The 57,671-nt window shown below is 65.5% G+C and carries 46 protein-coding genes (1 of these 46 running past the window's edge); 23 read left to right on the top strand and 23 right to left on the bottom strand.

Going from position 1 to position 57,671, the window contains the following annotated elements; all coding sequences use genetic code 11:
- The 4 genes from RHOOR87_RS0116430 to RHOOR87_RS0116415 all read left to right on the top strand — a co-directional run.
- A protein-coding gene (locus RHOOR87_RS0116430) for a peptide chain release factor 3 (RefSeq protein ID WP_015446827.1) crosses the window boundary here: on the top strand, window positions 1–1,159 show its 3' portion. It extends 443 nt beyond the left edge of the window; the window shows 1,159 of its 1,602 coding nt (coding positions 444–1,602); its start codon lies beyond the left edge, outside the window; the stop codon is at window positions 1,157–1,159.
- Between the two features lie 53 nt (window positions 1,160–1,212).
- Window positions 1,213–2,109 carry a type II CAAX endopeptidase family protein gene (locus tag RHOOR87_RS0116425; protein ID WP_015446826.1) on the top strand — a complete coding sequence of 299 codons (897 nt, stop codon included), beginning with the start codon at window positions 1,213–1,215 and terminating at the stop codon, window positions 2,107–2,109.
- A gap of 59 nt (window positions 2,110–2,168) precedes the next feature.
- Window positions 2,169–4,991, top strand: a complete 2,823-nt coding sequence (locus tag RHOOR87_RS0116420) for a response regulator (RefSeq protein WP_231381823.1) — start codon at window positions 2,169–2,171, stop codon at window positions 4,989–4,991.
- 72 nt (window positions 4,992–5,063) lie between these two features.
- On the top strand, window positions 5,064–6,056 hold the full coding sequence (locus tag RHOOR87_RS0116415; RefSeq protein ID WP_015446824.1) for a diguanylate cyclase: 993 nt from the start codon (window positions 5,064–5,066) through the stop codon (window positions 6,054–6,056).
- 18 nt (window positions 6,057–6,074) lie between these two features.
- On the opposite strand, the gene RHOOR87_RS0116410 is transcribed toward RHOOR87_RS0116415, so the two are convergent.
- Genes RHOOR87_RS0116410 through RHOOR87_RS0116400 form a run of 3 tightly spaced genes read right to left on the bottom strand, consistent with a single transcriptional unit; the run spans window position 6,075 to window position 9,986 of the window.
- Complete coding sequence (locus RHOOR87_RS0116410) at window positions 6,075–6,548, bottom strand: hotdog fold domain-containing protein (RefSeq protein ID WP_015446823.1); 474 nt, start codon at window positions 6,546–6,548, stop codon at window positions 6,075–6,077.
- A 57-nt stretch (window positions 6,549–6,605) separates the two neighbouring features.
- A complete protein-coding gene (locus RHOOR87_RS0116405) occupies window positions 6,606–9,056 on the bottom strand; it encodes an acyl-CoA dehydrogenase (RefSeq protein WP_027485634.1) in 2,451 nt (816 codons plus the stop codon).
- Between the two features lie 9 nt (window positions 9,057–9,065).
- On the bottom strand, window positions 9,066–9,986 hold the full coding sequence (locus RHOOR87_RS0116400; protein ID WP_015446821.1) for an alpha/beta fold hydrolase: 921 nt from the start codon (window positions 9,984–9,986) through the stop codon (window positions 9,066–9,068).
- Window positions 9,987–10,115: 129 nt separating this feature from the next.
- Here RHOOR87_RS0116400 and RHOOR87_RS0116395 point away from each other — a divergent pair, with 129 nt between their 5' ends.
- The 5 genes from RHOOR87_RS0116395 (at window position 10,116) to RHOOR87_RS0116375 (ending at window position 14,664) form a co-directional block, all read left to right on the top strand.
- Entirely contained in the window at window positions 10,116–10,694 is a 579-nt protein-coding gene (locus tag RHOOR87_RS0116395) for a TetR/AcrR family transcriptional regulator (RefSeq protein ID WP_015446820.1), read from the top strand.
- Window positions 10,695–10,821: 127 nt separating this feature from the next.
- The gene (locus RHOOR87_RS0116390; protein ID WP_027485633.1) at window positions 10,822–12,606 is read left to right on the top strand and encodes a phosphoenolpyruvate carboxykinase (GTP); all 1,785 of its coding nucleotides are present in this window, start codon (window positions 10,822–10,824) and stop codon (window positions 12,604–12,606) included.
- A 143-nt stretch (window positions 12,607–12,749) separates the two neighbouring features.
- Window positions 12,750–13,295 carry a sigma-70 family RNA polymerase sigma factor gene (locus RHOOR87_RS0116385; RefSeq protein WP_027485632.1) on the top strand — a complete coding sequence of 182 codons (546 nt, stop codon included), beginning with the start codon at window positions 12,750–12,752 and terminating at the stop codon, window positions 13,293–13,295.
- Window positions 13,292–13,744 (top strand): hypothetical protein, encoded by a 453-nt coding sequence (locus RHOOR87_RS0116380; protein WP_015446818.1) that lies wholly within the window; start codon window positions 13,292–13,294, stop codon window positions 13,742–13,744. The genes RHOOR87_RS0116385 and RHOOR87_RS0116380 overlap by 4 nt, the downstream gene beginning before the upstream one ends.
- Before the next feature lie 17 nt (window positions 13,745–13,761).
- Window positions 13,762–14,664, top strand: a complete 903-nt coding sequence (locus RHOOR87_RS0116375) for a DUF4097 family beta strand repeat-containing protein (RefSeq protein ID WP_027485631.1) — start codon at window positions 13,762–13,764, stop codon at window positions 14,662–14,664.
- A gap of 72 nt (window positions 14,665–14,736) precedes the next feature.
- On the opposite strand, the gene RHOOR87_RS0116370 is transcribed toward RHOOR87_RS0116375, so the two are convergent.
- A complete protein-coding gene (locus RHOOR87_RS0116370; protein ID WP_027485630.1) occupies window positions 14,737–15,645 on the bottom strand; it encodes a hypothetical protein in 909 nt (302 codons plus the stop codon).
- Window positions 15,646–15,887: 242 nt separating this feature from the next.
- On the opposite strand from RHOOR87_RS0116370, the gene RHOOR87_RS0116365 reads away from it, so the two are divergent.
- Complete coding sequence (locus RHOOR87_RS0116365) at window positions 15,888–18,788, top strand: EAL domain-containing protein (RefSeq protein WP_027485629.1); 2,901 nt, start codon at window positions 15,888–15,890, stop codon at window positions 18,786–18,788.
- 16 nt (window positions 18,789–18,804) lie between these two features.
- On the opposite strand, the gene RHOOR87_RS0116360 is transcribed toward RHOOR87_RS0116365, so the two are convergent.
- Window positions 18,805–19,704, bottom strand: coding sequence for an Hsp33 family molecular chaperone HslO (locus RHOOR87_RS0116360; RefSeq protein ID WP_007510848.1), 900 nt, complete (start codon window positions 19,702–19,704; stop codon window positions 18,805–18,807).
- 110 nt (window positions 19,705–19,814) lie between these two features.
- Here RHOOR87_RS0116360 and mtgA point away from each other — a divergent pair, with 110 nt between their 5' ends.
- Together mtgA and RHOOR87_RS0116350 are read left to right on the top strand one after the other, a co-directional pair.
- Complete coding sequence (mtgA, locus tag RHOOR87_RS0116355; protein ID WP_027485628.1) at window positions 19,815–20,555, top strand: monofunctional biosynthetic peptidoglycan transglycosylase; 741 nt, start codon at window positions 19,815–19,817, stop codon at window positions 20,553–20,555.
- 98 nt (window positions 20,556–20,653) lie between these two features.
- The gene (locus RHOOR87_RS0116350) at window positions 20,654–21,082 is read left to right on the top strand and encodes a CBS domain-containing protein (RefSeq protein WP_007510852.1); all 429 of its coding nucleotides are present in this window, start codon (window positions 20,654–20,656) and stop codon (window positions 21,080–21,082) included.
- A 26-nt stretch (window positions 21,083–21,108) separates the two neighbouring features.
- Here RHOOR87_RS0116350 and RHOOR87_RS0116345 read toward each other — a convergent pair whose 3' ends face one another.
- Window positions 21,109–22,371: an MFS transporter gene (locus tag RHOOR87_RS0116345; RefSeq protein ID WP_043795776.1), complete on the bottom strand. Its 1,263-nt coding sequence runs from the start codon at window positions 22,369–22,371 to the stop codon at window positions 21,109–21,111.
- A 117-nt stretch (window positions 22,372–22,488) separates the two neighbouring features.
- Between RHOOR87_RS0116345 and RHOOR87_RS0116340 the strand changes: the two genes are divergently transcribed.
- Window positions 22,489–24,099, top strand: a complete 1,611-nt coding sequence (locus RHOOR87_RS0116340; protein WP_027485626.1) for a choline dehydrogenase — start codon at window positions 22,489–22,491, stop codon at window positions 24,097–24,099.
- On the opposite strand, the gene RHOOR87_RS20845 is transcribed toward RHOOR87_RS0116340, so the two are convergent.
- The 3 genes from RHOOR87_RS20845 to RHOOR87_RS0116330 are packed head-to-tail and all read right to left on the bottom strand — an operon-like array spanning window position 24,084 to window position 26,641.
- Window positions 24,084–24,785: a hypothetical protein gene (locus tag RHOOR87_RS20845; protein ID WP_231381822.1), complete on the bottom strand. Its 702-nt coding sequence runs from the start codon at window positions 24,783–24,785 to the stop codon at window positions 24,084–24,086. The genes RHOOR87_RS0116340 and RHOOR87_RS20845 overlap by 16 nt on opposite strands.
- A 15-nt stretch (window positions 24,786–24,800) precedes the next feature.
- Entirely contained in the window at window positions 24,801–26,006 is a 1,206-nt protein-coding gene (locus RHOOR87_RS20840; protein WP_231381821.1) for a M48 family metallopeptidase, read from the bottom strand.
- Between the two features lie 47 nt (window positions 26,007–26,053).
- Complete coding sequence (locus tag RHOOR87_RS0116330; RefSeq protein WP_027485625.1) at window positions 26,054–26,641, bottom strand: LemA family protein; 588 nt, start codon at window positions 26,639–26,641, stop codon at window positions 26,054–26,056.
- A gap of 55 nt (window positions 26,642–26,696) precedes the next feature.
- Here RHOOR87_RS0116330 and RHOOR87_RS0116325 point away from each other — a divergent pair, with 55 nt between their 5' ends.
- Window positions 26,697–28,010 carry a serine hydrolase domain-containing protein gene (locus RHOOR87_RS0116325; protein WP_027485624.1) on the top strand — a complete coding sequence of 438 codons (1,314 nt, stop codon included), beginning with the start codon at window positions 26,697–26,699 and terminating at the stop codon, window positions 28,008–28,010.
- Window positions 28,011–28,079: 69 nt separating this feature from the next.
- Here the strand turns inward: RHOOR87_RS0116325 and RHOOR87_RS0116320 are convergent, their stop codons facing one another.
- The 7 genes from RHOOR87_RS0116320 to RHOOR87_RS0116290 form a co-directional block, all read right to left on the bottom strand.
- Window positions 28,080–29,108 carry an energy transducer TonB gene (locus tag RHOOR87_RS0116320; protein ID WP_027485623.1) on the bottom strand — a complete coding sequence of 343 codons (1,029 nt, stop codon included), beginning with the start codon at window positions 29,106–29,108 and terminating at the stop codon, window positions 28,080–28,082.
- A 385-nt stretch (window positions 29,109–29,493) separates the two neighbouring features.
- On the bottom strand, window positions 29,494–30,030 hold the full coding sequence (gene metJ, locus RHOOR87_RS20905; RefSeq protein WP_081491641.1) for a met regulon transcriptional regulator MetJ: 537 nt from the start codon (window positions 30,028–30,030) through the stop codon (window positions 29,494–29,496).
- Window positions 30,031–30,639: 609 nt separating this feature from the next.
- Window positions 30,640–31,035: a glycine cleavage system protein GcvH gene (gcvH, locus tag RHOOR87_RS0116310; RefSeq protein ID WP_007510870.1), complete on the bottom strand. Its 396-nt coding sequence runs from the start codon at window positions 31,033–31,035 to the stop codon at window positions 30,640–30,642.
- Window positions 31,036–31,126: 91 nt separating this feature from the next.
- Window positions 31,127–32,227, bottom strand: a complete 1,101-nt coding sequence (gene gcvT / locus RHOOR87_RS0116305) for a glycine cleavage system aminomethyltransferase GcvT (protein WP_027485622.1) — start codon at window positions 32,225–32,227, stop codon at window positions 31,127–31,129.
- Between the two features lie 88 nt (window positions 32,228–32,315).
- Window positions 32,316–34,208 (bottom strand): adenylyl-sulfate kinase, encoded by a 1,893-nt coding sequence (gene cysC / locus RHOOR87_RS0116300; protein ID WP_027485621.1) that lies wholly within the window; start codon window positions 34,206–34,208, stop codon window positions 32,316–32,318.
- A complete protein-coding gene (gene cysD, locus RHOOR87_RS0116295; RefSeq protein ID WP_007510876.1) occupies window positions 34,208–35,125 on the bottom strand; it encodes a sulfate adenylyltransferase subunit CysD in 918 nt (305 codons plus the stop codon). Before cysD ends, cysC begins: the two co-directional genes overlap by 1 nt.
- Window positions 35,126–35,281: 156 nt before the next feature.
- Window positions 35,282–36,679 (bottom strand): amidase, encoded by a 1,398-nt coding sequence (locus tag RHOOR87_RS0116290; protein WP_015446808.1) that lies wholly within the window; start codon window positions 36,677–36,679, stop codon window positions 35,282–35,284.
- A gap of 169 nt (window positions 36,680–36,848) precedes the next feature.
- Here RHOOR87_RS0116290 and RHOOR87_RS0116285 point away from each other — a divergent pair, with 169 nt between their 5' ends.
- Window positions 36,849–38,459: an electron transfer flavoprotein-ubiquinone oxidoreductase gene (locus RHOOR87_RS0116285; RefSeq protein WP_027485620.1), complete on the top strand. Its 1,611-nt coding sequence runs from the start codon at window positions 36,849–36,851 to the stop codon at window positions 38,457–38,459.
- Between the two features lie 18 nt (window positions 38,460–38,477).
- Here RHOOR87_RS0116285 and RHOOR87_RS0116280 read toward each other — a convergent pair whose 3' ends face one another.
- Entirely contained in the window at window positions 38,478–39,416 is a 939-nt protein-coding gene (locus RHOOR87_RS0116280; protein WP_027485619.1) for a glycosyltransferase family 2 protein, read from the bottom strand.
- Window positions 39,409–40,395: a glycosyltransferase family 2 protein gene (locus RHOOR87_RS0116275; protein ID WP_015446805.1), complete on the bottom strand. Its 987-nt coding sequence runs from the start codon at window positions 40,393–40,395 to the stop codon at window positions 39,409–39,411. Before RHOOR87_RS0116275 ends, RHOOR87_RS0116280 begins: the two co-directional genes overlap by 8 nt.
- 325 nt (window positions 40,396–40,720) lie before the next feature.
- Between RHOOR87_RS0116275 and RHOOR87_RS0116270 the strand changes: the two genes are divergently transcribed.
- The 8 genes from RHOOR87_RS0116270 to RHOOR87_RS0116235 all read left to right on the top strand — a co-directional run bounded on the left by RHOOR87_RS0116270 (window position 40,721) and on the right by RHOOR87_RS0116235 (window position 49,695).
- Window positions 40,721–41,467 carry an electron transfer flavoprotein subunit beta/FixA family protein gene (locus RHOOR87_RS0116270; RefSeq protein WP_015446804.1) on the top strand — a complete coding sequence of 249 codons (747 nt, stop codon included), beginning with the start codon at window positions 40,721–40,723 and terminating at the stop codon, window positions 41,465–41,467.
- Between the two features lie 104 nt (window positions 41,468–41,571).
- On the top strand, window positions 41,572–42,513 hold the full coding sequence (locus RHOOR87_RS0116265) for an FAD-binding protein (protein ID WP_027485618.1): 942 nt from the start codon (window positions 41,572–41,574) through the stop codon (window positions 42,511–42,513).
- 117 nt (window positions 42,514–42,630) lie between these two features.
- A complete protein-coding gene (locus tag RHOOR87_RS0116260) occupies window positions 42,631–44,055 on the top strand; it encodes a UbiA family prenyltransferase (RefSeq protein ID WP_027485617.1) in 1,425 nt (474 codons plus the stop codon).
- Between the two features lie 52 nt (window positions 44,056–44,107).
- On the top strand, window positions 44,108–46,345 hold the full coding sequence (locus tag RHOOR87_RS0116255; protein ID WP_155950972.1) for a hypothetical protein: 2,238 nt from the start codon (window positions 44,108–44,110) through the stop codon (window positions 46,343–46,345).
- Window positions 46,345–46,704: an EamA family transporter gene (locus RHOOR87_RS0116250; RefSeq protein WP_043795773.1), complete on the top strand. Its 360-nt coding sequence runs from the start codon at window positions 46,345–46,347 to the stop codon at window positions 46,702–46,704. The genes RHOOR87_RS0116255 and RHOOR87_RS0116250 overlap by 1 nt, the downstream gene beginning before the upstream one ends.
- Window positions 46,704–47,843 carry a glycosyltransferase family 4 protein gene (locus RHOOR87_RS19360; protein ID WP_051357969.1) on the top strand — a complete coding sequence of 380 codons (1,140 nt, stop codon included), beginning with the start codon at window positions 46,704–46,706 and terminating at the stop codon, window positions 47,841–47,843. Before RHOOR87_RS0116250 ends, RHOOR87_RS19360 begins: the two co-directional genes overlap by 1 nt.
- A 275-nt stretch (window positions 47,844–48,118) precedes the next feature.
- Entirely contained in the window at window positions 48,119–48,844 is a 726-nt protein-coding gene (locus RHOOR87_RS20025; RefSeq protein WP_081700024.1) for a class I SAM-dependent methyltransferase, read from the top strand.
- 269 nt (window positions 48,845–49,113) lie between these two features.
- Complete coding sequence (locus RHOOR87_RS0116235; protein ID WP_155950971.1) at window positions 49,114–49,695, top strand: glycosyltransferase; 582 nt, start codon at window positions 49,114–49,116, stop codon at window positions 49,693–49,695.
- A 65-nt stretch (window positions 49,696–49,760) separates the two neighbouring features.
- Here RHOOR87_RS0116235 and RHOOR87_RS0116230 read toward each other — a convergent pair whose 3' ends face one another.
- The 5 genes from RHOOR87_RS0116230 to RHOOR87_RS20665 all read right to left on the bottom strand — a co-directional run.
- Window positions 49,761–51,101, bottom strand: coding sequence for a phosphomannomutase/phosphoglucomutase (locus tag RHOOR87_RS0116230; protein WP_027485612.1), 1,341 nt, complete (start codon window positions 51,099–51,101; stop codon window positions 49,761–49,763).
- A 110-nt stretch (window positions 51,102–51,211) separates the two neighbouring features.
- Window positions 51,212–52,132, bottom strand: a complete 921-nt coding sequence (locus RHOOR87_RS0116225; RefSeq protein WP_081700023.1) for an NAD-dependent epimerase/dehydratase family protein — start codon at window positions 52,130–52,132, stop codon at window positions 51,212–51,214.
- Complete coding sequence (gene gmd, locus RHOOR87_RS0116220) at window positions 52,116–53,150, bottom strand: GDP-mannose 4,6-dehydratase (protein ID WP_027485610.1); 1,035 nt, start codon at window positions 53,148–53,150, stop codon at window positions 52,116–52,118. Before gmd ends, RHOOR87_RS0116225 begins: the two co-directional genes overlap by 17 nt.
- Before the next feature lie 84 nt (window positions 53,151–53,234).
- The gene (locus RHOOR87_RS19615; RefSeq protein ID WP_196806992.1) at window positions 53,235–56,699 is read right to left on the bottom strand and encodes a glycosyltransferase family 1 protein; all 3,465 of its coding nucleotides are present in this window, start codon (window positions 56,697–56,699) and stop codon (window positions 53,235–53,237) included.
- A 4-nt stretch (window positions 56,700–56,703) separates the two neighbouring features.
- A partial coding sequence (locus RHOOR87_RS20665; protein ID WP_196806991.1) for a hypothetical protein occupies window positions 56,704–57,671 on the bottom strand: 968 nt, incomplete at its 5' end.

Raw genomic sequence — 57,671 nt, 5'->3', positions numbered from 1 at the left:
GCCGATCGAACTGCTGGACGAGGTGGAGTCGGTGCTGGGCATCGCCTGCGCGCCGGTGACCTGGCCGATCGGCATGGGCAAGCGGCTGAAGGGCGTGTACCACCTGGCGCTGGACGAGGTGCACATCTTCGAGCAGGGCAAGAATTTCACCCGGCAGGACTCGACCATCTTCAAGGGCCTCGATGCGCCCGGCCTGCTGGAGAAGATCGGTGCCGAGGCGATGCGCGAGCTGCGCGAGGAACTGGAGCTGGTGCAGGGCGCCGCGCCCTCGTTCGACCTCGACGAATACCTGGCCGGCCGGCAGACGCCGGTGTTCTTCGGCTCGGCGGTGAACAACTTCGGCGTGCAGCTGCTGCTGGACTTCTTCGTCGAGTACGCGCCCAGCCCGCGCCCGCGCGCCACCACCACGCGCGAGATCCAGCCGGAGGAGGAGAAGCTCTCCGGCTTCGTGTTCAAGATCCAGGCCAACATGGACCCGGCGCACCGCGACCGCGTGGCGTTCATGCGCGTGTGCTCGGGCACCTACAACGCCGGCATGAAGATGATCCAGACCCGCACTGGCAAGGAGGTGCGCATCGCCAACGCGCTGACCTTCATGGCGTCCGACCGCGAGATCGTGGAGACGGCGTACCCGGGCGACGTGATCGGCCTGCACAACCACGGCACCATCACCATCGGCGACACCTTCACCGAGGGCGAGCTGGTCACCTTCACCGGCATCCCGAACTTCGCGCCGGAGCTGTTCCGCCGCGCGCGGCTGCGCGACCCGCTGAAGATGAAGGCGCTGCAGAAGGGCCTGGCGCAATTGAGCGAGGAAGGCGCGACCCAGTTCTTCCGCCCGCTGATGTCGAACGACCTGATCCTGGGCGCGGTCGGCGTGCTGCAGTTCGAGGTGGTCGCCTACCGGCTGAAGGACGAGTACAACGTCGACGCCAGCTTCGAGCCGGTGACGGTGACCACCGCACGCTGGGTGCACTGCGACGACCCGAAGAAGCTGGAGGAGTTCCGCGAGAAGAACGCGATGAACCTGGCACTGGACGCGGCCGGCGAGCTGGTCTACATCGCGCCGACGCGGGTCAACCTGCAGCTGGCGCAGGAGCGCTGGCCGCAGGTGCGCTTCGCCGCCACGCGCGAGCACGCGGCGGCGGTGGAGCTGTAGCCGCCGCGCCACCGCGCTGCTAACGTGCACGGCTTTGCCGGGGGAGCCCAAACATGCACGAGCAGGCCATCGCCTTCACCACGCCGTCCGCGGCGCCGCGCTGGCAGCGCTGGCTGCTGTTCTCGCCGCTGGCGCGGATCGTGATTTTCGCGGCCTGGTTCGTCGGCCTCATGATGCTGGCACAGTTCGGTTTTCATCTGCTGGGTTGGGGCAAGGGCACGCCGGCGCCACAACTGGCCATCGCACAATTCGTCGCCCGTGCGCTGGTGCCGCTGGCCGCCTACCTGCTGCTGGTGAAAGGCGTCGAACGCCGCCCGCTCGCCGAGCTGGCGCCACGCCGGCTGCTGCCGCAGGGCCTGTCCGGCGTGCTGTTCGGGTTGCTGCTGTTCAGCGCCGTGGTGGCCACGCTGTGGCTGCTGGGCAGCTACCGCGTGACGGGCAGCAACCCGGACGCCGCATGGGTGAATGCCCTGCTGGTGGTCGGCCTGGGCGCCGGCATCGGCGAGGAGATCATTGCCCGCGGCGTGATCTTCCGCATCGTCGAGGAAGGCCTGGGCAGCTGGTGGGCGCTGCTGATCTCGGCGCTGTTCTTCGGCGCGGCGCACATCGCCAACCCCGGCGCCACGCTGTGGAGCTCGGCGGCCATCGCGATCGAGGCCGGCCTGCTGTTCGGCATGCTCTACCACGTCACCCGCTCGCTGGCGGCCTGCATGGGCCTGCACGCGGCGTGGAACTTCGCCCAGGGCACGGTCTACGGCATCCCGGTTTCCGGCAGCGACGCCGACGGCTGGCTGATCTCCACCCGCAGCGGCCCGGACTGGCTGAGCGGCGGCGCGTTCGGCGCCGAGGCCTCGGTGGTCGCGCTGGTGCTGTGCTCGCTGTGCACGCTCGGCCTGCTGGTGGTGGCGCGGCGGCGCGGCTCGATCGTGCCGCCGGTCTGGCGCCGCTGAGTCGGCGAGCGCCACCCGACCTGCGGCAGGCGCGGCGGCAAACTGCGATGATGATCCGCATGCCCCTGACCCAAACGTCCAACTCCTGGCTGGCCGACCGGCCGCTGCAGCACAAGATCGTGCTGGCCATCGGCCTGCTGCTGGGGCTGTTCCTGCTGGCCAGCGCGATCAGCCTGTACTCGCTGCGTCAGCAGGACGAGGACCGCCGCTGGGCCACGCATACCTATCAGGTGCTGCTGCAGCTGGACCACGTGCTGCAGACGATGCAGGCCAGCCAGGTTGGCGCCCGCGGCTACCTGCTGACCCAGGACGCCGCGCAGCGCGATGCCTTCGAGAGCGCCAACCAGGATCTGCGCACCCATATCGCCCGGCTGCGCGAGCTGATGTCGGACAACCCGCTGCAGCTGTCGCGCATCGACAAGGTGGAGGAAATGGCGGCGCTGTGGCAGCGCGAGTTCCGCAGGGGGGTGATCGACACCCTCGCCGGCCTGGACGCGAACGATCCGGCGCAGGCCGCGCTGCAGCGGCTGCGCATCCAGTCCGACTACCTGAAGCACCGCAGCGTCAGCGTGCAGGAGATCAGCGACGTCATCGGGCAGATGACGCTCGACGAGGAGCGGCTCCTGGCCACGCGCAACCAGCGTCTGGACCGGACCCTCGCCATCACCCGCGCAGTCAATTTCGTGGCGGCGCTGCTCGCCATCCTGCTCGGCGTGACGGTGATCCGGCTGACCCTGCGCCTGGTCACCCGCCCGCTGCGCAGCCTGACGGATCAGCTGACCCGGCTGGCGAACCACGACCATGATTTCGAGATCCGCCGGATCGACCGCCGCGACGAAATCGGCGAGATCGCCCGCGCACTGCAGGTGTTCCGGCAGATGTCGGTGGACACCCAGGCACAGAGCTGGATCAAGGAACAGGTGTCGTCCATCTCCCACCTGCTGCTGCAGGCCACCACGCACAAGGAGTTCGCGCAATGGCTGACCAGCGCGCTGGTGCCGCTGTGCAAGGCCGGCGTAGGCCTGTTCTACTCGTACGACGATGCGCGCCAGCGGCTCGACCTGATCGGCAGCTACGGCCTGCGCCTGAGCCACCGCTCGGCCGACCAGTACCTGCCGGGCGAAGGCCTGGTCGGGCAGTGTGCGATCGAGCGCAAGGCAATCATCCTGGACGACGTGCCGGCCGACTACCTGCACATCGACTCCGGCAGCGGCGAGGCCCTGCCCAGCCACCTCGCGATCCTGCCGGTGCTGTATCGCGACACCCTGATCGGCGTGCTGGAACTGGCCGGCTTCACCCCGTCGACCCCGCTGATACGGCAGCTGCTGGACGAACTGCTGCCCGTGGTGGCGCTGAGCCTGGAGAACCTCAACCGCACGGCCAGCGTGCAGGGGCTGCTGCTGCGCACGCAGGAACAGGCCGACGAGTTGCGCGTGTCCGAACTGGTGATGCGCCAGCAGAAGGAAGTGCTGCGCGACAACAACGACGCGCTGCAGGCGAAGACGGAAGAGCTGGAGGAACAATCGCGGCGGCTGATCGCCTCCGAGGAGGAGCTGCGCATCCAGGCCGGCGAGCTGCAGGCGTCGAACGAGGAATTGCGCGAGATGACCGAAAGCCTGAACCGGCAAAAATATGTGCTGGAAGACCTGCAGCAGGAAACCGCCGACAAGGCCGCCGAGCTGGCGCAGGCCAGCCAGTACAAGTCCGAGTTCCTCGCCAACATGTCGCACGAGCTGCGCACGCCGCTGAACAGCCTGCTGATCCTGTCGCGCGACCTGGCCAGCAACGCCCGCGGCAACCTGGACGCGGAACAGGTCGAATCGGTGCAGATCATCCACGACGCCGGCAACAGCCTGCTGCGCCTGATCAACGACATCCTCGACCTGTCCAAGATCGAGGCCGGCAAGATGGAGCTGGTGATCGACGAGCTGCCGCTGGCCGGGCTGGTGCAGCGCCTGCGCCGCGCGTTCGCCCACGTCGCCGCGCAGAAATCGCTGGGATTCACGCTGGACATCGAAGCCGGGCTGCCGACGAGCCTGCGCACGGATTGTGCCCGGCTCGAACAGATCGCCAACAACCTGCTCGGCAACGCCTTCAAGTTCACCGCCGAGGGTGCGGTGAGCCTGCACATCGGCCGCCCAGGCCAGATCGACGTGCCCGACCCGCTGCGTGGCCGGCCACTGCTCGCGCTGACCGTCAGCGACACCGGCATCGGCATCCCCGCCGACAAGCTCGAACACATCTTCAACGCGTTCGAGCAGGTGGACGCCGGCACCAGCCGGCAGTTCGGCGGCACCGGCCTGGGCCTGGCCATTTCGCGGCGGATGGCGAGGATGCTCGGCGGCGACCTGGTCGTGCGCAGCGAACCTGGCCGCGGCAGCCGCTTCACCGTGCTGTTGCCGGAGGAACCACCGGCGACCGCGCCGACGAAGCCTGCCGCCGCCGTCGAGCGGCAGGCCGCCGCACCGCACGCGGCGACCGCCCCATCGGCGGCAGCCGGCGACGCACTGGCCGGCCGCCGCGTGCTGCTGGTAGACGACGACATGCGCAACCTGTTCGCGCTGTCCAAGGTGCTGCGCGGCTGGGGCATGCAGGTGAGCCTGGCGCAGGACGGCGCCAAGGCGCTGCGCATGCTGGCCGAGGAAGCCATGCCGGAGCTGCTGCTGATCGACATCATGATGCCGGGCATGGACGGCTACGAGATGATCCGCACGATCCGTGCGCAGGCGCGCTACGGCGACCTGCCGATCATTGCGCTGACCGCCAAGGCCATGCAGGGCGATCGCGAGAAGTGCCTGACGATGGGCGCCAGCGACTACCTGTCCAAGCCGATCGACCTCGACCGCCTGGCGGCCACCCTGCTGGCCTGGCTGCGGCGCTGAGCATGGCGGCCCTTACCCGCGGCCGGCCGCAGAGGTTAAGGTAGGCTCGAGTCCGTCTGTTTGGTGTACACGATGCTGCCGAAGATCCTGATCGTCGACGACACCGCCGCCAACCTGGTCGCCATGCGCCGGCTGCTCGCCCGCAGCGGCGCCGAGCTGTTCGAGGCACGCAGCGGCAACGAGGCGCTGGCGCTGTGCCTGGACCACGAGTTCGCGCTGATCCTGCTCGACGTCAACATGCCGGACATGGACGGCTTCGAGGTGGCCGCCCTGCTGGGCGAGGCCGAGCACCTGCGCGACACCCCGATCATCTTCGTCACCGCCGCCTACGTCGACGACATGAACCGGCTCAAGGGCTACCGCTCCGGCGCGGTGGACTACATCGCCAAGCCGATCAACGACGTGATCCTGCAGTCGAAGGTGCGCGTATTCCTGGAGCTGTACGCGGCGCGCATGAAGCTGCAGCAGGCCAGGGACGAACTGGCCGAACGCAACCAGCAGCTCAGTCGCGAGATCGCCGAGCGCCAGCTGATCGAGGCGATGGTGCGCCACCAGGCCAGCCACGACCCGCTGACCGGGCTGCCGAACCGCATCCTGTTCCACGACCGCCTGCACGGCGCGATCCAGCGCGCGAACCGTCACCAAAGCCAGTTCGCGCTGGCCAGCATCGACATCGACGGCTTCAAGCACGTCAACGACAGCCACGGCCACGCCGCCGGCGACGCCCTGCTGCAGGAGATCGCCGCGCGGCTGTCGGCGCACCTGCGCAGCAACGACACGGTGGCGCGGCTCGGCGGCGACGAGTTCGCGCTGGTGCTGGAGGAGATCGACGATCCGCGGACGGCGCTGCGCCTGTGCGAAAAAATCTGCGCCGCGCTGGGCGAGCCCTACGCCCTGTGGGTCAACGGCACGCCGGCCGAGGTGCGCGTCGGCGCCAGCATCGGCATCGCACCGTACGCGCCGAACGAGCAGGCCGATGCCGACGAACGACTGATGCAGGCGGCCGACCGCGCCATGTACGCGGCCAAGCGCAGCGGCAAGAACCGCTGCATGCTGGCGGACTGAGCCGGCACGGGCCGCCTTTCAGCCGTGCTTGCGCAACGACACCCACATCAGCACGCGTGCGCGGAGCACCGTCTCACCCGTGTCGTCCGTCACCTCCACCCCGACCGGCCACTCGCGGCCGCCGCCGGCACCGGGCACGCCCGCCTCCGGCGTGGCGACGCCGCGCATCGTACCCACCGCCTTCTTCAGGTACTCGACGCTCATGCCCTTCGGGATCCAGCGCATGTCCGCCGGAATCGTCGCATCAGTCATCACCCCGGCAGCCAGCTCGGCCAGGTTGCACAGCGCGATCGCATGCATGGTGCCGAGGTGGTTGTGCACACGGCGCCGGTCGCAGATGCGCACCTCGCAGCGGCCCGGCTCCAGCGCCACGAAGCGCGGCGCGATGGTGGCGAAGTACGGCGCCTTCAGGCAGATCAGCCGCGAGAAGAACCGGTGACCCGCCGGCCAGCGCGTGATACGGCGGTAGATGGTCAACACCGGGGCATTCATCTTTTTGGCCCTCGCAAAGGAACCGGCCCGCAAGGCGGGCCGGTCGGTCAGTGGGATTCAGGAGGCGTCCGCCCGCGTCTTGAACGCGCGCAGCTCGTCGCTGTCGAAATCGTCCACCGAGATGAACTCGAACACACCTTCGCGCACGTGCCTGAGCAGGTTGGCCTCGGCTTCGGAAATCACCCCGGCCTGCTGCGCCTCGGCCAGCTGGTCGAGGTAATCGTGCGCGGTGAACTGGCCGGATTTCTGCGCCTTGCCGAACTTGCGCTCGACCGGCTCGGCGGCGATCACGTCCGGCAGCAGCGCCTTCATGCGGCCGATCGTGTTGTTCGGCGTGGGCGTGGTGTAGACCCAGTCGGTGAGGCGGTCGAGCGCCTCGTTCGGAGCGGTGAGCAGCGCGGCGACGCGGCGGCCGAGGCGGTCTGACGGCGGCACCTCACGGCGACCCAGCGGGAATACCAGTGCGCGCAGCAGCCACGCCACCGGGCGCACCGGGAAGTTGCGGATCGCGCCGTCCAGCGCGTTCTGGATCAGCCACATGCACTGATGGAAGCCCCAGGCCAGGAACGGGCGATCGGCTTCCGGCCGGCCGTTGTCCTCGTACTGCTTGAGCATGCTGCTGGCGATGTACAGGTAGCTCAGCACGTCGCCCAGGCGCGCCGACAGCTTCTCCTTGAACTTCAGCTTGCCGCCGAGCACGCCCATGAACACGTCGGCGGTGAGCGCCAGCGCAGCCGAGTAGCGGTCGAGCTTGCGGTAGTAGCGGCGGGTGTAGGCGTCACCGGCGGTTTCGCCGAGGCGTGCGCCGCTCACGCCCATCGCGAAGCTGCGCACCGCGTTGGAGATACCGAAACCGATATGGCCGAACAGCAGGCGGTCGAACGTCTTCAGCTGCTCGCCGCGGTCGGCGATCGACAGCGCCTGCATTTCCTTCAGCACGTACGGATGGCAGCGGATCGCGCCCTGGCCGAAGATCATCAGGCTGCGCGTCATGATGTTGGCGCCTTCCACCGTGATCGCGATCGGCACCGCCGACCAGCCGCGGCCGGCGTAGTTCTTCGGACCGAGCTGCACCGCCTTGCCGCCGTGCACGTCCATGGTGTCGGCGGCGATCTGCCGTGCCCATTCGGTGGCGTGGTACTTGGCGATCGCCGACGGCACCGCCGGCTTCTCGCCGCGGTCGACCGCCGCCGCAGTGGCGCGCGACAGCGCGGCGGTGGCGTAGGTGAGGCCGCCGATGCGCGCCAGCGCTTCCTCGACGCCCTCGAAGCGGGCCACCGCCAGGCCGAACTGCTTGCGCATGCGTGCATACGCGCCGGTCGCCAGCGCCGAGGCGCGCATGCCGCCGGTGGCGTTGGACGGCAGCGAGATCGCACGGCCCACCGACAGGCACTCGACCAGCATGCGCCAGCCGTGGCCGGCCATCTGCGGCCCGCCGATCAGCACCGACAGCGGCGCAAACACGTCCTTGCCGCGCACCGGGCCGTTCTGGAACGGGATGTTCAGCGGGAAGTGGCGGCGGCCGATCTCCAGCCCCGGTGTCGAGCGCGGCAGCAGTGCCAGGGTGATGCCGAGGTCTTCCTTGTCGCCGAGCAGGTGCTCGGGGTCGTACATGCGGAAGGCCAGGCCGACCACCGTGGCGATCGGCGCCAGCGTGATGTAGCGCTTGTCGAAGGTGAGCTTGATGCCCAGCGTCTCGACGCCGTCGACCACCTGCTTGCAGACGATGCCCACGTCGGGGATCGAGGTGGCGTCGGAACCGGCGTACGGGCCGGTCAGCGCGAAGCAGGGAATCTCCTCGCCCACCGCCAGGCGCGGCAGGTAGTGGTTCTTCTGCTCCTCCGAACCGTAGTGCAGCAGCAGCTCGGCCGGCCCCAGCGAGTTCGGCACGGCCACCGTGGAGGACACCGTGGCCGACGCGGTGGACAGCTTCTGCAGCACCGCCGAATGCGCCAGCGCGGAGAACTGCAGGCCGCCGTACTGCTTCGGGATGATCATGCCGAAGAAGCGGTTCTTCTTGATGAACTCCCACACCTTCGGCGGCAGGTCGGCCAGCTCGTGGGTGATCTGCCAGTCGTCGATCATCGCGCACAGCTCTTCCACCGGGCCGTCCATGAAGGCCTGCTCCTCCACGGAGAGCTCGGGCTTGGGCTGCTTCAGCAGTTCGTGCCAGTCCGGCTTGCCGGAGAACAGCTCGCCCTCGAAGCCGACCGTGCCCGCTTCCAGCGCGGTCTGCTCGGTCTCCGACAGCTTCGGCGTCACCTTGGCGAAGATCTTCAGGATCGGCAGCGTGATCTGCTTGCGGCGGAAATCCACCAGCAGCAGCGGCAGCGCGATCGCCAGCTCGACGATCAGCAGGATCGTGGTGGTCCACGGCGCATGCGCGATCAGGCCGACCACCAGCGTGGCGACGGTGGTGGCGATCGCCCAGCTGCGCAGGCTGCTGCGGTGGTAGGCGCAGGCGCCGGAGGCAATCAACGCCGCCAGCAGGGTCAGTAGCACGGACATCTCAACACCTCATTGCGATTGGGCGGCACCGGCAACGCGCCGGTCGACGGGTAGCGGATCAAGACTCTGCACAAAGCGGGCAACTTCGTGCGTGAAGGCGTCATTCGCATCGCCCGCCACCATGTGCGTGGCGTGCGGCAACTCGACATGCTGCGCGTGCGGCACCAGATGCATGAACTCGTCGACGGTGGCGCGCGACACCACGTCGCTGCGCGCGCCCGAGAGCAGCAGCACCGGCACCTCGATCGTCGTCGCGGCGGCCTGCAGGCGCGGCTGGTAGCGCTCGCTTTCCTGCACCAGGTCGCCCGCCAGCAGGGCCGGATCCCAGTGCCAGCGCAGCCGGCCGTCGCTGCCTTCGCGCAGCAACGGGCGCAGCTGCTGCTCGCTCTTGCGTTCGCGCCGCTGCGGGAGGTAGGCGGCGATCTGCTCGGCCGCCTCGGCGTAGTTCGCGAAGCCGTGCGGATGCGCCTGCATGAAGGCGAGGATGCGTTCCACCCCGGCGGTTTCCCAGCGCGGCGTGATGTCCACCAGCACCAGCGCACGGAACGGCGACGGCCGGATTTCGCCGGCCAGCACGATGCCGAGCAGGCCGCCCATCGACGCACCGACCAGGATCGGCGGCTGCGGCTGCGCTGCGGCCAGGCGCTGCAGGTCGTCGGCAAACTGGTCCATGTGGTAGCCATGGCCGGACTCCGCGCCTTCCGCCATCCGGTCGCTCTCGCCGTGGCCGCGCGCATCGAACGTGACGCAGCGGCAACCCGCCTGCGCCAGCGCCGCCGCCGCGCCGTTCCAGGCGCCGCGGGTCTGGCCGAACCCGTGCGCGAACAGCAGGCTCGGTCGACCCGCCGGGCAGCGCGTCTCCACCGCCAGCGTCAGGTCGGCAGCGCGAAAGCGGCTGAGCAGCGGGGACGTGGGGGCATGGATCACCATACGGAAGAGTATGGATCGCCCCGGCGAGCGGCGTCAACCCTGCGCCTGGCGCCCCCGGCGACGGCCGTGGCGCCAGGCCGGATCGACGTGGCGCATTACAAATGCGTAGGCTGCCGCTACCATACGCACATGAATGTCAGTAGCAAGCCAGAACGCACCCGGCTGTCGGCCGAGGATTGGGAACTTGCCGCCCTGCAGCTGATTGCCGAACACGGCGTCGGCGCACTGGCCGTGGAAGCGCTGGCGCGCCAGCTGGGCGTGACCAAGGGCAGTTTCTACTGGCATTTCCGCACCCGCGAGGCATTGCTGCATGCCACGCTGGAACGCTGGGAGCAGTACGGCGAGCGCGAAGTGCTGGGCCAGATCGAGCAGATCGCCGACCCGCGCCAGCGCCTGCCCGAGCTGTTTCGCCGCGTCGCGCACGAACTGCAGCCGCACCGGGTGTATGCGGCGCTGCTGAAGGCGCTGGATCACCCGCAGGTGGTGCCGGTGATGGCGCGCGTATCGCAGCGGCGCATGGAGTTCCTCACCACCGCCTACCGTGAGGCCGGCCTGGCCCCGGCGCAGGCGCTGAACCGCGCGCGGCTGACCTATGCCGCCTACGTCGGCTTCCTGCAGCTGAACTTCACCCTGGGCCTGCCGCGGCTCAATCATGAAGAGTTCGACGCCTACGTCGAACACATGATCACCACCCTCATCCCGGCCTGACCCTAGCCTGCCGAAAGCCCCGGACGGCGCCATGCGGCGCCGTTTTCTGCTGCATCGAACCTTGCAATACCAGTGCACGCAAACTAGCGTTTCCGGTCACTTTTTCCGAAAACCTCAAGGGGACACGATGGCCAGCAAGCTGGAAGCGCTCGAACAGTGGGTCAACCAGGCGGCGGCGCTGACCCGCGCCGCACGGATCCACTGGTGCGACGGCTCGGACGCCGAATACCAGGCCCTGGTGCAGCAGATGCTGGCCGACGGCACGCTGATCGAACTGAACCAGCAAACCCATCCGGGCTGCTACCTGCACCGCTCCCATCCCACCGACGTGGCCCGCGTCGAGCACCTCACCCTGGTCTGCCACCCGAACCGGGAAGACGCCGGCCCGAACAACCACTGGATGGACCCGGCCGAGGCGCACGCCAAGATCGACGCGCTGTTCGACGGCTGCATGGAAGGCCGCACCATGTACGTGATCCCGTACTGCATGGGCCCGATCGACTCGCCGCTGGCACGCTGCGGGGTGGAGATCACCGACAGCCCGTACGTGGTCGCCAACATGCGGATCATGACCCGCATGGGCGCCGCCGCGCAGGCGCGCATCGAGCGCGAAGGCACGTTCGTCAAGGGCCTGCACTCCATCGGCGAGCTCGACCCCGAGCGCCGCTGGATCATGCACTTCCCGGCCGAGCTCAGCATCAAGTCCTACGGCTCCGGCTACGGCGGCAACGCGCTCTTGGGCAAGAAGTGCCACGCGCTGCGCATCGCCAGCAACCAGGCGCGCACCGAAGGCTGGCTGGCCGAACACATGCTGATCGTCGGCATCGAGAACCCGCGCGGCGAGACGCACTACGTCGCCGCCGCGTTCCCCTCCGCCTGCGGCAAGACCAACTTGTCGATGCTGATTCCGCCGGAAGGCTACCGGCGTGACGGCTGGAAGGTGTGGACGATCGGCGACGACATCTGCTGGATGCACCCCGGTGCGGACGGACGGCTGTACGCGATCAACCCGGAGGCCGGCTTCTTCGGCGTGGCGCCGGGCACCAGCGACGCCACCAACCACAATGCGATGCACAGCATCTCGCACGACACCATCTTCACCAACGTCGCCGTCACCGCCGACAACCAGCCGTGGTGGGAAGGCCTGCCCGGCGCGCCCGTGACCGACTGGCAGGGGCGTCCGTACGACCCGGCCAACGGCCCCGCCGCGCACCCCAATTCCCGCTTCACGGTCAGCGCGAAGCAGTGCCCGACCTGGTCGGAGATGGCCGAAGCCGCGCAGGGCGTGCCGATCAGCGCGATCGTGTTCGGCGGCCGCCGGCCCTCGCTGCTGCCGCTGGTGATGGAAGCGCGCGACTGGAGCCACGGCGTACTGATGGGCGCCGCGATGGGCTCGGAGACCACCGCCGCCGCCACCGGCGCAGTCGGTGTGCTGCGTCGCGACTCGATGGCGATGAAGCCGTTCTGCGGCTACCACTACGGCGACTACTTCGCGCACTGGCTGTCGTTCGACCGGCCCGGCGCGAAGCTGCCGAAGATCTTCCACGTCAACTGGTTCCGCAAGGGCGCCGACGGCAAGTTCCTGTGGCCGGGCTTCGGCGACAACCTGCGCGTGCTGGAGTGGATGATCGACCGCGCCGAAGGCCGCGCGAGCGGCGCGGAGACGCCGATCGGCATCCTGCCGGACGAAGGCGAACTCAAGCTCGACGGGCTCAGGCTCGAGCGTGCCCCGCTCGAGGAACTGCTCGAGGTGGACAACGCCAGCTGGCAGGCCGAGTTGTCGGCCATCGGCGACTACCTCGCCAGCTTTGCCCCGCGCCTGCCCGAACGCCTGCGCCGGGAACAGCAGCGCGTGGTGCAGGCACTGGAAGACGACGCCGGCCCGTCGCGCCTCGAGGCCGCTGCTTCCTGAGGTGTCCAGGCGGCGGGCAGGTCGCCACGACCTGCCCGCGGCACTTGCAGGCCCAGCGTGGCGCGCGCCGTGCAAACCCTTTCGCGCAACGCCGCATCCAAGCTGGCAAGATGACCGCCGCCTGTCCTGCCCTTGGAAGCGCCATGTCGCCCGCCTCAACGCGAGCCAACGACAGCGATGACGTGCGCGCGGCGGCCGCCGGCGACCGCCACGCGTTCCAGCGGCTGTACCGGCTGCACGTAGGTCGCGTGCACGGCGCGGTGTATCGGCTCGCCGGCTACGACCATGCGCGCGCCGAAGACATCACCCAGGATGCCTTTGTCCGCGCCTGGCAGAAATTGCCTGGCTTCCGCCACGAAAGCGCGTTCGGCACCTGGCTGTACCGGCTGGCGGTGAACGTGGCGCTGATGGACATCCGCGCCCGCGGCGCCGACCCGGTCAGCATGCTCGACGACGAGCACCTGCCGGAAACCGGCGAGACCCCGTTCTGCGCCGCCGAGCGCGAAGAGCTGGAACGCGCGATCGGCAGCCTGCCGCCGCGTGCCCGCGCCGTGCTGGTGCTGCACGACATCGAGGGCTGGCGGCATGAAGAGATCGGCAGCGAACTGGGCATGGCGATCGGCACCTCGAAAGCACAGCTGCACCGCGCCCGCGGCCTGCTGCGCAAGCTATTGGGAGAATGCTCGTGAACGAATTCGAATGGCGCCGCCAGCTGCGCGAGTTGCGCCAGCCGCTGGTACCGCGGCGCGACCTGTGGTCCGCGATCGACGCCGTGCTGGAAGATGCCCAGCGCACGGCACCGGCGCCCCTGCCCTTGCGCGAGCCTCGACCGACGCCGCGCCGGCAGGGGCTGATCGCCGCCGGCCTTGCCGCCTCGCTGCTGCTGGCCGGCGGCATCGGCTGGCGCGTGCTGCGGGCGCCGGCGGCCGCACCGCTGGCCGGCAGCCTGAAGTCCTCCACCGACTGGAAGCCCTCCGACCCGCGCCTCACCGGCGCCGCGATCGAGCTGGACGCCGCACGGATGGAATTGCAACTGGCCCTCCGGCAGGCCCCGGATTCACCGGCACTGCAGCGCCTGCTCGGGCGCACCGAACAGCAACAGGCACAACTGCGCCAGCTGGCCCACCAGGCCGGCTGACACTCACAGGAACGACCATGAAAACCGCCCGCTACCTTCCCTTGCTGCTGTGCTTGTGCATCAGCCAGGCCCTCGCCGGCACGCCGATCCAGCTGCGCCACGACGCCACGTCGACCGCCCGCATCAGCATCGGCAACGTCGCCGGCACGGTGAACGTGACCGCCTGGGACCGCAACGAGGTGCAAGTCAGCGGCCGGCTCGGCGACGGCGCCAGGCCGCTGGCGGTCACCGGCACCGACGACAACCTGCAGATCAAGGTCGAACCGCAAGGTGGCCCCGGCTGGTTCAACTGGGGCGGCGACAGCAAGATGGCGCCCACCACGCTGGAGCTGCACGTGCCCAGGGCAGCCTCGCTCGACGTCGACGTGGTCAGCGCACCGCTGGTCATCGACGGCATGGACGGCGGCAGCATCCAGGTCAACACGGTCAGCGGCAAGGCGCGCATCAACGCACGCACGCCCTCGCTGAAGGTGGACAGCGTCAGCGGCGGCATCGAGCAGGCCGGGCAGGCCGGGCAGGCCGAGCTGAAGACCGTCAGCGGCGAGATCCTCGCGCCCGCGCTGGGCCACGAGGTCGAACTGCAGACCATCTCCGGCCGCATCCAGGCCAGCGGCGGGCCGTGGCGGAAGCTCACCCTCAGCACGGTGTCCGGCGACGTGCAGCTCAGCGGCGCGCTGGCTCCCGCCGGCAGCATCGGCATCGACAGCATGAGCGGCGACGTGCAGCTGCAACTGCCGGCGGCCACCTCGGCCAGTCTGCACGCCAGCAGCTTCAGCGGTGACCTGCGCAGCGATTTCGGCACGCCGAAGGAACCCGAGCACGGCCCCGGCAGCTCGCTGGACGTCCGCCTCGGCGACGGTACCGGCAAGATCAACATCGAGACCTTCAGCGGCGACCTGCGCGTGCGCAAGCGGGACTGAACGCACGCGCCAACGAAAAACGCCGTCGCATGGCGACGGCGTTTTCTCATGGGGCCAGCGGAAGAAAACCGCTCAGAGATCCTGGTGATACTGCACGTACGGCGTGCGCGACTGGTCCGGTTCCGGGCCCGCCGGCGTACTGGCCGGTGTGCCGGACGACCACAGGTTCTGCGCGCCGACACTCAGCGAACCGCGCCACGGCAGACGCCAGGTCACGCCCAAATCGATGCTGTTCCAGCGCCGGTCGGCGTTCAGGCCACCCGGAATGCCGGCCTGCGGCTGCATCGTGCGGCCAATCAGCACGCCGCTCAGCGGGCCATGATCGACGCCGAAACTCAGCGCCTTCTGATCCAGCGTATCGACGCCGAGCAGGTTGCCCGGCAGCAGATAGATCCGGCCCACGCTGGCGCCCAGGTCGATGCCGCTCTTGCTGCCCAGCGCCAGTCGGCCATGCGCATTGAGCTGGGCGCTGCTGTCGAAGCTGGACAGGCCGTCAACGCCCGGCGCAGCGCCCGGCAACACGCGCGGCAACACGTTCCTGTTCGGCGTGGTGCTGCTGCCGACGCTGACACCCACGCTGTAACGGCCGGCGTCATAGGTGGCGCCCACCTCGCTGCCGAGCACGCGCAGGCCCGGGTTCGTCCAGGCCTGCTCGCTGACCTGCGCGTGCGCCTGCAGTCGCGGCCCCAGCCCGTATTCCACGCCGGTCGTCATCAGCGTGGAGGCATCCACCACCCGCAGCGCCAGCGGCGCATTCTTGCGCAGCGCCTCGGCGCCGGTGCTGCGATCCGCCTTGAGCGCCAGCAGGCGACCGTCGGCGCCGCGCCACAGCGGCACCACGACGCCGGGTTCAACCTCGGCCGTCTGGTCCGGCGGCTGCGCCAGCAGGCGCTCTGCCATGGCGCTGTCGCCGCCCGCAGACTGCCCGGCCGCAGCAAGCGGCAGCAACAGGGTCAACAGCAGGACGGACAGGCGGCGCATGACGATGGACCGATGACTCGCTCGATAGAGGATACTTGGCTCGAAGTATACCCCGCTTTACGTTTTACTAACACCCCGAAAATCCGTCCCAACGCACAAAACAGCTGCAGCCGATGCCCCTTCGACCTCCCGGCCAGCCGCGGGTTCCCGCCCCGGGGAAAGTGGCGGGGGTGCAGACTTACACGATATAAAGACATGCCACGCCGATCCCGCCAGGTCGCACCGGAACCAGTCGCAGCCCCATGAGTGCCTCACCGACGATCCGCTCATCCCAACCACCGCCGGTGGCACGGGATCTTGCGGCCCTGCACGCGGCGGTCGAACGGCTGTTCGAGGCACCCGACGCCGCCGGCGTGATGGACGTGTGCGAACTCATGCTGGACAACTTCGGCATCCATGGCCGGCTGCGCTGGCGGCGCATGGACGAGCAACCCGGCCATCTGGCCGGGCAGATGGATCTGGCCGAGGACCCGCAAGGCCCGCGCACCCTGGTGCTCGAATGGGCCGACCTGCCGCTGCCCGAAGCCCTGCGCGACCGGCTGGACTGGCTGGGCCGGCTGGCCGACATCCGGCTGCACCAACTGGCCGAGACCAGCCACCTGTACGAGGCGATCTCGCGGCTGGCGCTGGCCGAGAGACTGCAGCGCGCGCTCTACGCGATCGCCGAGCAGGCCGGCGCCGACCACGACATGCCCGAGATGATGCGCTCGCTGCACGCCATCGTCAGCAGCCTGATGTACGCGGAGAATTTCTACATCGTGCTGTACGACGCGGCCACCGACACCGTCCGTTTCCCCTATTACGTCGACATCGCCGATACCGACCCGCCGCCGCCAGACCAGCACCTGCCGCTGCACGGCATGCTGCACAGCCTGACCTGGAACCTGCTGCAGGAAGGCCGCCCGCTGATGGGTTCATTCGAGGAGCTGAAGCAGCAGTTCGGCGACCGCTTCGTGCCGATCGGCCCCAGTTGCGAACACTGGCTGGGCGCGCCGCTGCTGCGCGGCGGCCGCGTCGTCGGCGGCATCGTGATGCAGAGCTACCGTGCCGACACCCATTACTCGCGGCACGACCTGGAATTGCTGAACTACGTGGCGCAGCACGTGCAGACCGCGCTGGAGCGGCGCGAGGCGCACCTCGAGCTGGGCCGCCGGGTCACCGACCGCACCGCCGCGCTGCGCGAGGCCAACCGCGTGCTGCGCCAGCAGGTGCTGCAGCGCCAGCGCGGCGAACGCCTGCAGGCGGCGCTGTTCCGCATCGCCGAGCTGGCCAACACCTCGGACAGCCTGGACAAGTTCTACGCGGCCATGCATCAGGTGATCAGCGGCCTGCTGTACGCGCGCAACTTCTACATCGCGCTGATTGACGAGGAGAACGGCCACCTCACCTTCCCCTATTCGGTGGACGACATGGACAGCGTGCGGCCGCCGCGTGCGCACGGCCGGGGTGCCACCGAGTACGTGCTGCGCCACGCCAAGCCGCTGCTGGCCACGCCGGCGGAAATCGACCGGCTCAGCGCGCTCGGCGAAATCAGCCTCTTCGGCGCACGCTCGGTGTGCTGGCTCGGCGTGCCGCTGATCTGGGGCGGCAAGGCAATGGGCGTGCTGGCGCTGCAGAGCTACTCGCCCGAGCACACCTACAACGAGCGCGATCAGGAGCTGCTGACCTTCGTCAGCTACCACATCGCCAACGCGCTGCAGCGCAAACAGGCCGCGACGGCGCTGAAGCAGGCCTATGCCGGGCTGGAGCGCCGCGTCACCGAGCGCACCCGCGCGCTGGCGCTGGCCAACCGCGACCTGCGCGAGCAGATCGCCGAGCGCGAGCGCGTCGAGCGCCGGCTGAAGTACGAAACGCTGCACGACTCGCTGACCGGCCTGCCGAACCGCACCCTGCTGCTGCAACGGCTGGAACAGGCGATGCAGCGCTACGCCGCCAACCCGGGCGAGCAGTTCGCCGTGCTGTTCATCGACCTGGACCGCTTCAAGGTGATCAACGACTCGGTCGGCCACCTGGTCGGCGACGACCTGCTGTTCCAGGTCGGCGGCCGCATCCGCGCCTGCCTGAAGACGCGCGACGTGGTCGCGCGCCTGGGTGGCGACGAGTTCGCGGTACTGCTGGAGGGCATCGTCGAGACCGGCAAGGCCACCCTGATCGCCGAGCGCATCATCAGCGAGCTGCAGACGCCGTTCCGGCTCGGCACCAAGGAGATCTTCACCTCCGCTTCGATCGGCATCGCGCTGGCCCGCCCGCATTACCGCCAGCCGGAGGAACTGCTGCGCGACGCCGACGCGGCGATGTACAACGCGAAGGACGGCGGCCGCCATCGCGCGGCGATGTTCGACGACCGCCTGCGCCGCGAGGCGCTGTCGCTGCTGGACATGGAGAGCGACCTGCGCCACGCGCTGAGCCGCAACGAGTTCGAGCCGTTCTACCAGCCGATCGTCGAACTCGCGGACGGCCGCATCACCGGCTACGAGGCGCTGCTGCGCTGGCACCATCCCGAGCGCGGCCTGCTGCCGCCGCACGATTTCCTGCTGATCGCCGAAGAGTGCGGCTGCGCCGAGGCGATCGACTGGCAGATCTTCGAGCAGGTGTGCACCCAGGCGGTGCGGCTGATCGGCACCGACGGTTTCATCAGCATCAACGTGTCCGGCCGGCACTTCCGCTCGGCCGACCTCGACCTGCGGCTGCTGGCGCTGTTCGACCAGTACGCCGTGCCCACGCGCTGCATCCGCATCGAGGTCACCGAGCACGCGCTGCTGGAGAACCCGACCCAGGTCAAGCAGATGCTGCAGAACCTGCGCAGCCACGGCGTCGGCATCGCGCTGGACGACTTCGGCACCGGCTATTCCTCGCTCAGCTACCTGCACCAGTACCCGTTCGAGACGCTGAAGATCGACCGCTCCTTCATCACCGAGCTGCCACCGGACGACGCCGAGACGCAAGGCCTGGCCTTGGTGCGCGCGATCCAGGTGCTGGCCGATTCGCTGCGGATGAAGGTGATCGCCGAGGGCATCGAGGAAGAATCGCAGCGGCAGGCGCTGCTGCGCGTCGGCTGCCGCTACGGCCAGGGCTTCCTGTTCGCCGAGGCACAGCCGGCCAGCACCTGGCTCGGCGCGGACAAGCCGCTGCTGCTGGCCTGATCGCGGAACCGAGTGTCTACTGTGCCGTGCCCGGCGCGCCGGGTGCCGCAGCTTCGCTCAACAGGTGTTCGGCGTCGATCCGGTCGAAGTGATAGCGCTGCGCACAGAACTCGCAGACCACCTCGATCTCGTCACCGCGGGCGGCCAGTGCTGCCTCCACCTCGTCGCGGCCGAGCGAGCGCAGCATCGCCGTGACCCGCTCACGGCTGCAGCTGCAGCCGAACGCCAGCGGACGCGGCTCGAACAGGCGCACCGACTCCTCGTGGTAGAGGCGGTACAGCAGTTGCTCCGGCGCGCTGGCCAGCAGTTCCTGCGTGCCCAGGGTGGCGGTCAGGTGCACCACGCGATTCCACGCATCGTCGTCCTGCACCACGGCGTGGCCGCCCTCGCCCGGCATTTTCTGCAGCATCAGGCCGACCGCCTGCTCGCCGTCGGCGGCCAGCAGGATCCGCGCCGGCAACTGCTCGGACTTCGTGAAGTAGTCTTCCAGCGAAGCGGCCAGGTCGGCGTGGCGCAGGTCCACCAGGCCCTGGTAGCGCTGGCCGCGATCGACGTTGCCGATGGTGATGGCCATGATCGCGCCGGCCAGCGCATCCAGCGCCAGCGGCGCGGGCAGCGGTTCGTTCCAGCGCGCCAGCCCGCGCAGGCGGCCCTGGTCGCTGCACTCGGCGAACAGCAGGCGCAACGCGCCCGCGCTCTTCAGCTCGATCGACAGCGCGCCGTCGAGCTTGATCCCGCCGGTCAGCAGCGCACTGGCGGCCAGCGCCTCGCCCAGAAGGGCGTGCAGCGCCGGCGGGTAGTCGGCGCGACCGGCCACTTCGCGCCAGGCCGGCCCCAGCCGCAGCAGGGTACCGCGCACCCCGGCGCGTTCCAGCAGGAAGCGATGCAGCACGTCTTCGGCAGGCAGGTTTTCCACGGCAGCAGGTCTCCTGGAGGTCAAGCGCCACAGATGGGGGCGCCGCGGCGGCCGGACAACGTCCCTTGAACAGGCCCTTATACTGCCCGCGTCCTCCCACGCGTACCGCCATGCCTTTTCCATTCCGCCGCGCCCCGCTGCTACGTCTGCTGCGCACGCTGGCGATCCTGCTGCTGGCATGGCTGGCGCTGAGCTGGCTGGTGGTGCTGGTGCTGCGCTTCGTGCCGCCGTGGACGTCGGCGGTGATGCTGGAGCGCCAGCTCGGCGCATGGCTCCACGGCGAGAAGGATTTCCGCCTGCGCCAGCACTGGGTGCCGTGGACGCAGGTATCCAGCTGGGTGCCGCTGGCGATGGTGGCCGGCGAGGACCAGAAATTCCCCTACCACCACGGCTTCGACCTCGATTCGATCCAGGACGCGCTCGACGCCGCCGACGACGGCCGGCGCCTGCGCGGCGCCAGCACGATCAGCCAGCAGACCGCCAAGAACCTGTTCCTGTGGAACGGCCGCAGCTTCGTGCGCAAGGGGCTGGAGGCGTACTTCACCGTGCTGATCGAACTGACCTGGCCGAAGCAGCGCATCCTCGAGGTGTACATGAACATCGCCGAGCTGGGCAACGGCATCTACGGCGTGGGCGCGGCCAGCGAGGCGTACTTCCACGCCACGCCGGCGCAGCTCGGCCCGGCCCAGGCCGCCCGCCTCGCCGCGGTCCTGCCGAGCCCGCGGCGCCTGCATGCGGACCGCCCCAGCGCCTACGTGCAGCGCCGCGCGGCGTGGATCCAGCGGCAGATGTACCAGCTCGGCGGACTCGGCTACATCGAAGGCCGCACGCCGCCACGCGCCACGCACTGAGCGCGGCGCGACGGGTTCACAACTTCACTACACGCCGGCGTGGTGGCGGCGCTAGACTCGCCCCAGACGGCCCGCCCGGGCCGCTGGGAGACCCAAGCATGAGCCAGGTCAAACATCTGCTGCAGGGCAAGGGCAACGCGATCTACAGCATCGCGCCGGAGGCGCCGGTACTTGATGCGATCAAGCACATGGCCGAGCATCGGATCGGCGCGCTGCTGGTGATGCGCGGCGAGCAGCTGGTCGGCGTCATGTCCGAACGCGACTACGCGCGCAAGGTGATCCTGCAGGGCCGTTCCTCGTCGCAGACCGCCGTGTCCGACATCATGAGCGGCCCCCCGCTGACCGTGAGCCCGGACACCGACGTGTTCGACTGCATGCGCCTGTGCACCGACAGCCGCATCCGTCACCTGCCGGTGGTGCACGACGGCAAGGTAGTCGGCGTGATCTCGATCGGCGACCTGGTCAAGGCGGTGATCGACGCACAGGCCGAGCAGATCGAGCACCTGCAGCGTTACATCACGAGCTGAGACGCGGGCTTTGGGAAAGCATCGGCTCACGCCGATGCTTTCGCCGCCTTGTCCACGGGTGCCTGCTCGTCGGGCGCCAGGTCCGGCGACCAGCCGGCACGCCGGGACACCATTACGGCCAGCGCAGCGACGCCGGCACCGGCCAAGGCCAGGCCGGCCACGCCCCAGCCCAGCAGGCGCAGGCCGCTCACCGCGCTGGTCACCACCACGTCGCCGAAGCGCCACACCGCGGTTTCCACGAAGTTCTTGCCCTTGTAGCGCGTCTCGCGCGGCACCCGCGTATACAGCGCATCCACCGCGGGCTTGGTCATGCCGTAGGCGAAGCCGCGCGTGATCACCTGCATCACGGCCAGCAGCGGCACGCTGTAGCTGAAGAACGCAAAGCTCCCGCCACCGATCAACGCCACCCCGGCCAGCAAGGCCAGATTCACCAGCGACGGGACGACCAGTCCCCAGCCCGCGCCGCGACGCACCAGCAGCCACGGCGTCACGCTCAACTGCAACACCGCACCGAGCAGATTGGTGGCCAGGTCGAGATTGCTGTAGAACAACGTGCGCGCGACCGTGCTGGTGAAATGCGCCTTGGCATAGTCCGCCACCAGCGCATAGGCCAGCGTGCCGATGCCATCGCCGAACAACATCAGCAAAGCCATGTAGCGCAGGAAAGGACGCGACCAGAGCTGCCTGATGCCGGCCCACAGCGAGCCGCCGATCGCCGCCTCGCCAGCGCTGCCCGGCTGCTGATCGTGTTGCGCGGAAAGCCGCAGCAAAAGCGTCAGCGAGAGAGTCAGCGCGCACGCAGAAACCACCAACAACGGCGCCACCCCGATCAGCTGCGTCAGCAGCTTGGTCACCAGCGGACCGAAGACCGCGCCGGCCATGCCGCCCAATGCGATCAGCGAAAACACCCGCCGTGCCTCAGCGCTGGAGAAAATGTCGGCCATGAAGCTCCAGAACAGCGACACCACGAACAGGTTGAACACGCTGGCCCAGACGAAGAACAGCACGCCCAGCTCGCGCGCGCCGATGCGCTCCTGCGCCATGAACGCAGGCACGAAGGCGAGCAGGCACAAAATGAAGAAGCTGTAGCTCCAGCCGAGCAATTGTCTGCGCGGGAAGCGCGCCACCAGCATGCCGAACAGCGGCGTCAGCAGCAGCATCACCACGAACACCGCGCCGTAGAACAGCGGCAGCGACTGCGAGCCGACCGCACCGCTCAGCTGGCCCATGACTGGCCGGATGATGTAGTACGAAGTCATCACGAAGAAGAACGCCAGCGCGGACAGCATCGGCGCGGCGGCTTGTTCCACTGGCAGCGGGCGGGGCAAACTCACGGGTACATCCGGCGTGGGGCGCGGCAAGCCTAGCACGCGGTCACGCTCATTCCGTCACGCACGGGGGACGCCTTGAACCACTACGACTACATCATCGTCGGCGCCGGCTCGGCCGGCTGCGTGCTGGCCCACCGGCTCAGCGCCGATCCGGCCACGCGCGTGCTGCTGCTGGAAGCCGGCCCCGCAGACTGGAACCCGCTGATCCACATGCCCGCCGGCATCGCGCGGCTGGCCAACAACCGCGCGCTCAACTGGAACTACCGCACCGAGCCGGAACCGGCGCTCGGCCAGCGCCGGCTGTGGTGGCCACGCGGCAAGACCCTCGGCGGTTCCAGTTCGATCAACGCGATGTGCTACATCCGCGGCGTGGCGGCCGACTACGACGGCTGGGCCGAAGCCAGCGGCGACCCGCGCTGGTCGTGGCGCGAGGTGCTGCCGTGGTTCCTGCGCAGCGAGGACAACAGCCGCGGCGCCGGCGCGCTGCACGGCGCCGGCGGCCCGCTCGGCGTCGCCGACCTGCGCCACCGCAACGTGCTGTCGGAAGCGCTGCTCGACGCGGCCGCGAGCGCCGGCTTCGCACGCAACGACGACTTCAACGGCGAGCGACAGGCCGGCTTCGGGCTGTACCAGGTGACCCAGCGCGACGGCGCACGCTGCTCGTCGGCCACGGCGTTCCTGAAGCCGGTGCGCCGGCGCGCGAACCTCGACGTGCGCACGCATGCGCTGGTCGAGCGCGTGCTGATCGAGCACGGCCGCGCGGTCGGCGTGCAGTTGCGCCGCGGCCGGCACGACGCCGAACGGATCGCGGCGGGCGAGGTGATCCTCGCCGGCGGTGCGATCAATTCGCCGCAGTTGCTGATGCTGTCCGGACTCGGCCCGGCCGACCACCTGCGCGAGCACGGCATCGCGGTGCTCGCCGACCTGCCCGACGTCGGCGCCCACCTGCAGGACCACCTGGACATCTGCACGCTCGACGGCAACCCGAGCCGCGTCAGCTACGACCACCTCAACGAACTGGCCGCCGGCTGGCGCTGGCTGCGTCACCGCGACGGGCCGGGCAGCTCCAACGTGGCCGAAGCCGGCGGCTTCGTGCGCAGCCGCTTCGCCGCCGACGCGCGCTGCGACCTGCAGTTCCACTTCGTGCCCGCGCTGCTCGACGACCACGGCCGCCATCGCCTGCCCGGCTACGGCTACACCTTGCACGCCTGCCATCTGCACCCCCGCAGCCGCGGCCGGCTGCGCCTGCACTCGGCCGATCCGGCGCAGCCGATCGCGATCCACGCCAATTACCTGGGCGACCCGGAAGGCCACGACCTGAAGCTGCTGGTCGAGGCGGCGCGACTGTCGCGCGAGATCCTCGACCAGGCCGCGTTCGCGCCCTACCGCGGCGCGCCGGTGTTCCCGGAACGGCGCATCGCCAGCGACGCCGAGTACGTCGACTTCATCCGGCGCAAGGCCGAAACCATCTACCACCCGGTCGGCACCTGCCGCATGGGCAAGGACGATCGCGCTGTGGTCGACAGCGAGCTGCGCGTGCGCGGCGTGGATGGGCTGCGCGTGGTGGACGCCTCGGTGATGCCCACCCTGCCGACCGGCAACACCAACGCACCCACCATCATGATCGCCGAGCGGGCGAGTGCGTTGATTACGGGAGGGAACGGCGGGAGTCAAGTGGCGACTTGACCCCCTCCGTCCTCTCCCAGCGGCAGCGGGCAATGCAGGCTGGCGCAGATCACCCGCAACAATTCGGCCTCCTCCACGCTGACCTGGCCGTCGGCGTGGACCGCGCACAGCAAGGCCTGGATCACCAGCTCCTTGGCCATCGGGCTCAGGCCGTCCAGATCGTCCAGCGCGCGCTCGAACGGCGCCTGCCAGGCCGCCGGCGGCGGCGTCCAGTCGATCGCCTCGCCGGGGAACGCCTGCTGCATCGCCAGCAGCCAGGCGCGCCTTACGCTGGCCTCGTCCGAACAGCCGGCCGCGGCGACGATGGCACAGACCAGGATCACGCTGTCGCGCGCCGCCGGAAGCTTCTTCACGCCGTCGACCGGTGCACGGCGCGGCGAACTTGCCTCGCTCAGGTGAATGCGCAGCAGCCGTGCCAGGCAGTACTCGTTGATGTCGACCCGGCCATCCACCTTGACCAGCTCGTCCAGCGCGCGCAACAAAGTCTGCTGGCGCCCGTCGGGCAATTGCTTGAGCGCGGGAAACGCCAGCGCGACCAGCGGCAGGCGCGCGATCGGCGCCAAGGCGGCCAGGGCGGAAGCCTGCGCCTGCACGGCGCGCTGCACGTCGTCGCCAAAGGCATCGGCGACGATCCGGCGCTGCGCCGGCTGCAGCTCCGCCTTCAAGGACAGCGCCAACGCCAGCATCACCGTCAGCGCGGACTAGGGCTGCTGCACGGCTTCGCTCAGGCTCGCCGGCATCGCCTGCTGCACGGTCGCGACACGCCGGAACGCCGGCGCGGCCGCGGCCACGCCGCCGGCCAGCACGCCCGTCAGGATCGGCGGCAACGGCAACCCCGGCATGCCCGGCACGCCCGAGGCGGCGGCCGGGCCGTTCGCCTGCGCAGGCGGCGCCGCTTCGCGCTGCATCCCCGCCGCCATGCGTGCCAGGTCAGCCTCCTTGAAGCCAGGCTGCAGCGTTCGAATGCGCTCGAGCAAGGGCGGATGGGTAGCGAACAGCGCATTGAAACTGCCTGCCTCGCCGAACAGCATGTGCGCCACTTCCTGCCTGTTCGCCACCTGCAAGGCGGAGCCTTCGGCGTTGATCGCGATCTTCTTCAACGCACCGGCGAGGCCATCGGTCTGGCGGGTGAACTGCACCGCCGAGGCGTCCGCCAGCGCTTCGCGCGAGCGCGCCACCGCGGCCTGGATCAGGCGTGCGAAGAAGTAGCCGATGTAGCCGACCACCATCAGCGCCGCACCGATCAGCAGCACCTGGCCGCCGCTGCCTCGGCGACTGCCGCGGCCGCCACCGAACTGGAGCACCTTGCGCCCCACGACCGCCAGCACCAGGATGCCGAACAGCAGGCCCATCAGGCGGATGTTGAGCCGCATGTCGCCGTTCAGCACATGGCTGAACTCGTGCGCGATCACACCTTGCAGTTCGTCACGCGTGAGGTTGTCCAGGCAGCCCTGGGTCACGCACACCGCCGCGTCGGAGGCGGAGTAACCGGCGGCGAAGGCGTTGATGCCCGCCTCGTCGGCCATCAGGTAGATGTCCGGCACCGGCACACCGGAGGCGATCGCGACCTCCTCGATCACGTTGCGCAGCCGGCGCAGCTGCGGGTCGCGGGTATCCGCCGGCACCGCCACCGCGCCGACGCTTTCAGCGACGGCCTTGCCGCCGCCGGACAGGCTCATGATGCGGAACAGCGAGCCGAGTCCGATCCCGGCGATCACCGCGCCACTGCTGGCGAGGAGCAGCGGCAGGTTCGACGCGGCCGGCTCGCCTTCGGCCGGATGGTGGCCGAAGGCAAGCCACGCCGCCGCGTCGATCGCCGCCACGATCGCCACCACCGCCAGTACGAACAGCGCCACCAGCCGCCGGCTGCTGCCGCGCACGCGCGCCTGTTGCGCAAAGAAATCCATGCAAGCTCCCGGAGTGCGCCGCGGCATGCACCGCGACGCGGCGGCGATCAGCCGAAGGAGACCTTCGGCGCGTCGCGCACGGCCGGATTGTCGATCGCGAGCGGCTCGGCGGCGGCGAAGCCGAAGCCGTTCGCCACGAACGACGCGGGAAAGACCTCTCGCCGGTTGTTGTAGGTCAGCACTGCATCGTTATAGGCCTGCCGCGCGAACGCCACCCGATTCTCGGTGGAGGTCAGCTCTTCGGAGAGCTGCATCATGGTCTGGTTCGCCTTCAGGTCGGGGTACGCCTCCTGCAGCGCAAACAAATGGCCCAGCGTCTGGGTCAAGGCGTTTTCGCTGCTGGCCAGCTGCTGCATCGCGGCCGGGTCGCCCGGGTTGGCCTTCGCGCCGGCCAGTTCGTTGACCGCCGCGTTGCGTGCCTGCACCACGGCTTCGAGGGTGCCGCGCTCGTGCGCCAGGTAGCCCTTGGCCGTCTCGACCAGGTTCGGAATCAGGTCGTGGCGACGGGTGAGCTGCACGTCGATCTGCGCGAACGCGTTCTTGTAGCCGTTGCGCGAAGTGACCAGTCCGTTGTAGATCGCCACGAAGTACAAGACAATCAGAACGACGACTATCAGGAAGATGATCAGACCCATCGTCAAGCTCTCCACCCCAAGGCGCATCCCCACGCCGGAACCACGCCAGAATACCATGCAGTTTCAGAAGATCTTCCTGCTGATCGCCGGCACCCTGGGGCTGGCTTGCACGCCGCTCCGCGCCGCCGCATCACCCGCCTCCCCGGCACCCGCCATGCTGTCGATCAGTGTCGACACCGCGCCGCAGCAACTGCCGCCGGCACGCGTCAAGCAGACCCTCGCGGACTACCAGCGCTGGTTGAACCGTCTCGCCCAGCGCGACGCGGTGGCCGGCCTGGCCACCGCGGTGGTGATCGACGGCAAGGTGGTGTTCGAGGGCACCGTCGGCTATGCCGACACCGCCACCAAGCAGCCGATCAAGCCGGACACCGTGTTCCGCCTCGCCTCGCTGTCCAAGGCATTCGCCACCGCCATCGCCGGCCTGCTGGTCGACGACGGCAAGCTGGACTGGAACACCAAGCTGGTCGACGTGCTGCCGTACTTCAAGCTGAAGGACATGCAGGCCGCCGCGCAGGCCACCGTCGGCGACATCCTGGGGCAGCGGCTGGGCCTGCCGCGCAACACCTACGACAACATGCTCGAAGGCGACACTTCGTACGAAGAGCTGGTGCGCAAGCTGGACGAGGTCGACATGATCTGCGGCGTGGGCCAGTGCTACGGCTACCAGAACGTCGCCTTCAGCATGATCGGCGACGTGGTGCTCGCCCGCACCGGCGACTTCTTCTATCACCAGGTCGACAAGCGCATCTTCTATCCGCTGGGCATGACCACCGCCAGCTACGGCCGGGCCGCGCTGGAATCCAGCAAGAGCTGGGCGCGCCCGCACCGTGCCACCAGCCGGGGCTGGGTGCCGTTCGATCCGAGCGAGACCTACTACCGGGTCGCGCCGGCGGCCGGCGTCAACGCGAGCCTGCGCGACATGGAGAAGTGGCTGATCGCACAGATGGGCGGTCGCCAGGACGTGCTGCCCACCTCCTTGCTGGACACGTTGCACACGCCCGGCGTCGCCACCCCCAGCGAACTGTACGCCACCGCCTGGCGTCGCGGGCGGCTGAGCGGCGCGTACTACGGACTCGGCTGGCGGGTCTACGAATACGGCGGCGAAACGCTGATCTATCACGCCGGCGCCGTGGCGGGCTATCGCACCATGATCGGCTTCTTCCCGAAATACCGCGCCGGCGTGGTCACCCTGTGGAACTCCACCGGCCCCACACCCAGCGGATTGATGCCGATGGTGTTCGACGACCTGCTGGGCCTGCCGCACGTCGACTGGGCCAACCTCGAGAGCCCCGCCAAGCCGGTGGCGCAACCCCGGGCGAAGGCCAAGGCGAAACCACGCGTGCATCGCCGCACGCCGCGGCACCGCTGAGCCGCCGCCCAAAAGAAGGGCGGCGCATGCGAAACATGCGCCGCCCGGGTTGCCACGCTCACGCTCCGATCAGAGCTTGAACTCGATCCGCTGCTGCTTGACGCTGGAAACGGCCACGCCATCCTTCATCGCCGGGTTGAAGCGGTAACGCTCCACCGCATCGACCGCGGCGCGGTCGAAGACATGCCGCGGCTGCGATTCGACCACCTTCACGTCGCTGGTCCTGCCGTCCGGATCGACCGTGAACGACACCACCACCCAGCCTTCCTGGCGGGCGCGCATCGCGGCCGTGGGATAGCGGGCGGCCGCGCCCTTCACCAGCACCGCCGCCGTGGTCCCGCCTGCCGCCGTGCTGCCGCCGTCCGCCGCAGCGGAGGCGCCGCCATCCGCCGCCGACTGCTGACGCGGCTGCTGCGCGACGCGCGACTGCTCCGTCTTCTGCTGCGCGGCCAGCTGTGCCTTCTGCTGCTCGGCCAGCTGATCCGCCGCCAGCTTGTCCGCCGCGGCTTTCTGGGCGGCCAGCTGTGCGGCCTTTTCCTGATCGACGGCCTGCTGTTGCTGCTTGTCCAGCGTCTTGCGCTGGGCATCCAGTTTGGAGCGGAGGATGGTCAGCGTGAAGTTGGCCGGATCGGCCTTCGCCAGCAGCTCGATCTGGCGCTGTGCCTCGCCGAGGTCACGCGAGTTGATCGCCTGCTCGGCCGAACTGGCCGCGAACGGGAACGTCTCGCGCAACGCGTCGGAGGCCACCTTGTTGCCGGGCTCCTTTTCCAGCACGCGCAGATAGAACTCGAACGCGTTGTTGCCGGCCGGTGCCAGGTAGCGCTGCTCGTTCATCGCGGTGCGCGCCTCGGCGAGCAACTGGTTGAGATCCATCGCGGCCACATTGGCCGGCGGCGGCGGCGCCGCCCGCGTCGCGGTGGAAACCGGTGTGGACGGATGACCGCCTGAGTCGGCCATGATCAGGTCCTGGTGCGGCTTGATGATCAGGAACCACGCACCCACGGCGAGCAAGGCGAAGATGGCGATGATGGCAATGACCAGGGGCCGGACGGCCCCACGCGCATGCCGACGCGTATCAAGTATGTATCGGGTATCCATGGTCTCTCACTGAGTGTCGACAGATACCCGCGCTTTTTCCCCCTGTCGATCCAGGAGCGGCGAATCCCCCGGATTCACCGCGGCGCGGATGTGCAGAAGGTAGCTCCAATGGCGAAGCACGGCAAATCATGCGCAAGGTCACGCTACCGGCCGGAAATCTGTTCCAGGCAGGCATCGTCGCGACCTTCGGAAAACGGCACGCTCGGGGTGGGCGGCGAAAGGCAACGCGGGCATGCCGCCGGTTGCGCGCACGGATATTCCACCCCCTGAAACGAAGCGTCCCGGCCAGGCCGGGACGAAGGCTTCTCGAAGTGCTCTCCCCGCGCTGGGCACCGCGGGGAGAGAAGTCGATGGCTTGTCTTATTGTGGGGTGTCGCGTGTCGCCTTACTTCTTCGCTTTGGCCTTCGCGGTCTTGGTGGCCTTCACCACCTTGGCCGGTGCAGCTTTCTTGGCGGCGGCCTTCTTCGGCGCAGCCTTCTTCGCGACCTTCTTCACGGCAGCTTTCTTGGCGGCCGCCGGCTTCTTGGCGGCAGCTTTCTTGGCGGCCGGCTTCCTGGCGGCAGCCTTCTTGGCGGCCGGCTTCTTGGCAACCGGCTTCTTGGCGGCGGCCTTCTTCACGGCGGGTTTCTTGGCGGCGGCCTTCTTGGCGGCCGGTTTCTTTGCAGCGGATTTCTTGGCAGTGGCCATGGTTCGTCTCAGCTCCTCATCAGTTGGCAGTGGTTGCCCAGTAAAAGCGTGCAGGAACGCTTCGACCAACACATCACTGTTGGTAGCGTGCCGAAGATTGTTCACTTGACGGTGGGTGCGCAAATCAGAAAGCCGCCGCAGCACATGCAGCGGAATCGAGACGGTGATCTTGCGTACTGCATTGGCCTTTTCACCGTGCTCGACATACGGCTTGATGAATTTCGTTGTCGCCATAAAACGCATTCCCCGTGATCTGTTGCGAAAGCTATCCCCGAAGATTTCGCCTGTCAATTGATTTCAGTCATCAATTCCACCCGCTTGCAGCCGCCCCAAACCGCCCCGAGGCCTGCCACAACAAGGCTTCCGGGGCATTTGCACGATTCATCAAATAGACGTCTGGACGTCCATACGATATTTTCAAGAAAATCTTTGTGCCCCTTGAAACCGTTGGTACACAACGATTTCAAGACATGCAGCCATGGCCTACCGGAAAATGAGCATCGCACGGCGCCATTCGCGCGAGGCGCGTTCCGAGCCGCCGGCAGGCGGCCTGCAGATGAACGGAACACGACTGAAACCACCAGGACCCGCGTTCCGGCGCAGGCAAAAAAATCCCTCGCCCACCCTGCCCTCGCCCCGGCGACGGCGCGAACGAGACGCGCGGCGGCGTCGGGCACTCGTCGCCGAGGCGCTCGCTCGACGTCATGCCGGACACGCCGCGTCGACGAAGGCGCGCCTGCGCGACGCCGGCTGCACGCACGCCGCGGACAGCAGGTCGCCGTCGCAAAAACGCCGCCGGCCGCACTGGGCGGCCGGCAAGGTCGAACCTGATCGCGTGCGAGGTCAGTGGTCTTCGTTCTCGACCAGTTCCTCGTAGTCGTTCGCGTCGAGCAGCTCGTCGAGCTCGCCGCGATCGCTGGGACGCACCAGGAAGATCCAGCCTTCGCCGAACGCGTCCTCGTTGATGGTCTCAGGCTTGTCGTTGAGCAGCTCGTTGACCGCGACGACCTCGCCGGACACCGGCGAGTAGATGTCCGAGGCAGCCTTCACCGACTCCACCACGGCCGCACCGGCACCCGCCTTCACCGCGGAGCCGACTTCGGGCAGCTCGACGTAGACCAGGTCGCCGAGCTGGTCTTGCGCGTGGTCGGAGATGCCCACCCGGACCAGGCCGTCGTCTTCGGCGCGGGCCCACTCGTGGGACTTGAGGAATTTCAGATCGCCGGGAATCTCGCTCATGATCGGGGTCCAGTCGTTGGGTTGGGTCGGGTTACAGGCGGTGATTCTAGCCACATCCGCCGTTGGAAAAACGTGTCATGCCGGGCGTCGCTCAGATCCCCTCGCAGGGCCTGCCGTCGCGCACGAACGGATACTTCACCAGGCGCACCGGCACTTCGCGGCCGCGGATATCCACGCGGATCGCGCCCGGCTCGCCGACGGGTATGCGTGCGAACGCCACCGCCTTGTCGAGCGTCGGCGCGAAGCTGCCGGAGAGGATCTCGCCCTCGCCGTTCGCGGTGAGCACCTTCTGGCCGTGGCGCAGCACGCCCTTCTCGTCCAGCACCAGGCCGACCATCACGCGCGGCACGCCCGTCGCCTTCTGTGCCTCCAGCGCGGCACGGCCGATGAAGTCGCGGCCCTCGTCCAGCGCGACGGTCCAGCCCAGGTTCGCCTCCCACGGCGTGGCGCTCTCGTCCATGTCCTGGCCGTACAGGTTCATGCCCGCTTCCAGGCGCAACGTGTCGCGCGCGCCGAGGCCGGCCGGCGTCACGCCCGCGGCGACGAGCGCCGCCCACAGCGCGATGGCGTGCTCGGCCGGCACGATGATCTCGAAACCGTCCTCGCCGGTGTAGCCGGTGCGCGCCACGAACAACGGCATGCCGTGCGGCCCCTGCGCGGCGGCGGCACTGAACTTGCCGAGCTTCTCGATGCGCGGACGGTCCACCTCGTGCAGCAGGCCCAGCACCTTCGCACGGGCGTTGGGGCCCTGCACCGCGATCATGGCGAACTCGGGGCGCTCCTTCACCTCCACCTCGAACGCCTTTGCCTGGCGCTCGATCCAGGCCAGGTCCTTGGCGCGGGTGGCGGCGTTGACGACCAGCCGGAAGAACTCCTCGCCGAGGTAGTACACGATCAGGTCGTCGATCACCCCGCCGCGCTCGTCCAGCATGCACGAGTACAGCGCCTTGCCGTGCAGCTTGAGCTTGTCGACGCTGTTGGCCAGCAGGTGGCGCAGGAAATCCCTGGTGCGCGCGCCGTGCAGGTCGATCACGGTCATGTGCGAGACGTCGAACATGCCGGCGTCGCGGCGCACCGCGTGATGCTCCTCGATCTGCGAGCCGTAGTTGATCGGCATGTCCCAGCCGCCGAAGTCGACCATGCGCGCGCCGAGCGCACGGTGGGTGGCGTTGAGTACGGTCTTCTCGGTCATCGCGGCGGCGCCTTGCGGGGGAAAGTCCCGCATTATCGCCGCCGGCAGCGGGCAATCCAAGCCGGGCGCGGCCGTTGGCCGCGGTGGCTCAACCGCCCGCGGCGCCATCCAGCGCGGCCAGCACCCGCGCCACCACCTGCTCGGCCAGCTGCTCGGGGCGCTGCCCGCCGCTCAGCAGGTGGATGTCCGGCGCTTCGGGCCGCTCGTACGGCGCGTCGATGCCGGTGAAATTGCGGATCGTGCCGGCGCGCGCCTTGCGGTACAGGCCCTTCGGGTCGCGCCGCTCGCACTCCTCCAGTGGCGCGTCCACGAACACCTCCATGAACTCCGCCGCGGCGAACAGTTCGCGCGCCGAGCGCCGCTCGCTGCGGTACGGCGAGATCGCGCTGACCAGCACGATCAGCCCGGCGTCCACCATCAGGTGCGCCACCTCGGCGATGCGGCGGATGTTCTCCACGCGATCCTGCGGGGTGAAGCCCAGGTCCTTGTTGATGCCGTGGCGCACGTTGTCGCCGTCAAGCAGGTAGGTGTGGCAGCCCAGCGCGTGCAGGCGGCGCTCGACCAGGTTCGCGATGGTGGACTTGCCGGCGCCGGACAGGCCGGTGAACCACAGGCACAGCGGCTGTTGCCCCTTGCTGGAGGCGCGCACGCCCTTGTCGATGTCGACGTGCTGCCAGTGCACGTTGGCCGAGCGGCCCAGCGCGAAATCCAGCATGCCGCAGGCCACCGTGGCGTTGCTCTGGCGGTCGATCAGGATGAAGCCGCCGAGCGTGCGGTTGTCCGCATACGCCTCGAACGCGACCTCGTCGTCCAGGCCCAGCGTGCAGTAGCCCACCTCGTTCAGCAGCAGCTGCCGCGCGGCGAGCTTGGCTTGGCTGTTGACGTCCACCTTGTGCTTGATCGACATCACCCGCGCGTTCACCGTGCGCGTGCCGAGCTTCAGCCAGTAGGTGCGGTTCGGCAGCAGCGCGTTGTCGCCCAGCCACAGCAGGTGGCAGGCGAACTGGTCGGCGACCGGCGCCGGGTGCAGCGCGTCGGCGATCACGTCGCCGCGGCTTACGTCGATCTCGCGGTCCAGGCACAGCGTCACCGCCTGGCCGTCGCCGGCGCTGTCCAACTCGCCGTCGGCGGTGACGATGCGCGCGATGCGCGCACGCTGCACGCCGGGCTGCACGATCACCTCGTCGCCCTTCGCCACGCGGCCGCCGCAGATGGTGCCGGCGTAGCCGCGGAACGACTGGTCGGGCCGGTTCACCCATTGCACCGGCATGCGGAAATCGCCGGCGCTCAGTGGCGTGACGTCGGCCGATTCCAGCAGTTCGAGCAGGCTGGCGCCGGTGTACCAGGGCATCCGCGACGAACGCGAGCCCACGTTGTCGCCGTCCGGCGCGATCACCGGCAGGCACGCCACTTCGGCGATGCCCAGCGACTGCGCCAGCGCCCGGTAGGCGTCGGTGATGCCGCGGTAGACCGCCTCGTCGCAGCCGACCAGGTCCATCTTGTTCACCGCCAGCACCACCCGGCGGATGCCCAGCAGCGCACATATATAAGTGTGCCGGCGGGTCTGCGGCAGCAGGCCCTTGCGCGCGTCCACCAGCACCACCGCCAGCTCGGCGTTGGAGGCGCCGGTGGCCATGTTGCGGGTGTACTGCTCGTGGCCGGGGCAGTCGGCCACGATGAAGCTGCGCCGCGCGGTGTGGAAGTAGCGGTAGGCGACGTCGATGGTGATGCCCTGCTCGCGTTCGGCGTCCAGGCCGTCGGTGAGCAGGGCGAAGTCCAGCGCGTCACCGGCGTCGGCATGCAGCCGGCGGCTGTCGCGCGCCAGCGCGGCGAGCTGGTCCTCCGGCACCGTGCCGGCGTCGTACAGCAGGCGGCCGAGCAGGGTGCTCTTGCCGTCGTCCACGCTGCCGCAGGTGATGAAGCGCAGCAGGCCCTGGCCGGCGGCGGCAGCCGTGATGGCGGATGCGGTCGGTGCGGCCATCAGAAGTAGCCCTCCAGCTTCTTGCGCTCCATCGAGGCGGTGGGGTCGTGGTCGATCACCCGGCCCTGCCGCTCGGAACTGCGCGAGTCGGCCATCTCCGCGATGATCTTGTCCAGCGTGTCGGCGGACGATGCCACCGCGCCGGTGAGCGGGTAGCAGCCCAGCGTGCGGAAGCGCACTTCGCGCATTTCCACCGCCTCGCCCTCGCGCAGCGTGAAGCGCTCGTCGTCCACCATGATCAGCGCGCCGTCGCGCGCCACCACCGGGCGCGGCGCGGCGAAGTACAGCGGCACCACCGGGATGCCTTCGCGACGGATGTACAGCCACACGTCCATCTCGGTCCAGTTGGACAGCGGGAACACGCGCACGCTCTCACCCTGGCGGATCTGCGTGTTGTAGGTGTGCCAGAACTCCGGGCGCTGGCGCTTCGGGTCCCAGCGATGCTGCCCGTTGCGGAACGAGAACACGCGCTCCTTCGCGCGCGACTTCTCCTCGTCGCGCCGCGCGCCGCCGATCGCCGCATCGAAGCCGTACTGGTCCAGCGCCTGCTTCAGTGCCTGGGTCTTCATCACGTCGGTATGCACGGTGGCGCCGTGGGTCAGCGGCGAGATGCCCTGGCGCACGCCGTCCTGGTTGATGTGCACCAGCACCTGCACGTCGCCGCTCGCCGCCACCCGCTCGCGGAACGCGATCATCTCGCGGAACTTCCAGGTGGTATCCACGTGCAGCAGCGGCAGCGGCGGCTTCGCCGGGTAGAACGCCTTGCGCAGGAGGTGCAGCAGCACCGAGGAATCCTTGCCGATCGAATACAGCATCACCGGATGGCGGAAGCTGGCCGCCACCTCGCGGAAGATGTGGATGCTCTCCGCTTCCAGATCGTCCAGGTGCGAGCGCGCCGGTACGTTGTCGATGTTCATGCGTGGAACCCAGTCTGGCCTTGCGCGGCGCGCCACCGCGCGCCGGTCATCCGGCCATGTTACGCGAACGCCGGCGGGGTTCCGAAATAATCTCGATCGGCAGTCGCCTGCGCGTGCGGCATATGCGGGCGCCCTCGCGCCACGGTATGGATGCGCTCAGGCGATCGCCGGGTACGTCGGCTCGGCATCCAGCGTGGCCGCGCACACCGAGGCCAGCTCCAGCAGGCGCAGGTCCGAGCCGCGCGCGCCGACCAGTTGCAGGCCCACCGGCATGCCGTTCGGCAGCATGCCCATCGGCAGGCTCACCGCCGGGCAACCGGCCAGGCTGGCGAAGCTGGTCAGGTCGGCCTGCGAATCGGGCACCGGGCCGTCCAGCGGGAACGCGCCCTGCGGCGTGGTCGGCAGCACCAGCACGTCGACCTGGGCGAACAGCCGGCGCATCTTCAGGGTGGCCGCGTCGAGCACGCGATCGGCCACCGCGTAATCGGCCGCACTCTTGCCGGCGGCGTAGCCGAGCAGACGGCGGAAACGTTCCGACACCGGGCGCCTGCTATCGGCCAGGTCCGCGGCGAAGGTGCCGAGCATCTCCGCCTCCATCAGGAGCAGGCCGGCGCGGCGGGTGCGCGCGAAATCCCAGTCGGCGAAGTCGACCGTGCGGCGGTCGCCCAGCGCATGCGGCAATTTCGCCATGGCCGCCTCGAACACCTCGATCACTTCCGGCTGCACGCCGACCGCGGCCAGGTCCGGCAGCAGCCCCGCGCGCAGGTTGCCCGGCTCCCAGTCCGGCAGCGCGAACGCAACCCGGCGCCGGCGCGAACGCGCATCGTCGGCGTCGTAGCCGGCCAGTACCTGCAGCAGCACGGTGAGGTCGTCGGCGCTGCGCGCCAGCAAGCCGACCGCGTCGAGCCGGCGCGCCGCCGGCACCAGGCCGCGCGCGGAGATCTCGCCGTGGGTGGGCTTCAGCGCATACACGCCGCAATAGCTGGCCGGGATGCGGATCGAGCCAAGGCTGTCCGAACCGACCGCCGCCACCGCCAGACCCGCGGCCACCGCGGCCGCCGCACCGCCGGAGGAACCGCCGGCGGTATAGCCGTGCCGGTGCGGGTTGTGGGTGGCGCCGGAGTGCGGGTTGTCGGTGACCGCGCCCAGCGCGCCCTCGTCCATGTTGGTCTTGCCCAGCAGCACCGCGCCGGACGCGCGCAGCCGCGCCACCACGTGGGCATCCTCGCGTACCGGCTTGCCGCGGCCGGGCAGGCCGACCCGGGTGGGCCAGCCGGCGATGTCGAAGTTGTCCTTCAGCGCGATCGGAATACCGTCGAGCCGGCCGATCACGCCGTCGCGGCGGCGCCGTTCGGCCAGTGCCGCCTGATCCTGCACCAGGCCCGAACGCTGGTCCACGTATGCATGGAGTTGCGGATCGATCCGCTCGATGGCCTGCTGGTAGACGTCGGCCAGCGCCTGCGGCTGCACGCGGCCCGCCGCCAGCCAGTGCAGCAACTGGCACAGCGAGGCGCGACGCAGGTCGAGATCGGCGATCGGCGGCATCGAATTCATGAACGCTCCCTTGGCTTGGCCCGATTATCGCCGCCTCCGGTGAAACGATTGCAAGCGGTAGCGCAGCACGCGTTGCCGCACGGCGCGCGAAAACGGACAATGGCGACCTGACCCATACCCGCGCGCACGGCAAGCGCCTGCGCCGCCACCCAGCTCCAGGGAGTCCGCCATGAGCGAACGCGAAACCATGGAATACGACGTCGTCGTGGTCGGTGCCGGCCCGGCCGGCCTGTCGTTCGCGATCCGCCTGAAGCAGCTGAAGCCGGACACGAGCGTGTGCGTGATCGAGAAGTCCTCGACTATCGGCGCGCAGATCCTGTCCGGCGCGGTGATCGAGCCGCAGCCGCTGGACGCGCTGCTGCCGGGCTGGCGCGCCAACCCGCCGCCGGTCTGCGTGCCGGCCGGCGAGGACGAGTTCTGGCTGCTCAGCAAAACCGGCGGGCGCAAGATGATGGTGCCGCCGGGCATGAAGAACCACGGCAACTTCATCGTCTCGCTGGGCGCGATGTGCGCCTGGCTGGCGCCGCAGGCCGAGGCGCTGGGCGTGGACGTGTTCCCCGGCTTCGCCGCTGCCGACAACATCTATGATGAGAACGGCGCGGTCGCCGGCGTGCGCATCGGCGACATGGGCGTGGCGAAGGACGGCTCGCACAAGGCCGGCTACACCCAGGGCATCGACATCAAGGCGAAGGTCACCGTGCTGGCCGAAGGCGCGCGCGGCAGCCTCACCAAGCGGCTGATCAAGCGCTACGCGCTGGACAAGGACAGCGACCCGCAGGGCTACTCGATCGGCATCAAGGAGCTGTGGCAGCTGCCGCCCGGCCGCGTCACCCCGGGCAAGATCGTGCACAGCTTCGGCTGGCCCGCCGACACGCACACCTACGGCGGCAGCTTCATGTACCACCTGGACCAGGACCGCATCGCGCTCGGCTACGTCAGCGGGCTCGACTACAGCGACCCCAAGTACCAGCCGTGGGAAGCGTTCCAGCAGTGGAAGAACCACCCGATGAACCTGCCGCTGCTGGAAGGCGGCAGCATCCTCTCCGCCGGCGCGCGCGCGATCGTCACCGGCGGCTGGCAGTCGCTGCCGAAATGCGAGATGCCTGGCGCGCTGCTGATCGGCGACACCGCCGGCCTGCTCAACGTGCCGAAGGTGAAAGGCACCCACCAGGCGATCAGGAGCGGCATGCTCGCCGCCGAACACTTGGCCGCCAACGGCCTCGACGCCACCGGCTTCGATGCGAAGCTACGCGGCTCGGCAGCGATGGCCGAGCTGCGGAAGGTGCGCAACATCAAGCCCGCGTTCAAGAAGGGCCTGTGGTTCGGCATGCTCAACGCCGCCTGGGAAACCGCCACCGGCGGGCTGTCGCCGTGGACGCTGAAGAACAAGCCCGACTGGTCCAGCCTGCACAAGCTCGGCGAGTACGAAGAGCCCAAGCGCGACTACGTGCAGCGCACGCTGCCGCCGCGCGACCGCCTGGCCGGCGTCTACTTCGCCGCCACCGAGCACGACGAGGACCAGCCGGTGCACCTGCACGTGGCCGACACCGACATCTGCGCCACCAGGTGCGTCGAGGAATACGACAACCCCTGCACCCGCTTCTGCCCGGCCAACGTCTACGAGATGGTGGCCGACGAAAGCGCGCTGCACGGCAAGCGCCTGCAGATCAATTCCGCCAACTGCGTGCACTGCAAGACCTGCGACATCAAGGACCCGTACGAGATCATCACCTGGGTCACGCCGGAGGGTGGTTCGGGTCCGAACTACCAGAACCTGTAAGCAGTCGCGGTCTCGCGCTCAGCCGTATCCGGAAAGCTCGTCCGGGCACGCCCCACGCCGGCCCCGCAGGCCGTCGTGCAGGCCGCGCAGCATGCAACGCAGGTTGCGCCAGCGCGGGCCGACCAGCACGCCGAACAGGAACAACTTGGCCAACACCCTGGGCAGATCCTGCGCAACCCATGTCCGCGGCGTGTGCGGCAACCGGTAAAGCAACAGGCGATTGCGCATCATGTAGTACAACCGCAGCGAACCATGCACCACGATCCGCCCGCGGCCGAACGGCAGCGCACGGCGGCCGTCGCCGAGACGGTGATACATGGTCGCCGCACATACGCCATGCAGCGCATAGCCCTGCGCCCGCGCGCGAAAACCCCATTCCAGATCCACGTTGTCGATGAACAAGCCTGCGTCCATCGGGCCCACCCGATCCAACACGGCCAACGGAATCAACATCCCCGAGCTGATCAGGAAATCGCATGCGACGGATGGCGTATCGGCAGCACACCACTGCTTGCGGTTCAGCGGGAAACCGATGCGCACGAAGGGTGCGTCGCGGTGCTCGCGCGGGTCATGGAAGCGTGGCCCCACCGCGGCCACCTTGCCGGCTGCGGACAGCACCTGCAGCGCCCGCCACAGGGCAGCCACCATGTCGGCGCCCGGCTCGCTGTCCTGATCCAGCAGCAGCACATGGCGAAAGCCGCGTGCGCGCGCCCAGTCGATGCCGACATTCTGCGCCGCGGCCAGTCCGATGTTGCGTGACTGACCCAGCAACGCCCCGCCATGGGTCGCCAGCAGTTCACCGATCGCCGCCTGCCAGTCGCCGCCGCTGGCGTTGTCGACCAGCGCCACGGCGCCGACCTGCGGCATCACCCTGCCAAGCAGATCGGCGATCGCCGCCGGATCGGGCTGATAGCTCACGATCACCGCGCAGATGCCGCTGACGGAAATCTCAGTCATGCCGCAGCAGATCCCGCAACATCGAGCGGCCGCCGGTGCCGTAGCGGCGATAGCAGCCGCTGCGCGCCTCCCGCATGATCGCCGGCAGGCGCCGCAGCCGTGGCAAGCGGCCGATCGCCACGCGCCGATCGAAATGGCTGGACTTGTGGTGCACCTGCGCGACACGTTCGGCGCTGCCACGGAATTCGCCCCGCGCCAGGAACGCCTCCAGTCGCCGCAGGCGCAGCGCCTCGTCGGACAGCAGGCGACCACGCGGAAGCAGCAGATCCCGCCACTTCATCGCCAGCGTGCGCCTGCGCATGCCGATCTGGTTGGCGCCATGCTGGCGGTAGTCGATCAGCGGCTCGTCGATGAAGTCGACCCGACCGGTCGCCGCTGCCACCGCGGTCAACCATTCGTCGTGGATCCAGCCCGTTTCCACCGGCAGCGCCAACTCGACCAGGCTACGCCGCAACGCCGCGGTGGCGCCGGTCGCGAAACTGCGCCGCAGAACCACCTCGAACGCGTGGCCGTCGTGAATGGCCTGCTTCTCCTGCGGCGTCATCTGCAGCGCCTCGAACAGCGAACACTGCAGCGAGCCGCCCTGCGCATCCACCAGCCGCGCGTCACTGTGCAGCAGCGACAGCGAGGGATCCTGCTCGAACCGGTCGGCCATCCGTGCCAGCTTGTCGGCGCGCCATACATCGTCCTGGTCGCAGAGGAACAACACCTCGCCCTCGGCAGCCCGCAAGCCCGCGGAGAAGTTGCCGACATAACCGAGAGTGTCCCGATTACGCCGCAGCTCTACTGCGATGCCGGCCTTGCGCGCACGCTGCGCGAACACATGCAGCATATCCATGCTGGCATCGGTCGAACCGTCGTCGCCGATCACGATCTCGTCGGGCAGACGCGTCTGCGCCAGCAGGCTGTCCAGCTGCGGCTGCAGGTAAGCAGCTCCGTTGTAAGTGCAAAGCACGATGGAAAAGCGAGGCCGCGTCATGTTCACTCGTTGTCGCGGGCGACCCTGCTCAAGTCGGGTGACCACGGGGACGCCATCGATACCGCCACATGCCGGCCGACCCGGCATCGCGGCATCATACCGGAACGCACAGCCGCGCCCGCGGCTTCACCGCAGCCAGCGCGGCCAGCCCGCTCGGCCTCGCCGCAGCGGCGCCGGCGACATCCACCGTACGCGCGACGCAGCGGCTGACCGCTGCACTGCGTCGCAACGCCGCAGAACCGTCCAATTCGTACGATTGTTCGATGCCGGTTAGAATGGCGATTTCGAGCCCCTGCCGGGGCGGCCAACAAGACAGGAATCACCGATGAAAATTCTGGTCGGCTACAAGCGCGTCGTGGACTACAACGTGCGCATCCAGGTCAAGCCCGACGGCAGCGGCGTGGTCACCGACGGCGTAAAGCTGTCCGCCAACCCGTTCGATGACATCGCGCTGGAAGAGGCGCTGCGCCTGCGCGAGAAAGGCGTGGCCGAGGAAGTGATCGTGGTCGGCATCGGCCCGGCCGATCTCACCGCGCACCTGCGCAATGGCCTGGCGATGGGTGCGAACCGCGCCATCCACGTGGTCGCCACCGACGCCGTGCAGCCGCTGACCGCCGCCCGCGTGTTCCTCAAGCTGATCGAGAAGGAGCAGCCGGGGCTGGTGATCCTGGGCAAGCAAGCGATCGACGACGACGCCAACCAGACCGGCCAGATGCTCGCCGCGCTGTGGGATCGCCCGCAGGCCACGTTCGCCAGCAAGGTCGAGATTGCCGATGGCAAGACCACGGTAACCCGCGAGGTCGACGCCGGCCTGGAAGTGATCGAAGCGGAACTGCCGGCGGTGATCACCACCGACCTGCGCCTGAACGAGCCGCGCTTCATCAAGCTGCCCGACATCATGAAGGCGAAATCCAAGCCGATCGACACGATCGAGTTCGCCTCGCTAGGCGTCGACGCGCACGACCACCTGAAGACCACGCACTACGCCGCGCCGGCCAAGCGCAGCAAGGGTGTCATGGTGAAGGACGCGGCCGAGCTGGTCGCCGCGCTGAAGCAGAAAGGCCTGCTGTAATCCCATTCCCGTGTAGGAGCCCACCCTGTGGGCGACGCTTTTCAACACGCACCCAAGAGCATCGCCCACAGGATGGGCTCCTACAAAAAGCTTCGGAGACACACATGAGCAAGATCCTGGTCATCGCCGAACACCTCGGCGGCAAACTCAACTCCTCCACCGCGCGCGCCGTGAGCGCCGCCACTGCGGTGAAAGGCGAAGCCATCGACGTACTGGTGCTGGCCGACAGCGTCGACGCGATTGCCTCCGAAGCGGCGAAGATCGATGGCGTGAGCCGCGTGCTCATCGTCGCCCGCCCCGAGAACGCCCACCCCCTGGCCGCCATCCTGGCACCGCAGATCGCCAAGGCCGCTGCCGGCTACAGCCATGTATTCGTGCCTTCCACCACGTTCGGCAAGGACGTCGCCCCCCGCGTCGCCGCCCTGCTCGGCGTTGCCCAGGTCAGCGACGTGATGAGCGTCGAGGCCGCACACACGTTCAAGCGCCCGATCTACGCCGGCAACGCGATCATCACCGTCGAGGCCGACACCGCCCATACCGTGGTCGCCACGATCCGCTCGGCCTCGTGGCCGGCCGCCGCCACTGGCGCCAGCAGCGCACCGGTCGAGGCGCTGGCCGCCGACGCCGCGCTGCCCACGCATACCCGCTTCGTCGAGCTGAAGCAGGGCAGCAGCGATCGCCCAGACCTGCAGAGCGCCAGCAAGGTCGTTTCCGGCGGCCGAGGCGTCGGCTCGAAGGAGAATTTCGACACCATCTTCAAATTCGCCGACAGGATCGGCGCCGCCGTCGGCGCCTCGCGCGCCGCGGTCGACGCCGGCTATGTGCCTAGCGACCTGCAGGTCGGCCAGACCGGCAAGATCATCGCCCCCGAGCTGTACATGGCCATCGGCATTTCCGGCGCCATCCAGCACCTCACTGGCATCAAGGACGCTGGTACCATCGTGGCGATCAACAAGGATGGCGAGGCGCCGATCTTCGAGATTGCGGACTTCGGGCTGGTGGGGGATCTGTTCAAGATCATTCCGGAATTAGAGAGCTTGCTCTGACGAAGAGCCTAGAGAATTAATTGTCGCGCAGACAAGTGCGGCCCTACTGACGATAAAGCACGACTGCGCGAGACACGCTGCTTCAGCAACCGTGTGAGATGGGAGATATTCGAATACATGGGAAACACAATGCGCCCTCTATGTGTCGACCTTGACGGAACCCTCATATACTCGGATCTCCTGATTGAGTCAGCACTTTTGCTACTGAAGAAAAATCCTTTCTTTATATTCGCAATGCTGTTCTGGCTAACCAAAGGACGCGCCAATCTCAAGCGTCAGATCGCCGTCAGAGTTACGCTTAATGCGACATTGTTGCCTTACAATCTCGAACTGCTCGCCTGGTTAAAAACCGAAGCATGCTTACGACCATTGGTGTTGGTAACCGCATCAGACATTTTATTCGCGAATGCAGTCGCCGGCGAAGTCGGTTTATTCGGTGACATCATAGCCAGTGATGGCGAGACAAACCTATCCGGGACGAAAAAGGCGCGGTTATTGTGTGACCTTTATGGTGATCGCCAATTCGATTACGCAGGTAATGAGCACATCGATCTCAAGGTTTGGGCCCACAGCCACACCGCTATTGTTGCGAGCGACCGGAGCACACTTCGACAGCGAGCCTCAATGCTTGCTGATGAAACCGTGTTCTTCGCGGGGCGGAAGCAATCGACACATCAATGGATCAGGGCACTACGTCTGCATCAATGGATCAAGAACCTCCTTGTATTCATTCCACTGCTGGCAGCACATCGCGTGTTCGAAAGTGCCGCGATCCAAGGGGCAGTCGTCGCTTTCATATCGTTCGGCCTGTGCGCTTCAGGCGTGTATTTGCTGAACGATCTGCTCGATCTTACCGCTGATCGAGCGCACCACACGAAGAGAAATCGCCCGTTCGCAGCGGGGCGCTTGGATCTGAAAACAGGTATCCTCGCGATCCCCGTATTGACAGCGTCTTCGATCGCACTCGCGGCCATTTTTCTGCCCAGCCGCTTCCTGTGGGTTCTGCTGATATACCTCCTCACAACGATCACCTACTCCTTCAAGCTCAAACGAGTCCAGTTACTCGACGTTGTGACGCTTGCCGGCCTTTATACGATCCGTATCATTGCCGGCACAGTCGCCATTGTAAGCCTGCTTTCGTTCTGGCTACTGGCATTTTCAGTCTTCATTTTCCTGAGCCTGGCCGTCCTGAAGCGTTGCATCGAGCTCGACGCTGCCAGAGAACGTGGGCTCATCGATATTCCAGGTCGAGCCTATCGCCCGGATGATCTATCGGTGTTGCAGCCAATGGGCGTGGCTAGTGGCTATCTAAGTGTGCTTGTGCTCGCGCTTTACATCAACAGCTCGGCGAGCGAAACGCTCTACCACCATCCGCAATTCCTCTGGCTTGTCTGCCCTTGCTTGCTGTATTGGGTTAGTCGTGCCTGGTTCGTCGCTCATCGCGGCAAGATGGTCGACGACCCGATCGTCTTTGCCGTTCGTGATCGAACGAGCCAGATTACGCTTGCGATTGCGGGGATACTGATATTTCTGTCTCTTTGACTTCCAGCACTACGTCGAGCGTCATCACCATTCCTGGTACTGAATAATGTCCATGGCGTACCTCCTGCTCGACGCTGCGATTTGCATCTTCGGCCTGTTTTTTATTGGCTACCCACTAACCCGACTCAGTCACGCCATCAAGGGGGCGGAGCGGCTAGCGTGGGCACTGATACTCGGTATTTGCGCAACGATCGTCTTTGTGCGCACGATCAACAGCTTGGCAGCTATCGACAAGGCCGTGCCATTCATTGCTGTCGCCATCGCTGGCTGGCTTGCGTACCACTGGCGCAAGAAGACCCTACGCGATCTATGTATTGGCGATCTTCGGGCACTCAACCTGATCATGAGCCTCTGCTGGTTCACTGCGCTAATGCTGCTCGTCATCGCCTTGAATTTTCCAGTGTTAAAGCACCATGCGCTGGTCTTCGAGGCCTCGCCCAATCACGACGCGATTTACTACATAACGAACGCTCGCTGGATGCTGGGCCATAGCTTCGACGAGACGGTAACCTACAGCGCCAACGAGCCCTTATTCTGGATATCGAGGTTATTTTTTGGCGAAGCACCGCCACTCGGTCGCGTCGGAGCGGAGGGCCTTCTTGCGTTTGTGAGTGCGCTCACCGGTCAAGATCCCCTGGTACATTTCCAAGCCATGCAGGCGGTTGCCACGATTGCCGGCGCCGCAGTGAGTGCCCTGCTGCTACCGCGCCCGATCGCCGCGTTGATCATACGTCCCACGTTATCCGGGCTGCTGATCGTCATGTCGGTCGTGTTTGCTCCAGCCTTCATGCAGATCGCGATTAACTCGAGCTTTGCCAACGCGTATGGGATAGTCATCATGACGGCGTTCGTCCTGATCTCGCTGCGCACCTCCACGCGTGGCCTAGACATCCTGCAGCCGCTACTTTTCGCAGGCGTGCTCGCAACCTACCCCGAACTGTCGCCCATCGGCCTCGTGGTCATCGGCGGCGCGCTCTTGTTTGAGCTGATCTTGCGGAGTCAGTCGTACAGAGAAGTGTTTGCTCGCGGCATGCGAGCACTGGCAGCTGTCGTAATCGCAGTGATCGCGTTGCCATGGATATCAACCATCGCCTTGATGGCGCTGAAATATGTCTACTTCGCTGCCAGCACGCAGGGGAATTCCTGGCCGGATCCCTACGTCGGGCTCGACCCCCTGCAGCTGCCGCTGGCCGTGTTTACGACAAGTCGATCACTCGCCAGCATCGTGCCAGGAGCATTCAACATCCTCATCGCGGCGATCCTCTGCTTGGCCTTCGCCCGATCCGTTCGGCGCTCGCGGGACACTGCCCTGTCCTTAGGAATCACACTTGCTCTGATCGTTTTCCTCGGCTACATTTTTTATAAGGATTTTAACTACGGAAAACTGAAGATTATCGAATATTTTTCGCTTTTCCTGGCGCCATCCCTGATCGTGACATGCGGCTTTACCGTCACCGATGCCGGCCGTAACAAACTGGATAAACTGGTGCCTTATGTCGCCCTGCTCGGCCTCGTTTGTGTGAATGTCGGTGCGTCCTATCTGCTACTGAAACAAGGCATGCAAACAGCAGACAAGAAATATATCGCCAAAGATTTTGTCGACACTGTGAAAGCTGCAGACAACCTGCCTGGTTACCATTATCTTGCAGCTCGGTTTACAACAGAGCCATTCTTTTATTCCATGTGGGTGTCTTATTTCTCCCACGAACCCGTCGTCTTTTCCAAATATTTTGGAACGGGTGGTTACATGCAGCCATTCACCGACGCGCATCCGGCAGCACCTTATGACACTGCCCCTACAGCAATTGTCGATGAAGGAGCCTTCTCATCCTCGATGTTCGGGGCAAAGGTGCTGGGCCGTTACGGTCGGTTCCTGCTACTCGATCAGAGGAACAGCAGCCAACTGTCGTCAACGAATCTTTACGCGAATGAGGGCGACTGGTCCTGGATGGGTAAACAGCTCGTCCTTGACATCAGTGGGGACAATGCCCGATTCGTGAATCTGACGCTATCCAATCGATTCGCTCCCGAAGGCGCCACCGAGAAAATCTTGATTACAATCGACAGCAGGCATTGCGAATTTCTAGGCTCCACGACATCGAACAAGCTGTCATTCGCCATACCCGAAGGGCCACACCATCAAGTGACGATCGTACCAATGGGCCGCGCCGTCAGCCCGAGCATCCTAGGCCAGTCAAACGATGATCGCATTCTGACCTACCAGGTATCAAAACTCGCATTGTCGACCGATGCCACGTTCCAACCTGTAACATGCGGGAGCGCACCTTAATGCCTTTGCTTATTCTACTGTCGATGGTTTTTTTCGGTGCTTTGCTAAGCGCCATAGGCGGCATCTTCCTCAAGCTGGGTGCCATGCGCTTGGCGCCAATTCATGGTGTGTTCGATCTATTCGCGATTCTGCTTAACTGGCGCATCATGGCCGGACTGACCCTGTATTTCATCCCTGCAATGATTTGGATTTTGCTGCTGCGGAAAGTTGAACTTAGCCTGCTCCAGCCGCTTATGTCGATCGTATATATCATCACACCGCTGCTGGCGGTTTATTTCTTGGACGAACACGTATCCGCTTCGCGCTGGGCCGGAATCGCGGTAATCGTGATCGGCGTAGTCATGATTTCGAGGTCGTGATGGCACCCCGTAAACGCATACTTCTCGTGCTGAGCTACTACCACCCTTACATAAGCGGCATATCAGAATACGCGAAAATGCTCGCCGAGGGCTTGGCGCAACATCATGACATCACCGTGTTAACGGGGCGGCACCTGGACACACTACCCACTAGGGAAGAAATCGGCGGCGTTACGATCGTTCGCGCCAAACCGCTTCTGTTCATGCACAAGGGCTATATAAGCCTTGATCTAGCCCTGCAGTTCCGGCGTCTTGCACGCGCTGCGGATGTCATCAACTTTCATCTGCCCATGCTCGATGCAGCCTGGCTCACGCACCTGGCACCGCGCTGTGCACGCTTCATTACGACTTACCAGTGCGACGTTCAGCCAGTTGGTGGCTGGATCGACCGACTTGCAGTTGGCGCAGTCAATCTGGGATCCCGAACGTGCATCCGTCGCTCGGAAAAGGTCGTCGCGCTGTCTCATGATTATGCCGCCGGATCGAACATTCTGAGTGGCGAAACCGTCCCTATTGTCGAAGGCTACGCTCCTATCAAGGACATGGGGTTCCCGGCCTCAGCAAGGATTGGCGACGACGAGGCGTTCCCGGTTATCGGTTTCCTTGGTCGATTCGTGGCCGAGAAAGGCATTGACGTTCTCATTCGTGCCTTTGAACGTGTGCGCTTGCGCTACCCCTCTGCCCGATTGCTGCTAGGTGGCGACTACAAGACAGTTGCTGGCGGTTCGATCTATCCTCAGCTCAAGGCAAGCATCGACGCTCTCGGCGACCGTGTCGAGCTGCTTGGTCGCATCGAAGAAGCCGATCTGCCGAACTTCTACGCACGTCTGGATGTATTCGTACTACCAAGCATCAATGCCTATGAGGCGTTCGGGATGGTGCAGGTCGAGGCTATGCTGGCGGGGGTTCCCGCTGTTGCCAGCGATATGCGCGGGGTCAGGGTGCCGGTCCAGCTGACCGGCGTCGGTAGCCTGGCTCCGCCCGGCTCCGACGACGGCCTGGCCACAGCAATCGTCGATGCCATCGCCCCTGAGCAGCGTTGCGACCGGAAAACAGTGCGCCAGACCGCTCTGAAAATATTTTCTAATCAGGCATTTATAGAACGCTACCTTGCTCTGATTGACTCTGACGCAACCTAATGCGTTGGAAACAATTCTCTCGCTTGGCGACAACTGAACTCCTGTTTGATGGGCACATGGCCCCCTGCTCTCGCTGGTAGCGATATACAATCGGAAGCCGAGAAGTAAATATATTCCTTTGTGGATTACGCACTAGCTGGGGAACGTTAACACGATACCTCCCGAACTGATTGAAGTGCAGCCAGGTAGTTATTAGGCGAAGACGGTATCGTAGGATGTTATTGATGTTTACGGCCGCACTTACTCCGGTAGATTTTGCCAAAGGATGACACCCGATGATTGAATCCACGCTTGGTTATGACAACTCGTATTATCAGGGTAACCAGCAAGATCGTGATCGACCCGCCTTGGCGCTCTACCAGCGCCTTGTTCGACGATATATACCCCCAGGCCCCGTCGTCGATTTTGGCTGCGGCATGGGGCATCTGCTTAAACGTCTCGGCAGAGACCGCGTCGCTGCCGGAGTCGAAGCAAGCGAATGGGCCTCTGTAGCATCGCGGCAAAACTGTCCCGCGTCCACGGTCTACCGTTCGCTCGACGAAATCCCGACCGCCGCCTATGCCGGAATAGTTTCAATCCATGTAGTCGAGCACATCGAAGACGAAGGCTTGGCCGCCGTATTGGCGCAATTCAAGCGCATTCTGCAGCCCGGCGGCCGTCTTCTGATCGTTACGCCGGACGCTACCGGCTGGGCCTCGCGGACCAAGGGTACGGCTTGGCTCGCGCTGACCGATCCGACCCACATCAATCTGAAAGGCCACGACGCATGGCGTCAGCTGTTTCTGGACCACGGATTCACGGTCCTGAAAGAAGCGGCAGATGGGCTTTACGACTTCCCTTATCCACCCAGGAAATCCAGGCTGATCGACATAGCCTTGCGCGGTTGGCCAACGATTGTCCAGTTCATTGCCGGCCGTCTGCTGTTAAAAGCAGGCACTGGCGAATCGGTAATTTTCCTGCTCGGCCACCTCGTATCAAATACGTCGCATGAAACCGTATAAAGGCCTGGTCAATAGCACTGGACTACGATCTGTAGCATGAGTGCATTGCACTCGCCCGGGCTTGTCCAAGGGTGTCATTCATCGTCCGCACAACCTCACCATGGTACCTTCGGAACCGATTGAAGTACGGACCGGCAGGTAGTTACCTCGCTAGGCTCACGTCATCCACCGGTGATGTCCACGGACGAACCCGTGGAAACAGCAGCATCCGCTCTGAATGTAGCTCTCCCGTGATCTTTTTGAACGCCCCACTACTTGAGGAAACCGACATGCTTTCGATGCGCAACGCCCTTGGCACCCTTGCACTTGCCTCAACGCTTGCGCTTGGTGCCTGCAGTTCAAGTCAGGAAGGCTCCGATCAGCAGTCGAAGGCTTCGACTGCCAGTCCCATGCCGTCGGCCCCGGCAGCGACGCTCACCGCTGATCAGGTGAACGTAAAACTCACTCTGCAAGGTGAGCCGGTTCTCACGGCGGACGGGCAGAACATCGCCGTAACCGTGGACTTGGTAAATAGCGGCAAGACCTTGCTGACTTCGTCCGGCAGCAATCCGGTCAACCTCGGAGCACACAGCGTGGATGCCAACGGGAAGATCATCAACAACGACTTGGTCCATGCCGCCCTTCCGGACATTGCCCCCGGCACCTCGGCTGCCGTGACCATTCTCCTGCCGGTGTCTGGAATAGTGAACGAGAGTGCACAAATCCTTCCTGTTCAGGAAGGTGTGGCCTGGTTTGACACCTGGGGCACCAAGCCGTTGACGGTCGGCCCGTTCAATAGCTGCAAAAATACCGCTGAAGGTGCGGTCTGCAACGCTGATGGCAAGCCACTTGCCACGACCCCAGCCCACTGAAGTTGCCCACTGAAATCGTTTGCTGCATGAGGAGGGCCTGCACTCCCCCCTCCTCGTGCACACCTTTATGCTGTAATCAACAAGCGTAGCTCTGCAGTCTTTTCGACAAGCAGCTTCGTATCACCGCGAGTCTCGACATTGAGTCTGAGCAATGGTTCTGTATTGGAGGAGCGCACGTTGAAGCGCCAGTTCGCGAACTCCAGACTGAGCCCATCAGTACGATCCTCCGCCTGGGCTTCTGCGACGTAACGATCATGCAGCCGCTGCACCACCAGTTCGGCATCACGCACCTCGAAGTTGATCTCACCGCTACATGGATACTTGGCGATGCGCTGCTCCACCATCTTGGCCAATGTCATCCCCGTCTTGCTGATGCGCTCGGCGATAAGCAACCACGGAATCATGCCTGAGTCGCAATAGGCAAAGTCTCGGAAGTAGTGATGCGCACTCATTTCGCCGCCGTAGATCGCATCCTCAATGCGCATCCGCTCCTTGATGAACGCGTGCCCCGTCTTACTCAGGACGGGTATGCCACCAGCGGTCTGGACCATATCAATGGTGTTCCAAGTCAATCGCGGATCGTGAATGATCTTTCCGCCAGGACATTTTTCCAATAGTTGCGCGGCAAGCAAACCAACCAGGTAATAGCCTTCGATAAAATGACCGGCGGCATCGAAAAAGAAGCATCGATCGAAATCGCCGTCCCATGCGATGCCAAAGTCCGCACCGTGGATACGCACCGCCTCCGCCGTCGCAGCTCGATTTCCCGGCAGGAGCGGGTTGGGTATTCCATGAGGAAAAGTTCCATCAGGCTCATGATGAATACGCACAAACTGGAACGGCAAATGCGCGGCAAGCTCGTCGACGACAATACCCGCACCGCCGTTGCCGGCGTTGACGACGATTTTCAACGGGCGCAACGCTGTACGATCAACATAACCAAGCAGATGCTCGATATAGGCGGACTTGTCGGCATCCGCGCGAATCGTGCCTGCAGTGGGATGGTGAGCGAATGAAACCGACTCGACCAATCGCTGGATGTCCTTGAGCCCGGTGTCCCCACTGATCGGTCGGGCATCTTCGCGGATCAGCTTCATGCCGTTGTAATCCATCGGATTGTGGCTGGCCGTAACCATGATGCCCCCGCCCGCACCACGATGGGCGGTCTGAAAATAGACCTCCTCAGTACCGCACAATCCGATATCGATGACATCCGCACCGGCATCATTCAGGCCACGCATGAGCGCCGTCGCCAAAGCAGGGCTGTTCAGTCGCACGTCCCAACCGACTACCACATCCGTCGGCTGAAGAATCTGCGCGAATGAACGGCCGATACGATAGGCGACATCCTCGTTCAGCTCATCCGGAACACGACCACGGATATCGTAAGCCTTGAAACATTTCATGGTAGATAAAAATCCTGGCACTCGAAACGAAGCCGGTGCATGCCTTGATCACCCAGCCGTTCTTTCGTAAACGAAGTACTGTCATCCATGGCACACCTTGTCCGTTGCCATCAGATGGTGGGCTGACCCGAATACTGCCATGCAAGTGTCTGTAACAATGTGTTCTGCGCATGCCACCCGGTCAAAGCCGCCAGCTGAGCATGCGATCCAACCAGACGCGCAACTTCATTACTGCGCACAAAGGCCGGGTTGACGCGAACCTCGATCCGATAACCGGCAATCTCAGCCATCATATCGAGCACCTCCCCTAGCGAGTAGCCGACGCCAGAGCAGATATTCAGGGTCCGGCCCACTGGCGATGTCTTCACGATCGCCGCATAGGCCCTGGCCACATCACGCACGTCGCCGAAATCGCGGGCCACTAGTGTATTGCCAAGCCCGATCAGGCGATCACCCCGTTTGAAATGATCGACGATCTTGGGTATCAGGAATTGCGTGGATTGCCCGATGCCGGTGTAATTGAAAGGCCGCGTGATCACGATCGGCAAGCGATCCATCCACAGTCGCGCCATGTGTTCCATGGCCAACTTGCTCACCGCATAGTCATTTGCGGGAGCTGACAGCGTATCCTCGGTGATCGGCTCGACATGCGCGTTGCCATAGATGTTGGCACTGCTTGCCAACACCACGATTTCAGGCCGGCGAGGGGCCTGCGCGAGCGCTTCCAGCAGGTTGCGCGTTCCCACCACATTGACGCGATAGATCTCGTCCACGTCATCATGGGCAACGAATGAGATCGCTGCCAGATGCAGCACCACGTCTGGCTGGACAGTGGCGACCGCTGCGTGCATCGCTTCGCGATCGAGCAGGTTGGCGGTGATAGAGGCCGCACCCACGGACCCTTGGCGATCGCTCAGACCGACGACCTCGTATCCGGCAGCCTCAAGTTCACGGGCCACATACTGGCCCGTGAACCCATTGCGACCGGTCAGCAGCGCGCGTGGCCGGCGCACCTCAGAACGACGCCCCACGCTCGTTGCGCTTGATATCAGCGGCCACCATCATGCGGCAAAGCTCTTCCAAGGTGGTCTTCGCCTCCCAACCCAGTTTGGCGCGAGCCTTGCCGGGATCGCCGATCAGCAATTCAACTTCCGCTGGACGATAGAAGCGCGGATTGATACGCACCCGCACTTTTCCACTTGCTGCGTCCAAACCATGCTCGGCTTCGCCCTCTCCCTGCCACGCTATGTCGACACCAGCGGCCTTGAATGCCATGCTAACAAAGTCACGTACGGTTTCCGTGCGGTTTGTGGCCAGCACATAGGTGTCCGGCTCATCGACCTGCAACATGCGCCACATGCCTTCCACGTATTCTTTGGCATAGCCCCAGTCGCGCTTTGCATCCAGGTTGCCTAGTTCCAGCACGTCAAGCTTGCCAAGAGTGATCTTGGCCACTGCATCGGTGATTTTGCGTGTCACGAATTCACGACCACGCAATGGCGACTCGTGATTGAACAAGATGCCGCTGCTACCGAAGATATTGTAGGACTCGCGATAGTTGACCGTCATCCAGTGTGCGTAGAGCTTGGCCACGCCATAAGGGCTGCGAGGATAGAACGGGGTGGTCTCGCTCTGCGGTACTGCTTGCACTTTGCCGAACATCTCCGAAGTCGAAGCTTGGTAGAAACGAATTTTGCGATTGACCGTGCGAATAGCCTCCAACATGTGCACCGCGCCGATGCCGGTGATATGGCCGGTAGTGATCGGCTGGTCAAATGACACGCCAACGAAGCTCTGTGCCGCGAGGTTGTACACCTCGGTCACTTCGGTGTTTTCCAGCAGGCGAATGCTCGAGCCAAGATCGGTGAGGTCATACTCGACCAGCGTCAAGTTCGGGTGCTGGTCGATGCCAAGCTCTTCAATACGCCAGAAATTGACCGAGCTGGTTCGGCGATAGGTGCCACAGACACGATATCCCTTCTCAAGCAGCAACTGTGTCAGGTAGGCGCCATCCTGGCCGGTAACGCCGGTAATCAAGGCCGTCTTCATGAACGCTCCTTTTGCAATAAAAAAATTCCACAGTCTTGCATCAGACTGAATTTCAAAATTCTGTCGCTACTACTTAGGAGGACACTAGGTTGCAGCCGGGTTGCATTGCAACTCAGGCTCGGAGGCGGAGTCGACTGCAGCAAGCGGGTGAATCTCGATCCCGCCCAACCACATGTGGGTCTCCGCATCCACGCCGACGCGTATCTCCAGATCGGACACATCCGAATCCAGTGTCAGCTCGATCTGAACCAGCAATGTTTCAGCTCCCAAATCCATCGGTACGAAATCGCGGTAGGCATGTACCTTCGCCCCACGCGAACTGCATACGTCCATCCACGCAACTCCGACACCTCCACCGTAAATGCTGACCATAAAGCGTCCGGCATGCAACGACACATAGGGGCCGTATATTAACAGCCCCGCGCCGCCGCCTGTAGTCATGCGTCCGCGAGAAAGGTATCCAATCTGCGTGTGGAAACGATAGTCGAAGGCGCCATAACGACGCACCGGACCTGGCATCCAACGGTGAACCCAATCTTCACGACACACCACATCGACCAACTGCGCCGTCGCCTCTTTCCAAGTTTTCCATTGCATGCCGGCCGATAGCGGTGCTTGCCCCTGCATGTCGAGCTTCAACCACGCACGCAATGCATCGCCAAGGTCGTCGGTACCGTAGCCGGAGAAATAGTGCGCATGCTCGCCAGCGATCTCCCGGAAAACCGGCAGCTCACGGGCAATCAGTGGCAAACCGTGGTGCGCGGCCTCGATCAGTGGCAAGCCGAAACCCTCACCTTCCGAGGCCATGAGTAGCGCCGAGGCGCGATGATAGGCTGCGAGCAGCAGATCATCACCCGCCTTCTCGAACCAGAATAATCGCTTGCCGCGCTGCGGATGTTCACGCAGACCTTGCAGTAGATCGTCGACCAGCCAACCTGGCTTGCCAATGATCAGAAGATTCACCTCGCTCCCTTGCTCCCATAGCCGGTCTAAAGCAGCCAACGCCTGTGCATGACCCTTGCGCGGCTCGATCGTCCCCACCATCAGGAATGTAGGGCGATCACCGAGCTCGACCAGGCTGACACCAATCGGATCGTCGGAGCTTTGTGTCGTTGTAGCCACCGCCAAATCGGCACCGAGGTGAAACCAACCGACGCCCAATGGTCGATGGCGTTCGGGTCGTGCCTGATGCAGCCACGATGCGAACTCATCCGCTACAGCCCTGGAAATGCACATGACGCTGTCGGCCACCTCAGCGACCGATTCGTACCAACGTCGAAAAAGTGGTAGGCCGGGAGGATCAAAACAATCAGGGCGTAGAAGAGGCAAAAGATCGTAAACAACGAAATGCTGCCTTACCCCACTATTCCTCATTTTCCGGAATACATGGAGATGTGTCGGAATCAGATGGGCGATGAGATCCAACCCCAGATAGACATCACCTTTGGCAAACTCCACTGGTTCGTTAGGAGGCAACGCTTCACCTGTGAAATAGCGTCGCTGGCAATAGCTGCGCGCATAACGGAATACTCCGTCCTCACCAAGATAGACGGGCTCGACCCGATAGCCAAGTGGCGGTGTCGCGAGCAGTTCATCAAGCACATGACGAACCACACGTTGAATACCCGTGCCGGCATCATGGACAGCCAGGTTGGAGATGTCGACCAGCCATTGCGAAGAGCTGTTGTGTGCCATCGCCATATTGGCAGAGAGGGCTTCTGCAACACTGGCCCAGTCCCGCTCAGAAGCGTCAGCCGCACCTTCCACAGCGGTCAGCTCGGCGACAACGCCACGTATGTTGTCACGCCACGCCAACGCTTCATGTGCTGCGCCATCGAACGACGTATCGCCCGAAATCACCTGGCTTCGACCAGAAGCAGCCACGCTCTGTGAAGTCACCAACGACCCAAGCACTTCTGCGGAGAAACCACTATCGATGGCGGTCCGCAGCGCACGGTATCCGCCGGCACTATAGAGCATGGACACCACGAGTCCGCGGCCTTCAGCACTCTGGGCCAATGCCTGCAATGCCCGGCCAAAGGTGCGCTCGCGCAGCACGATGTCTACCGCCCCCGTCGCCACAAGTCTGAGGGTCTTCGCGCAATAGGAATGGTCGGCTAGCTCGATGACCACTCGACCAAAGCTATCGCGATCCCGGGTGAAACGCGCCAATGGGTACTTTGTCGAAACTCCTGTGCAGTCCTTGTCCGCGTAGGTCATGATGGGGCCGAGCTTCAGCTTGGTAGCGGACGGATGTGGAGCTGGCAGGAACGCGGTATTGAATTGGGTCGATGGTGGTTCCGGTACAACGACTGAAACACCACGGTCGCTTCGCCTGTCCGCAGCTTCGAAAGCTGCGATCGTACGCTGAGCAGACTCCTTCCAAGAAAATTTCTGGCACTGTTTACGGCCGTGTTCGCGAAGGCTCTGACGAAAAGTGTCATTGGTCAGGACTTCGACGATTTTCCCTGCGATAGCACTGTCACTGCGCGGGTCAAACAGTGCATCCACGCGGCCAATGACTTCTGGAAGGCTGGAGGTATTGGAACCGATAACGATGGCGCCGCTCGACATGGCCTCCAGCGCAGGCAGGCCAAAACCCTCCTGCAAAGACGGAAAAACGTAAAGCGCGCAGAGGTTGTAAAGCTTCACCAAATCGCTGTCCGGCACGTAACCGGTGAACACCACCTCATCACCCAACATGCCGAGTTCCACCGCTAGGCTAGTCAGTACCTCCTTCTCCGGTAACGGCGCCCCACCGACGATCACCAATTGGTGTGCGTGTCGCAGCATGTCCGGGAGCATTGCAAAGGCACGTATCAGCGCTGCGATGTTCTTCCTCGTATCGAATCCGCCTGCATACATGACGAATGGCTTCTGGAGGCCATATCGATGCATCAGTTCAGCGCGAAACGCCTCGGCGTTGCCCATTCGCATGAAGATGTCGTCGACGGCGCCAGAGATATCGGTCAGACGCTCCGAGGGGATCTCCAGCAGTTCAGTTGCCTCATTGCAGGAAAATCGTGAAATGCCAAGCAGCACGTCAGCGCGTCGCAGATGCGCTACTTTTTCCATGTACCAGCGTCTGACGCGCGGATCCCCCAGATAAGCTTCCTCATGCGCCAGCGGTATCAGGTCAAAGAGGGTGACCGCCTCAAGGTATGTCTGCCCTCCGGACAGTGTTGTAACTACATCATCCCCCCAACCGTCGAACAGACTAGCTACGTGCACAACATCAGGTTTCAACTGCTGCAAAGTCTGCATGCGCAGCGCTTCGGATACGCGCATACGGAATACATTGGATGGATCGAAATACGCGGAAGGTGCTAGCGCCTCCCAGGTGATCAGTCGATCTTGCGGAAGGAGCCCATCGAACTGTCCGCGCAGAAATTCGATTGATTCACCCATTGCCGCATTGAGCAGCACGGTGATGTCATGTCCACGCGGGTGCGCGGCTATGGCCTTGGCCAGCGCCAGCGAATAGCGGCCAATGCCACGTCGGCGACTCTCCGGCGATTGGCACGCCTGAAGATCCAATACGATATGCACTTCCCTACTTCCTCCCGGACTGCGATGGGCTGTTGCTGTGCAGTCGTTTCCTTCTGGCGTCCTGGATTTCCTCAAGCACCCGTGTCGCCTGCCTCGTCAGAGGCACGTCCAATTGCGTCGTCTCAGGCTTCTCATGCAAATGTACGACCGGCGCTGCGCCAAACAGGAAAAGTCGCGCATGTGCAGTCAATCTTGAGTCCGAGCCGGTGATCCGTAGTGCGAGCGAACGCAGCCATGACCATCGTGCCATTACACGAAGTAACGGTCGAACAAAACGTGCAGGCCAACGCAGCACCTGATAGACGATGAGAAAAACCACCGCGAGCAGCGCACGAGCAGCGTGCCTTATCAAGCGCAACGGGAGCGTAATGCGCCAAGAAGTACTACGATGAATCGTCTGAATCAGCCCATGCAGGCGTCCCACCTCCCTATCACGGGATGCCACTTCGCGATGCAGGCGACCCGCCTCATTCTGCAGTTGCAAAATTTCGGCAGCCCGACTGTCCAGGTCCGCACGCAGTAGCGTGAGGTCGTGCTCGCGTTTTGCCAGATCGTCACCCAGCAACATTGTGCGTTCGGTTGCAGCTGCCAGATTCGCCAGCGATGTTGCCAATGTGTCTTCCAGTGTCGCAACAGCTTGGTGCCGCTCGGCCAAAAACTGCTCCTTGCGCTTATTTTCCTCGTGCAGACGCTCGGCATCGTTACGCCACTGCTCGCATTCGGCCTGCATACGCTTCACGCTTTCTGCCGCCTCGTCCAGCAGTCGTCGATGCTCGATCAGGGCTGCCTCCCGGCGCTCATTCTCGTTGCGCAGGTACTCGGCATTGATTCGCCACTGCTCACTCTCAGTTTGCGCGCGTGCCACGCTCTGTGCCTCACGTTCCGAGGCCTCGTTTAGTCGTCGTCGATGCTCGATCAGGGCCGCCTCCCGGCGCTCATTTTCCTCATGCAGACGCTCGGCATCGTTACGCC

The organism is Rhodanobacter sp. OR87 (assembly GCF_000473345.1).
GTDB classification, from domain to species: Bacteria; Pseudomonadota; Gammaproteobacteria; order Xanthomonadales; family Rhodanobacteraceae; genus Rhodanobacter; species Rhodanobacter denitrificans.
This window is presented reverse-complemented; position numbering and strand designations above follow the sequence as displayed.

Coding starts and splice junctions, on each gene's coding strand:
- RHOOR87_RS0116425 (WP_015446826.1), top strand. CDS start 1,213: ATGCACGAGCAGGCCATCGCCTTCACCACGCCGTCCGCGGCGCCGCGC.
- RHOOR87_RS0116420 (WP_231381823.1), top strand. CDS start 2,169: ATGCCCCTGACCCAAACGTCCAACTCCTGGCTGGCCGACCGGCCGCTG.
- RHOOR87_RS0116415 (WP_015446824.1), top strand. CDS start 5,064: ATGCTGCCGAAGATCCTGATCGTCGACGACACCGCCGCCAACCTGGTC.
- RHOOR87_RS0116410 (WP_015446823.1), bottom strand. CDS start 6,548: ATGAATGCCCCGGTGTTGACCATCTACCGCCGTATCACGCGCTGGCCG.
- RHOOR87_RS0116405 (WP_027485634.1), bottom strand. CDS start 9,056: ATGTCCGTGCTACTGACCCTGCTGGCGGCGTTGATTGCCTCCGGCGCC.
- RHOOR87_RS0116400 (WP_015446821.1), bottom strand. CDS start 9,986: ATGGTGATCCATGCCCCCACGTCCCCGCTGCTCAGCCGCTTTCGCGCT.
- RHOOR87_RS0116395 (WP_015446820.1), top strand. CDS start 10,116: ATGAATGTCAGTAGCAAGCCAGAACGCACCCGGCTGTCGGCCGAGGAT.
- RHOOR87_RS0116390 (WP_027485633.1), top strand. CDS start 10,822: ATGGCCAGCAAGCTGGAAGCGCTCGAACAGTGGGTCAACCAGGCGGCG.
- RHOOR87_RS0116385 (WP_027485632.1), top strand. CDS start 12,750: ATGTCGCCCGCCTCAACGCGAGCCAACGACAGCGATGACGTGCGCGCG.
- RHOOR87_RS0116375 (WP_027485631.1), top strand. CDS start 13,762: ATGAAAACCGCCCGCTACCTTCCCTTGCTGCTGTGCTTGTGCATCAGC.
- RHOOR87_RS0116370 (WP_027485630.1), bottom strand. CDS start 15,645: ATGCGCCGCCTGTCCGTCCTGCTGTTGACCCTGTTGCTGCCGCTTGCT.
- RHOOR87_RS0116365 (WP_027485629.1), top strand. CDS start 15,888: ATGAGTGCCTCACCGACGATCCGCTCATCCCAACCACCGCCGGTGGCA.
- mtgA (WP_027485628.1), top strand. CDS start 19,815: ATGCCTTTTCCATTCCGCCGCGCCCCGCTGCTACGTCTGCTGCGCACG.
- RHOOR87_RS0116350 (WP_007510852.1), top strand. CDS start 20,654: ATGAGCCAGGTCAAACATCTGCTGCAGGGCAAGGGCAACGCGATCTAC.
- RHOOR87_RS0116345 (WP_043795776.1), bottom strand. CDS start 22,371: ATGCTGTCCGCGCTGGCGTTCTTCTTCGTGATGACTTCGTACTACATC.
- RHOOR87_RS20845 (WP_231381822.1), bottom strand. CDS start 24,785: ATGCTGGCGTTGGCGCTGTCCTTGAAGGCGGAGCTGCAGCCGGCGCAG.
- RHOOR87_RS20840 (WP_231381821.1), bottom strand. CDS start 26,006: ATGGATTTCTTTGCGCAACAGGCGCGCGTGCGCGGCAGCAGCCGGCGG.
- RHOOR87_RS0116330 (WP_027485625.1), bottom strand. CDS start 26,641: ATGGGTCTGATCATCTTCCTGATAGTCGTCGTTCTGATTGTCTTGTAC.
- RHOOR87_RS0116325 (WP_027485624.1), top strand. CDS start 26,697: ATGCAGTTTCAGAAGATCTTCCTGCTGATCGCCGGCACCCTGGGGCTG.
- RHOOR87_RS0116320 (WP_027485623.1), bottom strand. CDS start 29,108: ATGGATACCCGATACATACTTGATACGCGTCGGCATGCGCGTGGGGCC.
- metJ (WP_081491641.1), bottom strand. CDS start 30,030: ATGGCGACAACGAAATTCATCAAGCCGTATGTCGAGCACGGTGAAAAG.
- gcvH (WP_007510870.1), bottom strand. CDS start 31,035: ATGAGCGAGATTCCCGGCGATCTGAAATTCCTCAAGTCCCACGAGTGG.
- gcvT (WP_027485622.1), bottom strand. CDS start 32,227: ATGACCGAGAAGACCGTACTCAACGCCACCCACCGTGCGCTCGGCGCG.
- cysC (WP_027485621.1), bottom strand. CDS start 34,208: ATGGCCGCACCGACCGCATCCGCCATCACGGCTGCCGCCGCCGGCCAG.
- cysD (WP_007510876.1), bottom strand. CDS start 35,125: ATGAACATCGACAACGTACCGGCGCGCTCGCACCTGGACGATCTGGAA.
- RHOOR87_RS0116290 (WP_015446808.1), bottom strand. CDS start 36,679: ATGAATTCGATGCCGCCGATCGCCGATCTCGACCTGCGTCGCGCCTCG.
- RHOOR87_RS0116285 (WP_027485620.1), top strand. CDS start 36,849: ATGAGCGAACGCGAAACCATGGAATACGACGTCGTCGTGGTCGGTGCC.
- RHOOR87_RS0116280 (WP_027485619.1), bottom strand. CDS start 39,416: ATGACTGAGATTTCCGTCAGCGGCATCTGCGCGGTGATCGTGAGCTAT.
- RHOOR87_RS0116275 (WP_015446805.1), bottom strand. CDS start 40,395: ATGACGCGGCCTCGCTTTTCCATCGTGCTTTGCACTTACAACGGAGCT.
- RHOOR87_RS0116270 (WP_015446804.1), top strand. CDS start 40,721: ATGAAAATTCTGGTCGGCTACAAGCGCGTCGTGGACTACAACGTGCGC.
- RHOOR87_RS0116265 (WP_027485618.1), top strand. CDS start 41,572: ATGAGCAAGATCCTGGTCATCGCCGAACACCTCGGCGGCAAACTCAAC.
- RHOOR87_RS0116260 (WP_027485617.1), top strand. CDS start 42,631: ATGGGAAACACAATGCGCCCTCTATGTGTCGACCTTGACGGAACCCTC.
- RHOOR87_RS0116255 (WP_155950972.1), top strand. CDS start 44,108: ATGGCGTACCTCCTGCTCGACGCTGCGATTTGCATCTTCGGCCTGTTT.
- RHOOR87_RS0116250 (WP_043795773.1), top strand. CDS start 46,345: ATGCCTTTGCTTATTCTACTGTCGATGGTTTTTTTCGGTGCTTTGCTA.
- RHOOR87_RS19360 (WP_051357969.1), top strand. CDS start 46,704: ATGGCACCCCGTAAACGCATACTTCTCGTGCTGAGCTACTACCACCCT.
- RHOOR87_RS20025 (WP_081700024.1), top strand. CDS start 48,119: ATGATTGAATCCACGCTTGGTTATGACAACTCGTATTATCAGGGTAAC.
- RHOOR87_RS0116235 (WP_155950971.1), top strand. CDS start 49,114: ATGCTTTCGATGCGCAACGCCCTTGGCACCCTTGCACTTGCCTCAACG.
- RHOOR87_RS0116230 (WP_027485612.1), bottom strand. CDS start 51,101: ATGAAATGTTTCAAGGCTTACGATATCCGTGGTCGTGTTCCGGATGAG.
- gmd (WP_027485610.1), bottom strand. CDS start 53,150: ATGAAGACGGCCTTGATTACCGGCGTTACCGGCCAGGATGGCGCCTAC.